Source organism: Bacillus sp. HNG (assembly GCF_003400205.1).
Taxonomy (GTDB): Bacteria; Bacillota; Bacilli; order Bacillales; family Bacillaceae_L; genus Ferdinandcohnia.
On record NZ_QUQV01000016.1, the window covers coordinates 1 to 57,671 of the forward strand.

60 protein-coding genes and 3 pseudogenes are annotated in these 57,671 nt (G+C 34.1%); 28 read left to right on the top strand and 35 right to left on the bottom strand.

What is annotated here, in order from left to right; translation table 11 throughout:
* Positions 1 to 463: 463 nt before the first annotated feature.
* Positions 464 to 1,192, top strand: coding sequence for a hypothetical protein (locus tag DZB84_RS20485; protein ID WP_116354170.1), 729 nt, complete (start codon positions 464 to 466; stop codon positions 1,190 to 1,192).
* 297 nt (positions 1,193 to 1,489) lie between these two features.
* Here the strand turns inward: DZB84_RS20485 and DZB84_RS25025 are convergent, their stop codons facing one another.
* On the bottom strand, positions 1,490 to 1,666 hold the full coding sequence (locus DZB84_RS25025; protein WP_189655320.1) for a hypothetical protein: 177 nt from the start codon (positions 1,664 to 1,666) through the stop codon (positions 1,490 to 1,492).
* A gap of 211 nt (positions 1,667 to 1,877) precedes the next feature.
* Between DZB84_RS25025 and DZB84_RS20490 the strand changes: the two genes are divergently transcribed.
* The 5 genes from DZB84_RS20490 (at position 1,878) to DZB84_RS20510 (ending at position 10,154) form a co-directional block, all read left to right on the top strand.
* Positions 1,878 to 2,189 carry a DUF2325 domain-containing protein gene (locus DZB84_RS20490; RefSeq protein ID WP_116354171.1) on the top strand — a complete coding sequence of 104 codons (312 nt, stop codon included), beginning with the start codon at positions 1,878 to 1,880 and terminating at the stop codon, positions 2,187 to 2,189.
* 72 nt (positions 2,190 to 2,261) lie between these two features.
* A complete protein-coding gene (locus DZB84_RS20495; protein WP_116354172.1) occupies positions 2,262 to 4,145 on the top strand; it encodes an N-6 DNA methylase in 1,884 nt (627 codons plus the stop codon).
* Between the two features lie 61 nt (positions 4,146 to 4,206).
* On the top strand, positions 4,207 to 5,799 hold the full coding sequence (locus DZB84_RS20500; RefSeq protein WP_116354173.1) for a type I restriction-modification system subunit M: 1,593 nt from the start codon (positions 4,207 to 4,209) through the stop codon (positions 5,797 to 5,799).
* A complete protein-coding gene (locus DZB84_RS20505) occupies positions 5,789 to 6,976 on the top strand; it encodes a restriction endonuclease subunit S (protein ID WP_223254517.1) in 1,188 nt (395 codons plus the stop codon). Before DZB84_RS20500 ends, DZB84_RS20505 begins: the two co-directional genes overlap by 11 nt.
* Before the next feature lie 22 nt (positions 6,977 to 6,998).
* Entirely contained in the window at positions 6,999 to 10,154 is a 3,156-nt protein-coding gene (locus DZB84_RS20510; protein ID WP_116354175.1) for a type I restriction endonuclease subunit R, read from the top strand.
* Positions 10,155 to 10,229: 75 nt separating this feature from the next.
* Here the strand turns inward: DZB84_RS20510 and DZB84_RS20515 are convergent, their stop codons facing one another.
* The 4 genes from DZB84_RS20515 to DZB84_RS20530 all read right to left on the bottom strand — a co-directional run bounded on the left by DZB84_RS20515 (position 10,230) and on the right by DZB84_RS20530 (position 15,496).
* The gene (locus DZB84_RS20515) at positions 10,230 to 10,997 is read right to left on the bottom strand and encodes a hypothetical protein (protein ID WP_116354176.1); all 768 of its coding nucleotides are present in this window, start codon (positions 10,995 to 10,997) and stop codon (positions 10,230 to 10,232) included.
* A 245-nt stretch (positions 10,998 to 11,242) separates the two neighbouring features.
* On the bottom strand, positions 11,243 to 12,541 hold the full coding sequence (locus tag DZB84_RS20520; RefSeq protein WP_116354177.1) for a replication-relaxation family protein: 1,299 nt from the start codon (positions 12,539 to 12,541) through the stop codon (positions 11,243 to 11,245).
* Between the two features lie 1,070 nt (positions 12,542 to 13,611).
* A complete protein-coding gene (locus tag DZB84_RS20525) occupies positions 13,612 to 14,250 on the bottom strand; it encodes a hypothetical protein (protein ID WP_116354178.1) in 639 nt (212 codons plus the stop codon).
* Positions 14,251 to 14,293: 43 nt separating this feature from the next.
* Complete coding sequence (locus DZB84_RS20530; protein ID WP_116354179.1) at positions 14,294 to 15,496, bottom strand: hypothetical protein; 1,203 nt, start codon at positions 15,494 to 15,496, stop codon at positions 14,294 to 14,296.
* A gap of 443 nt (positions 15,497 to 15,939) precedes the next feature.
* Between DZB84_RS20530 and DZB84_RS20535 the strand changes: the two genes are divergently transcribed.
* Positions 15,940 to 16,344, top strand: coding sequence for a hypothetical protein (locus tag DZB84_RS20535; protein WP_116354180.1), 405 nt, complete (start codon positions 15,940 to 15,942; stop codon positions 16,342 to 16,344).
* 617 nt (positions 16,345 to 16,961) lie between these two features.
* On the opposite strand, the gene DZB84_RS20540 is transcribed toward DZB84_RS20535, so the two are convergent.
* Entirely contained in the window at positions 16,962 to 17,285 is a 324-nt protein-coding gene (locus tag DZB84_RS20540; RefSeq protein WP_142759854.1) for a hypothetical protein, read from the bottom strand.
* A gap of 226 nt (positions 17,286 to 17,511) precedes the next feature.
* On the opposite strand from DZB84_RS20540, the gene DZB84_RS20545 reads away from it, so the two are divergent.
* Complete coding sequence (locus DZB84_RS20545) at positions 17,512 to 18,099, top strand: RNA polymerase sigma factor (RefSeq protein WP_189655321.1); 588 nt, start codon at positions 17,512 to 17,514, stop codon at positions 18,097 to 18,099.
* A 73-nt stretch (positions 18,100 to 18,172) separates the two neighbouring features.
* Entirely contained in the window at positions 18,173 to 18,754 is a 582-nt protein-coding gene (locus DZB84_RS20550; RefSeq protein WP_116354183.1) for a helix-turn-helix domain-containing protein, read from the top strand.
* Here the strand turns inward: DZB84_RS20550 and DZB84_RS20555 are convergent.
* Positions 18,724 to 19,197 (bottom strand): ImmA/IrrE family metallo-endopeptidase, encoded by a 474-nt coding sequence (locus DZB84_RS20555; protein ID WP_116354184.1) that lies wholly within the window; start codon positions 19,195 to 19,197, stop codon positions 18,724 to 18,726. The genes DZB84_RS20550 and DZB84_RS20555 overlap by 31 nt on opposite strands.
* A 264-nt stretch (positions 19,198 to 19,461) precedes the next feature.
* Here DZB84_RS20555 and DZB84_RS20560 point away from each other — a divergent pair, with 264 nt between their 5' ends.
* The 3 genes from DZB84_RS20560 to DZB84_RS25030 all read left to right on the top strand — a co-directional run bounded on the left by DZB84_RS20560 (position 19,462) and on the right by DZB84_RS25030 (position 21,653).
* Positions 19,462 to 20,133 (top strand): hypothetical protein, encoded by a 672-nt coding sequence (locus DZB84_RS20560; protein WP_116354185.1) that lies wholly within the window; start codon positions 19,462 to 19,464, stop codon positions 20,131 to 20,133.
* Positions 20,134 to 20,211: 78 nt separating this feature from the next.
* Positions 20,212 to 20,994, top strand: a complete 783-nt coding sequence (locus tag DZB84_RS20565; protein WP_116354186.1) for a hypothetical protein — start codon at positions 20,212 to 20,214, stop codon at positions 20,992 to 20,994.
* A gap of 515 nt (positions 20,995 to 21,509) precedes the next feature.
* Entirely contained in the window at positions 21,510 to 21,653 is a 144-nt protein-coding gene (locus DZB84_RS25030; RefSeq protein WP_189655322.1) for a hypothetical protein, read from the top strand.
* 190 nt (positions 21,654 to 21,843) lie between these two features.
* Here DZB84_RS25030 and DZB84_RS20570 read toward each other — a convergent pair whose 3' ends face one another.
* Together DZB84_RS20570 and DZB84_RS20575 are read right to left on the bottom strand one after the other, a co-directional pair.
* The gene (locus tag DZB84_RS20570) at positions 21,844 to 22,881 is read right to left on the bottom strand and encodes a serine hydrolase domain-containing protein (RefSeq protein ID WP_116354187.1); all 1,038 of its coding nucleotides are present in this window, start codon (positions 22,879 to 22,881) and stop codon (positions 21,844 to 21,846) included.
* Positions 22,882 to 23,004: 123 nt separating this feature from the next.
* Complete coding sequence (locus tag DZB84_RS20575) at positions 23,005 to 24,048, bottom strand: IS1595 family transposase (RefSeq protein ID WP_116354188.1); 1,044 nt, start codon at positions 24,046 to 24,048, stop codon at positions 23,005 to 23,007.
* A 149-nt stretch (positions 24,049 to 24,197) separates the two neighbouring features.
* Here DZB84_RS20575 and DZB84_RS25035 point away from each other — a divergent pair, with 149 nt between their 5' ends.
* Complete coding sequence (locus DZB84_RS25035; protein WP_189655323.1) at positions 24,198 to 24,335, top strand: hypothetical protein; 138 nt, start codon at positions 24,198 to 24,200, stop codon at positions 24,333 to 24,335.
* 12 nt (positions 24,336 to 24,347) lie between these two features.
* Positions 24,348 to 24,674, top strand: coding sequence for a hypothetical protein (locus DZB84_RS20580; protein WP_116354189.1), 327 nt, complete (start codon positions 24,348 to 24,350; stop codon positions 24,672 to 24,674).
* Positions 24,675 to 24,717: 43 nt separating this feature from the next.
* Here DZB84_RS20580 and DZB84_RS20585 read toward each other — a convergent pair whose 3' ends face one another.
* The 3 genes from DZB84_RS20585 to DZB84_RS25475 all read right to left on the bottom strand — a co-directional run bounded on the left by DZB84_RS20585 (position 24,718) and on the right by DZB84_RS25475 (position 27,080).
* Entirely contained in the window at positions 24,718 to 25,212 is a 495-nt protein-coding gene (locus tag DZB84_RS20585) for a type III toxin-antitoxin system ToxN/AbiQ family toxin (protein WP_116354190.1), read from the bottom strand.
* Positions 25,213 to 25,704: 492 nt separating this feature from the next.
* Positions 25,705 to 26,673, bottom strand: a complete 969-nt coding sequence (locus DZB84_RS20590; protein ID WP_223254518.1) for a tyrosine-type recombinase/integrase — start codon at positions 26,671 to 26,673, stop codon at positions 25,705 to 25,707.
* A gap of 275 nt (positions 26,674 to 26,948) precedes the next feature.
* Positions 26,949 to 27,080: a hypothetical protein gene (locus DZB84_RS25475; protein WP_262983985.1), complete on the bottom strand. Its 132-nt coding sequence runs from the start codon at positions 27,078 to 27,080 to the stop codon at positions 26,949 to 26,951.
* A gap of 124 nt (positions 27,081 to 27,204) precedes the next feature.
* Between DZB84_RS25475 and DZB84_RS20595 the strand changes: the two genes are divergently transcribed.
* Positions 27,205 to 27,930, top strand: a complete 726-nt coding sequence (locus tag DZB84_RS20595; RefSeq protein ID WP_116354191.1) for a hypothetical protein — start codon at positions 27,205 to 27,207, stop codon at positions 27,928 to 27,930.
* A 127-nt stretch (positions 27,931 to 28,057) separates the two neighbouring features.
* Here the strand turns inward: DZB84_RS20595 and DZB84_RS20600 are convergent, their stop codons facing one another.
* Complete coding sequence (locus DZB84_RS20600; RefSeq protein ID WP_116354192.1) at positions 28,058 to 28,246, bottom strand: hypothetical protein; 189 nt, start codon at positions 28,244 to 28,246, stop codon at positions 28,058 to 28,060.
* A 573-nt stretch (positions 28,247 to 28,819) separates the two neighbouring features.
* Here DZB84_RS20600 and DZB84_RS20605 point away from each other — a divergent pair.
* Both DZB84_RS20605 and DZB84_RS20610 read left to right on the top strand, forming a co-directional pair.
* On the top strand, positions 28,820 to 29,761 hold the full coding sequence (locus tag DZB84_RS20605; RefSeq protein WP_116354193.1) for a hypothetical protein: 942 nt from the start codon (positions 28,820 to 28,822) through the stop codon (positions 29,759 to 29,761).
* Between the two features lie 31 nt (positions 29,762 to 29,792).
* A complete protein-coding gene (locus tag DZB84_RS20610; RefSeq protein ID WP_116354194.1) occupies positions 29,793 to 30,182 on the top strand; it encodes a PBECR3 domain-containing polyvalent protein in 390 nt (129 codons plus the stop codon).
* Positions 30,183 to 30,377: 195 nt separating this feature from the next.
* Here the strand turns inward: DZB84_RS20610 and DZB84_RS20615 are convergent, their stop codons facing one another.
* Positions 30,378 to 30,629 carry a helix-turn-helix domain-containing protein gene (locus DZB84_RS20615; RefSeq protein WP_317616472.1) on the bottom strand — a complete coding sequence of 84 codons (252 nt, stop codon included), beginning with the start codon at positions 30,627 to 30,629 and terminating at the stop codon, positions 30,378 to 30,380.
* A gap of 499 nt (positions 30,630 to 31,128) precedes the next feature.
* Here DZB84_RS20615 and DZB84_RS25480 point away from each other — a divergent pair, with 499 nt between their 5' ends.
* Positions 31,129 to 31,257 carry a hypothetical protein gene (locus DZB84_RS25480; RefSeq protein ID WP_262983986.1) on the top strand — a complete coding sequence of 43 codons (129 nt, stop codon included), beginning with the start codon at positions 31,129 to 31,131 and terminating at the stop codon, positions 31,255 to 31,257.
* A gap of 129 nt (positions 31,258 to 31,386) precedes the next feature.
* On the opposite strand, the gene DZB84_RS20620 is transcribed toward DZB84_RS25480, so the two are convergent.
* The 9 genes from DZB84_RS20620 to DZB84_RS25050 all read right to left on the bottom strand — a co-directional run bounded on the left by DZB84_RS20620 (position 31,387) and on the right by DZB84_RS25050 (position 35,529).
* The gene (locus tag DZB84_RS20620; RefSeq protein ID WP_116354195.1) at positions 31,387 to 31,662 is read right to left on the bottom strand and encodes a hypothetical protein; all 276 of its coding nucleotides are present in this window, start codon (positions 31,660 to 31,662) and stop codon (positions 31,387 to 31,389) included.
* Complete coding sequence (locus DZB84_RS20625) at positions 31,646 to 32,443, bottom strand: ParA family protein (protein ID WP_116354196.1); 798 nt, start codon at positions 32,441 to 32,443, stop codon at positions 31,646 to 31,648. Before DZB84_RS20625 ends, DZB84_RS20620 begins: the two co-directional genes overlap by 17 nt.
* A 165-nt stretch (positions 32,444 to 32,608) precedes the next feature.
* Positions 32,609 to 32,758, bottom strand: a complete 150-nt coding sequence (gene sda, locus DZB84_RS20630; protein ID WP_116354197.1) for a sporulation histidine kinase inhibitor Sda — start codon at positions 32,756 to 32,758, stop codon at positions 32,609 to 32,611.
* A gap of 98 nt (positions 32,759 to 32,856) precedes the next feature.
* Complete coding sequence (locus DZB84_RS25040; protein WP_189655324.1) at positions 32,857 to 32,997, bottom strand: hypothetical protein; 141 nt, start codon at positions 32,995 to 32,997, stop codon at positions 32,857 to 32,859.
* Positions 32,978 to 33,118, bottom strand: coding sequence for a hypothetical protein (locus DZB84_RS25045; protein WP_189655325.1), 141 nt, complete (start codon positions 33,116 to 33,118; stop codon positions 32,978 to 32,980). The genes DZB84_RS25040 and DZB84_RS25045 overlap by 20 nt, the downstream gene beginning before the upstream one ends.
* 52 nt (positions 33,119 to 33,170) lie before the next feature.
* Positions 33,171 to 33,854: a hypothetical protein gene (locus DZB84_RS20635; protein ID WP_116354198.1), complete on the bottom strand. Its 684-nt coding sequence runs from the start codon at positions 33,852 to 33,854 to the stop codon at positions 33,171 to 33,173.
* Complete coding sequence (locus tag DZB84_RS20640; protein WP_223254519.1) at positions 33,835 to 35,040, bottom strand: FtsK/SpoIIIE domain-containing protein; 1,206 nt, start codon at positions 35,038 to 35,040, stop codon at positions 33,835 to 33,837. The genes DZB84_RS20635 and DZB84_RS20640 overlap by 20 nt, the downstream gene beginning before the upstream one ends.
* Positions 35,041 to 35,376, bottom strand: coding sequence for a hypothetical protein (locus DZB84_RS20645; RefSeq protein ID WP_116354199.1), 336 nt, complete (start codon positions 35,374 to 35,376; stop codon positions 35,041 to 35,043). It lies immediately after the preceding gene.
* Positions 35,377 to 35,529, bottom strand: coding sequence for a hypothetical protein (locus DZB84_RS25050; protein WP_189655326.1), 153 nt, complete (start codon positions 35,527 to 35,529; stop codon positions 35,377 to 35,379).
* Between the two features lie 468 nt (positions 35,530 to 35,997).
* Between DZB84_RS25050 and DZB84_RS20650 the strand changes: the two genes are divergently transcribed.
* Positions 35,998 to 36,222, top strand: a complete 225-nt coding sequence (locus DZB84_RS20650; RefSeq protein WP_223254520.1) for a helix-turn-helix domain-containing protein — start codon at positions 35,998 to 36,000, stop codon at positions 36,220 to 36,222.
* A 119-nt stretch (positions 36,223 to 36,341) separates the two neighbouring features.
* On the opposite strand, the gene DZB84_RS20655 is transcribed toward DZB84_RS20650, so the two are convergent.
* Entirely contained in the window at positions 36,342 to 36,806 is a 465-nt protein-coding gene (locus tag DZB84_RS20655) for a hypothetical protein (RefSeq protein ID WP_116354200.1), read from the bottom strand.
* A gap of 271 nt (positions 36,807 to 37,077) precedes the next feature.
* Between DZB84_RS20655 and DZB84_RS20660 the strand changes: the two genes are divergently transcribed.
* Together DZB84_RS20660 and DZB84_RS20670 are read left to right on the top strand one after the other, a co-directional pair.
* Positions 37,078 to 37,497 carry an endonuclease domain-containing protein gene (locus DZB84_RS20660; protein WP_223254521.1) on the top strand — a complete coding sequence of 140 codons (420 nt, stop codon included), beginning with the start codon at positions 37,078 to 37,080 and terminating at the stop codon, positions 37,495 to 37,497.
* Positions 37,498 to 38,354: 857 nt separating this feature from the next.
* Positions 38,355 to 38,927 carry a DUF3967 domain-containing protein gene (locus DZB84_RS20670; RefSeq protein ID WP_116354202.1) on the top strand — a complete coding sequence of 191 codons (573 nt, stop codon included), beginning with the start codon at positions 38,355 to 38,357 and terminating at the stop codon, positions 38,925 to 38,927.
* 68 nt (positions 38,928 to 38,995) lie between these two features.
* Here the strand turns inward: DZB84_RS20670 and DZB84_RS20675 are convergent, their stop codons facing one another.
* From DZB84_RS20675 to DZB84_RS20685, 3 genes are all read right to left on the bottom strand, one after another.
* The gene (locus DZB84_RS20675) at positions 38,996 to 39,643 is read right to left on the bottom strand and encodes a uridine kinase family protein (protein WP_116354203.1); all 648 of its coding nucleotides are present in this window, start codon (positions 39,641 to 39,643) and stop codon (positions 38,996 to 38,998) included.
* Positions 39,644 to 39,921: 278 nt separating this feature from the next.
* The gene (locus DZB84_RS20680) at positions 39,922 to 40,869 is read right to left on the bottom strand and encodes a hypothetical protein (protein WP_116354204.1); all 948 of its coding nucleotides are present in this window, start codon (positions 40,867 to 40,869) and stop codon (positions 39,922 to 39,924) included.
* A gap of 315 nt (positions 40,870 to 41,184) precedes the next feature.
* Positions 41,185 to 41,664, bottom strand: a complete 480-nt coding sequence (locus tag DZB84_RS20685; protein WP_142759855.1) for a hypothetical protein — start codon at positions 41,662 to 41,664, stop codon at positions 41,185 to 41,187.
* A 687-nt stretch (positions 41,665 to 42,351) separates the two neighbouring features.
* On the opposite strand from DZB84_RS20685, the gene DZB84_RS20690 reads away from it, so the two are divergent.
* Entirely contained in the window at positions 42,352 to 43,401 is a 1,050-nt protein-coding gene (locus DZB84_RS20690) for a 2,3-butanediol dehydrogenase (RefSeq protein ID WP_061786664.1), read from the top strand.
* 727 nt (positions 43,402 to 44,128) lie between these two features.
* Here the strand turns inward: DZB84_RS20690 and DZB84_RS20695 are convergent.
* Positions 44,129 to 45,001: a recombinase family protein gene (locus DZB84_RS20695; RefSeq protein ID WP_082138455.1), complete on the bottom strand. Its 873-nt coding sequence runs from the start codon at positions 44,999 to 45,001 to the stop codon at positions 44,129 to 44,131.
* Between the two features lie 269 nt (positions 45,002 to 45,270).
* On the opposite strand from DZB84_RS20695, the gene DZB84_RS20700 reads away from it, so the two are divergent.
* Both DZB84_RS20700 and DZB84_RS20705 read left to right on the top strand, forming a co-directional pair.
* Positions 45,271 to 45,729, top strand: a complete 459-nt coding sequence (locus tag DZB84_RS20700) for a helix-hairpin-helix domain-containing protein (RefSeq protein ID WP_047945065.1) — start codon at positions 45,271 to 45,273, stop codon at positions 45,727 to 45,729.
* Between the two features lie 11 nt (positions 45,730 to 45,740).
* The gene (locus tag DZB84_RS20705; protein ID WP_047945064.1) at positions 45,741 to 46,097 is read left to right on the top strand and encodes a VOC family protein; all 357 of its coding nucleotides are present in this window, start codon (positions 45,741 to 45,743) and stop codon (positions 46,095 to 46,097) included.
* A gap of 136 nt (positions 46,098 to 46,233) precedes the next feature.
* Here the strand turns inward: DZB84_RS20705 and DZB84_RS20710 are convergent.
* Together DZB84_RS20710 and DZB84_RS20720 are read right to left on the bottom strand one after the other, a co-directional pair.
* Positions 46,234 to 47,991: pseudogene (locus tag DZB84_RS20710) on the bottom strand (Tn3 family transposase); the annotation flags it as partial.
* Positions 47,992 to 48,177: 186 nt separating this feature from the next.
* The gene (locus tag DZB84_RS20720) at positions 48,178 to 48,591 is read right to left on the bottom strand and encodes a carboxymuconolactone decarboxylase family protein (RefSeq protein ID WP_116354206.1); all 414 of its coding nucleotides are present in this window, start codon (positions 48,589 to 48,591) and stop codon (positions 48,178 to 48,180) included.
* A gap of 132 nt (positions 48,592 to 48,723) precedes the next feature.
* Between DZB84_RS20720 and DZB84_RS20725 the strand changes: the two genes are divergently transcribed.
* Positions 48,724 to 49,164: an Lrp/AsnC family transcriptional regulator gene (locus DZB84_RS20725; RefSeq protein ID WP_116354207.1), complete on the top strand. Its 441-nt coding sequence runs from the start codon at positions 48,724 to 48,726 to the stop codon at positions 49,162 to 49,164.
* A gap of 171 nt (positions 49,165 to 49,335) precedes the next feature.
* On the opposite strand, the gene DZB84_RS20730 is transcribed toward DZB84_RS20725, so the two are convergent.
* From DZB84_RS20730 to DZB84_RS20750, 5 genes and pseudogenes are all read right to left on the bottom strand, one after another.
* Positions 49,336 to 49,905, bottom strand: coding sequence for a cupin domain-containing protein (locus DZB84_RS20730; RefSeq protein WP_223254522.1), 570 nt, complete (start codon positions 49,903 to 49,905; stop codon positions 49,336 to 49,338).
* Positions 49,906 to 50,103: 198 nt separating this feature from the next.
* Positions 50,104 to 51,369: pseudogene (locus DZB84_RS20735) on the bottom strand (DUF4158 domain-containing protein); the annotation flags it as partial.
* Positions 51,370 to 51,511: 142 nt separating this feature from the next.
* Positions 51,512 to 52,111, bottom strand: a pseudogene (locus DZB84_RS20740) (HD domain-containing protein); the annotation flags it as partial.
* 103 nt (positions 52,112 to 52,214) lie between these two features.
* A complete protein-coding gene (locus tag DZB84_RS20745) occupies positions 52,215 to 53,348 on the bottom strand; it encodes an aminotransferase class V-fold PLP-dependent enzyme (RefSeq protein WP_116354209.1) in 1,134 nt (377 codons plus the stop codon).
* Between the two features lie 151 nt (positions 53,349 to 53,499).
* On the bottom strand, positions 53,500 to 54,267 hold the full coding sequence (locus tag DZB84_RS20750) for a GNAT family N-acetyltransferase (RefSeq protein WP_223254524.1): 768 nt from the start codon (positions 54,265 to 54,267) through the stop codon (positions 53,500 to 53,502).
* 483 nt (positions 54,268 to 54,750) lie between these two features.
* Here DZB84_RS20750 and DZB84_RS20755 point away from each other — a divergent pair, with 483 nt between their 5' ends.
* The 3 genes from DZB84_RS20755 (at position 54,751) to DZB84_RS20765 (ending at position 56,534) form a co-directional block, all read left to right on the top strand.
* Positions 54,751 to 55,398, top strand: a complete 648-nt coding sequence (locus DZB84_RS20755) for a GntR family transcriptional regulator (protein ID WP_116354210.1) — start codon at positions 54,751 to 54,753, stop codon at positions 55,396 to 55,398.
* A 69-nt stretch (positions 55,399 to 55,467) separates the two neighbouring features.
* Positions 55,468 to 55,845, top strand: a complete 378-nt coding sequence (locus tag DZB84_RS20760; protein ID WP_116354211.1) for a CidA/LrgA family holin-like protein — start codon at positions 55,468 to 55,470, stop codon at positions 55,843 to 55,845.
* Positions 55,842 to 56,534 (top strand): LrgB family protein, encoded by a 693-nt coding sequence (locus tag DZB84_RS20765; protein ID WP_116354212.1) that lies wholly within the window; start codon positions 55,842 to 55,844, stop codon positions 56,532 to 56,534. The genes DZB84_RS20760 and DZB84_RS20765 overlap by 4 nt, the downstream gene beginning before the upstream one ends.
* Positions 56,535 to 57,671 lie beyond the last annotated feature (1,137 nt).

Genomic DNA, 57,671 nt, shown 5'->3' on the forward strand with positions numbered 1-57,671 from the left:
GTAATACATGAAAAACCTTCCAATATGGATGAGGAGGGTTATTTGGCATGCGCATTTTTAGTATATCATTAACTGTTTAATAATTTTACAGAAAAATATTGACATCCTATTAGCTGGTTTAGTTTAAGTAGAGGGAAAGTAAATGAATATAATCGATTGACTGGAAAATTCGACTAGGAAGTTATAGATGGATACTTTGGATGATTGTTTTATTATGCGGGGAATTAGTGGATCTGCAGTTGCTGGAAGCTAAATGGCGGAGGGATTCCTCTATCTATCCAGATTGATACATGACGATGAAACGTTTAGCTTCACGATTAGGAGCGTTTATTTGGGGATTCCTGTTGAGTTAAATAAGCAACTGAAAGCTGAGTTAATAGAAATAGCTGACGAAATGGAGAGGTTCTAGATAAATACACTAAAAACGTGCTTTTTAACGCGTAGTAATGTGAGGGTATATTAATTGTTCATTTATCGACTTGTAAAGGAATATAGAAAGCAATTTGAATTTAAGAATGTTTTATCTCGCAATATAAGAGCTAATAGGTGGATATTGTTATATCTTTTTTTTAGTCTAATTTTCCCTATAGCTATTGGTGTTTTGTTCTATTTAAAAGAGTTAATGATCATGCTTATAAGTGCTATTATCTATGTAATAATTCTTTATATTGGTGGAGAGCAACATAAGAAAAGGATGATTGAAGTACTACCGGTTAATTCACTGGGGTATAACGTGCAGCCTTTTAAAGAAATGCTAAGAAACAAGTTTAATATCACTACGGATGAACAACTTATAATACTAGATGAAATAATAAGAAGAGAGTTGTACTTAAGAGAATCGAATAGAAAATATCCATTTGCTGATATTGGAAAGCAATTATTTGTAGCTATACTTACTACAGGGCTACTCTCTTATGTGTTTTTAGAGATTAGGGCAGGTAATTTGGAAACCGCTACTAATTTATTTGCCATATATATTGTTTGTCTGACAGGAATATTAATGTTAGGTGGAATTATAAAACAGTTCAAGGACTTTGGTTCAAGTTCGAACCTGAATGATATTTCTTACCTAATACAGCTACTTCTTCTTGAAAACTCAATCAATAAAAATGAATGTGAAAGTGTCAACGATCAAGAAGATTACATAGGACTACCTCCAAGGAAAATGAGGTTAAATAAGAAAAAACTTTGATAGGTAAATAAGGTTGTAGATTAGTATTTCACCTATCGATTTGTTGGTTGTTAGGCACGACGTGATAGTTGAGGTAAATTTACATGTCGAAATTAAAGAAAACCAACATTAACATTAATATTAATATTAATGTTAATGTTGGTTTTTATCTTAGCCTTAGATAAAGAAAGGAGATACTCAAAACTTTTATAAAATAGGATGTGAATATCTCCTTATTGCTGTTACTGCACTTCTATATGGTTTTCGTAGCGATTCTGTTGTTCTGAACCATCAATAATAATGGGAGTATTAAGGGCTTTAGTCCGGCCAAGGATATATACTGAGCCTTTCTTTTTGCTTATAGTAAAGTTCAGCCAGCTTAATCCATTTTCCAATTATCCCCAAATTTGCTTCTTGCTCTGCTTTTGAAATCAGCAGATCCTCGAATTTCCCTACTGTTCCGTTTTCTTCTGCGATTATTACTTCAAATGACATTTCTTTAGACCTTTCAATAATAGTATATGCAATATAATGATAGCATAAACGCTACCATAAAAAAGATTTTTAAATTTAAGCGTATTTTTTAACAGGGTAATTAAATTACTTTATTAAATAATTTAAAAAAATATATGTTTTAGTATTTACTTTAATTTATTAATATGTTATCTTATTTTTAGATGGAGATGAAGCGAAGGAGTGTGGTAAAATGAAAACAGTTTTGATTGTTGGGGGTAGACGCAATAAAAGTTTTGAAAAGAAAGGTCATGAAAAACAATTTAGGATAATGCATCATCCAGCGCATGTAAAACAAAAGAAAAGTAAAAAATACTTTGAAAGCATGATAAAACAATCAGATTGTATTATTTTATACACCGATGCATGTTCACACCAGAATATGTGGGATATCCGTGAGTTATCTAAAAGCCATCAAAAGCCAATTGTCTATCCGAAAGGAACAGGGACTTCACAGGCATTACAATTAGCTAGAGAAGCTTTGGAAAAGAAGCAAATATGTTAGGATTTTTTTTATAACAACAAAATAAAGGTAATCAAATTACTTTATAAAATAATTGAAAAAGGAGATGTGAATGTGGATAAATCAGTAAGTAGTGTGTGGAGAGCCGCCGATGTATTGAGAGGATCAATGGATGTTAGAGCACAAAAAAGAATTATTGCCTCTTTAATTTTGCTAAAGGCTGCTGATAATCACCTTGAAAACGTGTATCTTCCTCCTCAAGCAAAGTGGAGTGAAATTATCTATCAAGGACACCCAATAAAAGACAAAATTCTAAGTGCGTTTTCAGAACTTGAGAACGGAAATGAAGATCTAAGGGGAGTTCTGTTATTCCCGGAAATATTGAACGTAGATGAAGAAACATTTCAGCGATTAATACCATTAATCAATCAAATAGATATTACACAAGGTATCTTAGCGGAAATACTTTTTGGTTTTGCCTCGGAAGAAGGAAAATTAGGAGGCGAGTTTATAACACCAAGATCACTTTCAGATTTGCTGCCTGCACTTCTTGATATAAATGGCGGTGATATCTATGATGGTACAGCTGGTGTTGCTCAACTTCTAATTGAAGCTGGTAAATATGCCAGTCAATATAACAGCAAATTTCATCTGTGGGGCCAAGAGATTAATAAAGATACTTGGGCTCTAGGAAAAATTAATTTAATGATTAGTAATGTTGAGCATAAGTTTGCACTGGGAGATACTCTTCTAGAGCCTGCTTTTACAAACGAAGGCAGATTAAGAAGATTTGATTATGTGGTCATGAATTTTCCATTTTCTTTAAAAGGATGGGGCCGAGAAAAGGCAGAGTATGATCTTTATAGACGTTTCTTGCATGGTATACCAAGTGAAGCAAATGCTGATATGGCATTTGTACAACACGCATTAGCGTCATTAAATGAAAAGGGTAAGGCAGCTGTTATAGTTACACATGGTACCTTATTCCGCGGAGGAGCTGACCGAAAAATAAGGGAAGCACTTATCCAGCAAGATGTAATTGAAGCTGTGATTGGTCTCCCAGCAAATCTCTTCTATTCTACAAACATTGCAGCTGCCATTCTTATCTTAAATAAAAACAAATCTCCTGAACGAAAGGGGAAAATACAGTTTATTAATGCGGAAAATAATTATGAAAGGATAAGGGGACAAAACGCCTTAAGAAAAGAAGATAAAGAAAAAATCCTTCATGCTTATCATAATACGGAACAAATTAAGCAGTTTAGCACAATTGTTGAAATTGATGATATTGAAGAAGGTAACCTTCATTTTGGACCATACTTTGATGTAGATGAAGTGGATAGTTTATTTGGACCCGTGCAGGTAAATAGAAAAATATATGAGAAATCAAACATAGAGAAAGTTGAACTTAGTGATTTAGTTGAAATGTTTAGAGGGATGAATACACCGCCTAAAAAAGACCTTGAAAAACACGGAGATTATTTATTAATTCAACTTGCAGATATACAAGACGGGAATATTCTTTTGGACCAACTCACTCCTATAGATTTGGATTCAAGAAAGGCAAGAAGTTATGAAGTGGAAGCAGGGGACATTATTTTATCAAGTAGGGGCGCTGTAATAAAAATTGCAGTTGTACCGCCTTCTGATAAAAAACTTATTCTATCTCATAATTTTATTGGTCTTCGGCCAAGGAATGGAGTAAATTCTTACTTCATAAAAGCATTTCTTGAAAGTCCTATTGGAACTTACTATATTTCCTCCAAGCAGAAAGGAACAGCTGTGGCTGTATTAAGTGTAAAGGATATTGAATCAATACCTGTTCCAAAAATCGATAAGGATACTCAAGAAAATTTAGGTGAAATGTTTGTAAGCGCTGATGAAGAACTAATTATGACCATAAATAAAGCCAAAGAAAAACACAACAATAGCTACTATAAGCTTTACGAACAAATAGGGTTAAACAAAGCATTTAAAGAAGTCGATAATACAAACTAGGATATTTGTAGTTTAATATTTGAATCAATTAGAACAACTATAGAAAAGTGAGGGACTTAGCATGGCTGATTTAAACTCAAAATTATTTAGTGCTGCAGACAACTTGCGGAGCAAGATGGACGCATCAGAATACAAAAATTACTTATTAGGATTAATCTTTTATAAGTATTTATCTGATAAGTTATTAGAAAAAGTTGTTGAAATAGCAGATGAATCACTTGAAGAATACAACACACAAGATAAACAAACTGATTTGTATAGGGATTTATTTGCTGATGCAGATATAAAAAATGATTTGATTGAAACCTTAAAGGATACATTGGGCTATGATATTGAACCAGAGTATTTATTCAATGTATTAACCAATCAGGCTAAACAAAATACGTTTCAACTGAATGACTTGAATAAAGCTTTTATTGATTTGTCTACAAAATATGATCAATTTAATGGATTGTTTGATGATGTGGATTTGAAATCAAAAAAACTTGGATCAGATGATCAACAGCGAAACATTACGATTACAGAAGTCCTGAAGAAATTAAATGATATCGATGTGATAGGACATAATGGAGATGTCATTGGTGATGCCTATGAGTTCTTAATTGGTCAATTTGCTTCAGAAGCTGGTAAGAAAGCTGGGGAATTCTATACACCTTCTGAAGTATCTGACATGATGGCTCGTATTGCTACAATTGGACAAGAAGACAAAAAATTGTTTAGCGTATATGACCCCACCATGGGATCAGGTTCCTTAATGTTAAATGTTCGAAAATATATAAACCATCCAGATAGTGTAAAGTACCATGGTCAAGAGCTAAATACAACAACCTATAATCTAGCGAAGATGAACTTAATCTTGCATGGCGTTGATAAGGAAGATATGCGTTTACGCAATGGGGATACATTGAATAAAGATTGGCCGACAGATGAGCCTTATACGTTTGATTCAGTCCTAATGAATCCACCATACTCTGCAAAATGGTCTGCAGATGATACGTTTTTAGATGATTCACGTTTCAATCGTTACGGAAAGTTAGCTCCAAAATCTTATGCAGACTTTGCTTTTCTATTACATGGATTCTATCATTTGAAAGATTCGGGAACAATGGCAATCGTCTTACCGCATGGGGTACTGTTCCGTAAAGCTGCAGAAGGTGTGATTCGCAAGAAATTGTTAGAAGATGGAAGTATTGATGCTATAATTGGCATGCCAGCAAACTTATTCTTTGGAACTTCGATTGAAACAACAGTCATAATCTTAAAGAAAAACCGTACCACTCGTGATGTTTTATTTATTGATGCAAGTAATGAGTTTACGAAAGGTAAGAACCAAAATAAACTTTCCAAAGAAAATATTGATAAAATCGTCGAAACGTATAAGAAGCGAGAAGACGTTGAGAAATATGCACATGTAGCAACCTTTGACGAAATCAAAGAGAATGATTTCAATTTGAATATCCCTCTATACGTAGATACCTTTGAGGAAGAAGAACTTGTTGATATGGCTTCAATTGGTTCAACAATTCAAGATATCCGGAAAGAAAAAGCAGAACTAGAAACTAGTCTGTATAACATGATTTCTTCGCTTCAATTTGGTGAAGAAAATACCGATTGGATCAAGGGTGCATTAGAGGTGTTTAATCGTGAAAAATAAACATATACCGGAAATTCGATTTCAAGGATTTACTGGTGACTGGAAACAGCATAAGTTGGAGGAAGGTACATTAAAGATTGGAGACGGTCTTCATGGTACACCTCAATACTCCCCCAATGGGAATATCGCTTTTATAAATGGGAATAACCTCCTTAATGGGAAAATTGTGATAAATAGTGAAACAAAATATGTAACTTCCGATTACCAGTCTAAAGATGATAAAGAATTAAATCAAAATACAATTCTAATGTCTATAAATGGAACAATAGGTAATTTAGCTTGGTATAACGGCGAAAAAGTCATGTTAGGAAAGAGTGCGGCTTATATTGAAGTATCATCTTTTGATAAACATTTTATGTATCAATTACTTCAAACACGTAAAATTAAAAATTATTTTCTAAAAAATTTAACAGGAACTACAATTAAAAATTTAGGATTAAAAACAATAAGAGAAACACCGACCTTAGTTCCAAAAATAGATGAGCAAAAAAAAATTGGTCAGTTCTTCAAACAACTTGATGACACTATCACTTTTTATCAGCATGAACTAGCCGCTCTCAAACAAACAAAACAGGGATTCTTACAAAAAATGTTTCCAAAAGAAGGGGAGTCTGTACCAGATGTTCGTTTCCCGGGATTTACAGGAGAGTGGGAACTACGTAAGTTAGGGGAGGTTGTCAATATTACTATGGGACAATCACCTAATGGAGAAAATTATACGGAAAATCCTGATGACCATATTTTAGTTCAAGGTAATGCAGATATTAAAAATGGTTGGGTTTCACCACGTATTTGGACTACGCAAATTACCAAAACTGCGGATAAAGGAGATATCATCATTAGTGTTCGTGCACCTGTTGGAGACGTTGGGAAAACACAATATGATGTTGTCCTTGGACGAGGAGTTGCGGGTATTAAAGGGAATGAGTTTATCTTTCAATATTTAAGTAAAATGAAATCAAATGGATTTTGGAAAAGATATAGTACAGGTTCTACCTTTGAATCAATTAATTCAAATGATTTGAAAGAAGCAATTATTAGCATACCTGAAGAAGCAGAACAAACTAAAATCGGCTCTTTCTTCAAACAACTAGACGACACTATCGCCCTTCATCAACGTGAATTGTATACCTTGAAAGAAACAAAAAAAGCATTTCTTCAAAAGATGTTTGTCTAAGCAATAAAAGGGAGGGAGAAACATGACAAAAATATCACATAATGATGAAGCAGAAGTGGAACGTCGTTTGATTGAAGTGTTGGGGGAAGGGTATAATCAGTGGAATTATCGTCCAGATTTAAAGTCGGAAGAAGACCTATGGAATAACCTACGTCAAAAGATTACGCAAAATAACTTATCAGAAATAGGGGAACATCCAATTACTGATAAAGAATTTGACAATATAAAAACAGAATTACTATTAAAAACACAAACCCCCTTTGAGGCAGCTAGATGGCTCAAAGGGGAAAATGGAATTGCTCGTATTACGATTGAACGTGAAAATGTTTCCCTAGGTTCAATGTCGTTGGTATTGTATTCCAATCAAGACATTGGTGGCGGAATCTCCACGTACGAAGTTGTTCATCAGATTGCAAAACAAAAGTCAAACGTTGATGGTCGTGATAGCCGATTTGACGTAACACTCTTAATCAATGGGTTACCAATTGTTCAAATTGAATTGAAACAGGTCAGTGCCAAAGATGGTGTATTCCAAGCCTTTAATCAAATCAAAAAATACGCAGAAGAAGGGATGTTTAGAAATAATATCTTTTCTACTCTTCAGTTATTTGTTATTTCTAATGAACAAACGACTCGCTATTTTGCCAATGCAATGCCAAAAGATATGCATAGGAAATTTATTTTTAGCTGGCGGACAACGGACAATCGAAAAGTAGAAAATCTCTATGAATTTGTGAAACAAGTCTTAAATATTCCAGATGCACATCGATTGATTGCCCATTATACAATTGTTAGTGAGGACCAAGACAACAAAGCTTTAATGGTGTTAAAACCGTATCAAATACATGCGATTGAAGCCTTATTTACTTCTGCTATGAAACATGAATCTGGTTATGTTTGGCACGCTACTGGTTCAGGAAAAACGTTGACAAGTTTTGTTTCTACGAAGTTATTAGCTCGTAAATCGGGCATAGATCGTACCATTATGCTCATAGACAGAAAAGACCTGGATAATCAAACAACCACTGAATTCACCAAATTTGCTTCCGAGTTTAATACAGGTATTTCCTCTGGCAATGCCAAGTCTAATAGCCTGATTGTTGGAACCGGTAGTGCGATGGAGTTAAGTGATACGCTGCTATCTGATACAAATTCGAATACAGTGATTATTACCACTCGTCAAAAATTAGAATCTGCCTTGCGCTATGCTCAAAAACTGGAAGAACAAAAAGGCACCCAGCGATTCAAGAAACTACTTGGGCAGCATATTGTCTTTATCGTGGATGAATGCCACCGTGCGTTGAGTGCAGAAGGGATGGAGGTGATTAAGGGGTTCTTTCCAAATTCAACATGGTTTGGTTTTACAGGTACACCGATATTCGATGTAAACAAGAAACAAGCGAAAGGTCGATTAGCACGTACCACTCATGATCAATATGGGGAAGTCTTGCACACCTATACCATTAAGAATGCGTTAGATGATGGAGCTGTTTTAGGGTTCCAAGTCGAACACGAAGATACAATTGAGCCAACTTCGTTAAAGAATTATATTTTTAATCTCCTCCGTCAAAATGAAAAATACGCCACTTTTAGTGATGATGAAATTAACAACCTTATCGATCAAATGGATGGAATGGAGAAGGAATCATACCTTGAACCATCTTCTTATGAAAGTGATGAACATATTCAAAAAGTCATTCATAAAATTTTTCGACCAGATAATGCTTATACTAAATTTGATTTCCAAAATGGTCGCCCACAAAAGTCTGCTATTTTAACAACAAGTTCCATTGATATGGCGAAACGTTATTATCAGGCAATCAAGGAAATGACCAAAGATCCAGAGTGGTTGACAAAAGAATTTGCTGGACAGCCGATTCGAACGGGTCGTACGATTGAAGATCCAGATTTCCCGCGGATTGCCATCACCTATTCGATACAAGAAAACGAAGGTAATTCCAAACAAATTCAAGATGAAATGAAAGATATTATCAAAAACTATAATGATTATTATCATACTGCTTGGTCAATAGAAGATATTGATAGATATAACGGTGATATCAACAATCGTCTAGCTCGTAAAAGAGCGGAATTCAAAGAATTTGGAAAGCAAATTGACCTTGTGATTGTTGTCGATCGCTTATTGACTGGATTTGATGCACCAACGATTCAAACATTATTTGTAGATCGAAATTTGAGTTATGCTAATTTAATCCAGGCGTTTTCTCGAACAAATCGTACTTATCCAGGAAAGACAAAGGGATTGATTGTGACATTCCGAAAACCTTTTACAATGGAACAAAATGTAAAGGATGCCACGAAGTTATATTCCCATGCACAAGAGGAGACAAATCTTGTTTATCCAACGTATGATGAATCGAAGAAACGTTTCAAAAAGGCACATAAAAAGCTCACAAAGTTAGTTCCAAATCCAATCGATATTAATGAGCACTCACCTCTTGAAACCCGAATTGAATTTGTAAAGGCTTTCCAAGAGTTGAACAACGCCTACGAAGCCTTAGTTACGTATGATAATTACAACGATGATATGGAGAAGTCAAAAGTACTTGAAGAACAGGTGAAGACTTTAGAAGAATATATTGGCGTATACAACACGGTTAAGGGTTCCCTAGTCGAGGTAAGGCCAGACGAAACGGTACCAGATTTCACAGACATTGAATTCTATGGAGAAAATACGATTAAGATTTATGATATTGACTCCACCTATATTGACCGACTATTAGAAACGTATTCGGCCAATAATCAGAATATCCGTGACGAAATTGAACAAGCACTCCAAAAATTGAAGAAATCAGAAATTGTTAAAGACGTATACCGTGCGATTTTAAACGCTATTGATACCAAAGAGGTAGAAATAGAAGACGATATTCTTGTTGTGAAACGACGCTTTTTTACAGGATTCTATAATAAAACGATTGAAGAGTTTGCAAATACTTGGTTTGTAGAAGAAAACGAGCTACATTTATCCGCAATTCAATATGTAATAGGAACAGACCCTATTCCGAATATCGGAGGAATCATTAACAGCAAGCAATTTGATAAGTATAAATCCGTACATCCAGATGCAAAACCACTAAAATACGGACCAGAGATGAAGCGTCAGTGGAGATGGACATTAGATGAATTCATAGTACCTTTGGGTGACGAGTTGAGATAAAATAGTTAAAGGTCAACTTCGAAACTGTAGTTGACCTTTACTGTATCTGAAAAAGCTTAATATTTTCTCACCTATTTACTCGAAATATTTGATATTTGAATCATTCACTTCCGTAATATTAGCCAAATACTTTGGAGTTTCTATGGTATAGTAATGGAAATTTGTATCGGCTATATTTTGTAATGTAATGTTTAGATCTATTGAACATCTTTTAGGACGATTATCAAAGAAATTCTTTTTTGGGAAAACTAACTTTACAGGTAATTTAAAATTGGTTTCTATATATCTCTTCCACATTTCTACATTCTTATCGTAATCTTTAATATATATCCAAATTTCATCTAAAGAATTTATTAAATCGAGGAAATACGGGTCTAAACAACCGTTTGGGAGTTTAATAATAGTAAGATATCTCCAGTAGATTAGGTTTTTTATAATATTGCTAATCTTTTTTTTGCTTATATTTTTATTTTCAAGAGATGACGCAAGCCAACAGATATTATCATATCTCCATAACTGTTCCTCTGAACCCTCCTCCTTATAGAACGATTCCCATCCCTTCCAACCTTTTGAAGATGAGAATTTACTTATTTCATTCCATAAATAAGTCTCGACTTCGGTCGGATCAGGAACCTCTGCAACTACAACAGGCACAGATATTTTGTTCAAATACAAAGCCAAGTCAATAATGTATTTCGATAAACTAACCTCAGGATAAGGAGACCATAAACCAATAGATTTATAATGGGCATTGATTGTATAGTGTCCCAAAATGGACTTCATTCTATCTTCGGCTTCTTCTTTTTTCATTTCATATACTTCTTTTTCAATATTTTGGTGCATTTCGTATTCCTCCTAATATATAATACGGATGATTTTGTAGAGCCTTATTTAAATAAAAAAACCTAAACAAATAAACCTCTAATAGGCCTCTGTTTAGGGGTGTCCCTCTGAATATGATGTTGAGTAGTACTATGCCGGTTACCAAAAGTAAGGTGTTGTATAATATTTTCCCTAATGTTTAGAGTAATTAAAAAACAATAAGTTATTTCCACAATAGTATTTTACTTTACACTCATTGAATTGAATTAAAATAGTGAAAAGTCTAATGGATTTACTTCTTTGAGCTTAATTCTAGCTGTTCGAAGCTTATTATCGATTTGAGCCAATTCATCCTTGAATTCAAGTGGAAAGTCTAAACTTGCAATATTGTCTAGAATTACAGGTTTCTGATGCGTGAAAAATAGAACCTTTTCGATCCCTGTGAAAGTTAGCTGCTCTACTTCTTTTTTCTCTTTGGCATTCTGAAGCCGAGATTTTATGAATTCGAGATAGGTTAGATATACTTTTGATTCATATTCGTTTGAAATAGTAGCGAACATTACTTTATAATCAATGTCACTGTATCCAATTCCATAAACCATTTTATTCGTCTTTGTATCGTGATACACATTAGCATATGGAAAATTTAGATTTTCCTTTAGAATCTTAGTAATGAAGTCTCGTGCCTCTTTATCAACCTTTTCTCTTTTTACCTCGAAGGTTAACGTTTCTTTCACTTTGTCCATGCTGGTTAAAATGAGATTAACTTTATCTAAATAAGGTTTCATCTCGTTAATAAATGCTGTTAGGATCGTACCCCAACGTCTCTTTATTCCGTGGTCCCTACGTTTTTCCTCTACTACGAAGATAATGCCGCAGGGAATAGGGATATCGTTTTCTTCCATTATTCTAAAGGCTTCACAGTAAGTTTTAAATTTCTCCCTGAGATGCAACCCATTTTCTGTTCCTCTGTCAATTTCAATCGCGAACGTTTTGTCAGTATCCATGATAGAAATCTCTGCATCTGGTCGATAACGCTTGATATTACCATTTATATTAAATTTGTGTGAAGCATACAGGTTAAGTCGACGATCAATTACATAGCCTGTATCACGGGGGATTTCAATAAAAAAATCAATTAGCGCTAAATGATGTGCAACTTGCTTTAGCGGTGGTACAAAAACCTCATATGGGATATCCCCAAAGGTTTTTTCTGAACCTGGTATATCTTTTAAGTCTTCTGAGTAAATAGAGTAATATTCAATCCAACCATTCCCTTTTTGACCTTCCTCAACATTAAACAAATGTAATGTCAATTCGTAGCCTTTCTGGGATAGATAATAGATTGAGCCCCTAGAGATATTCTCTTGAAGTTTTACAGACAGAACTAACCCCTGATTTTTTAGCTTCCGCAAGACATTATAAACTGATTTCTCTTCAGAAAGGGTAGGATTCAAGTAGACCATATTAGCAATCTGGTCTCCCCTCATGCCCCTGTAAAAATATAATTTTTCTAAAATTGTTTCCATATGGAATGTAAGATGTAAGTCAAAGTAATTCGACACTATATTTTCCTCCCTTTTTTAGTCGATTTTAGGACAATACTTTCTGACTTTTCCTAGCTCTATATACAACTACCTTTAAAGCACGCGATTTCAGCGAAAACGAATTAGTAATTAGTTTGGTAACGACGTTACTGAGTAATCAAATAAGTAATTCTTGTTTATTAAATGATTACTAGCAACAGGTGAAAGAAAAGTTTTCAATTTCGCTACCAGTTCGATGACTTCGCCTATTACATTACTCGTAGCTACTTTTCTTCCCACACACTGAACACTGAAATGTATAGCCATTTAACATTGAATTCTTTTTCATGAATTACCACCTTTTTATTTAGTTAAAATTTGTTTGTAAAATACTTTAGTGATTTGATTTATTTCACCCCAAAAATTAGAAAATAAAAAAACCGCTCAACAAATATGCCTACAAATATAGGTATATCGTTTAGCGGTTTTCGCTCTAATTATTAAATTAATCTATTAATTATACTATCTTTGATATTCAATACTGTCAACAAGCAAGTATCAAAAAGATGGCTTTATTTGAAATATCCCACATACCTATCGATATATTATAATAGAATACCAATGCCCGGTTATATATGAATCTGTATCAATTGGGCATTTTCTTAAAACACAGATTTCAAACAAACGTTTGTTTGACATTTCAACCTAATAATATTACGAAGTTATTAATTTAATCAATCGTTTGATTGAACTAATTTGTGAGGAAAAAAGGGCTCGCGTGTTAGACTGTTCTACTATTCATTTCATAGTCTAATATAGTTTGGACAGATTCTACGTGTGCATCTAGCATTTTATATTACTTTGAGGACTCCACTAAATTATCCATGTAAACTGTTACCGTCTGGGAATATTATTTATAGAATCTGAGATAAATAATTTGAAGATAAACCCCGCGTTAACGGTATTGCTTGTTGGATATACCCGGGTTATAAAAATTAGAACTTATAATAATATGTTTAAATAAATACATATATAAGGTTCATTTTTATACATAATTCAATATTTCAACAAAATTTATTCAATATGGAAAGGCTAGTTGTATTTATAATCTATTCCATCCAATGCTTTGGTCGTGGAGAGGATATCATTGAAAAGTTTCCGTTGACTAATATTACATACTGACCATATCCATCTTCATCAACATACCATGCCATTTTTGAAGCTAATGGAAGTGAAGCATTATGATTATGTACTGGATAAGGTGACTTATAAACGTTTTTTGCCCAACCTTGTGTTAGTGCTCCTTCATTAACAACCATAAATCTTTGTTTTGATTTATTGATAATCCAGCAACCCCATTCTTCTTTTGGATCTATGTACCATATTGCATCATTCCGATTGGATAGATAATCCGGGATAGATGGATAGGTCGATTTACTTTCATCAAATTTTACTCCCATTATTTCGAAGAATGTTGATTCATCACAACACTCCGATTCGAATTCATCTTCATGTAGACTAGTATTTCTTAAATCAGTATTTGCTGGTAGGGAATAATTCACAAAAACATCTTTTTGCTCTTTGTAAATCACATCTCCACATCTAAAGATAAGTGTAGGATTATCAGGATTTATGTTATTATGTATGCCACATTGTTCAGACAATGGATCGAATAGTTCACAATTGTTTCTGCAGGTGGGAATGCTGTTTTTATTTTTTGTATTATCAATCGCTAGTCTTAAAGCCATGTTATCTCACTAATCCTTTCTTCAACTATTAAACACTCGCATTCTAAGCATATTTTGAATTTTGTTCCCAGATCCTTGACACGACATCTTCATTTCCAATATTAAATAGCTTAATTTCGTTTACTAAACTATCGAATTCCTCTTTTGTCTGAGCGTTATTTATTTTATTCTTTAGATTTCTTTTTTGTAGAAAGTACAAATCCAATTCATGTTCTACATAATATTGAAAGTGTGCAAATTGCAAATAGGCTCTAAAATCCCTATCAAACCCACACCTAGCAGGATCAATAAATAATTCAAATTCATCAAATGGTATTTCCTTAAAGGTATGCTTGGTATGGTCAAAATAATTGATTTTATCCACCTTTGGATACTCTCTATCTCTGTCAAAAGGAGAGTTATTTAAATCGAGATAAAACTCTCTTTCCTTAGATTGGTAGTTAATTTCGCCCTTAAGCAACCATTTCTCACCAATAAACTTATCATTTTGATAAGGAAGTTGAGGTCTTGGTACCAATAAATAAATATCTCTTTCATAAGTTACTCCTAGCAAAAAGAAATAATCACCCATTGTAGGCAATCGGTTTAATCGATTTTTTGCATCCTCAAAGGATATAATATTGTCTTCCTTTACTCCTAAAGGGGCATTCATTATTTCTTTTGCTTTATCGTACTGGAATTTTTCATATAATTTTTCACATTCTTTCTCGCGTTGTCGAAGAATCTTGATCTTCTCTTCTTCAACGCCAGCAGTAATTAAGTAATCTATCACCTTTTTATTCTTCTTAAGGCGTTTTCGCTCCGCATAAGCTTCTGGGTTTTGTTTCTGCTCTTTTTTATCACCCATGAATGCTAGTAGTCTCACAATCCCATAGAGAGCCACAAACGGGAAGAAAATAAGGAAGAATGCTATAATAAGTAACCCTTGCCCAATTTTGCTTTGAGATACCATCATAACAATTGAAAATACCGCTAATAAGACAAAACCCACTATGATAAGGCAAATATAGAATAAGATAAATGCTACAAAAATACGAAATGCAGTCATGCTAGGAGAACCCTCATAGATTAATCCCGTTTTATTTAATAATGATACTATCCCTGATGCTTCAAAAATAGGTAGAATGTAGTCCCAAGCTGTTGCTATAACAATGGCTAGTGCAATTCCAACTAATCCCCATAAACCTGTTTGTTTTCCTCTGTAATATTGCATCGTAGCATCCGCAAAATGTAATAGTGTATTCATTTCATTGGCTCCTTAATAAATTTTCCCGTTATTACGCTTTTTTAGTTCAAAAAAATATGTAACAAACCGGATGCTAAAGCAATAACAGCCATGCAAACACATACTTTATCTAGTGTTTCTTTCTGTCTTTCGGTAAGAAATTGAAATAACATACTAACTTCCTCCTTTCGTAATGTTTCAGAATGTTCTGTATAATTATTGTAACAACTTAATTTCCGTTTGTCAATTTTTTCCAATTGATATATAATAGTTTTATATTAACATTCGCTATATTTTAGACATTATTATCTAACCCAAAAATGTTTAATAAAATGAGGGGGGATCAGGTATTTTATCAAGATGATTGAATGAAATTTTGAAGAACGTATATAAAATAAAGTCTTATTGATAGAAAGAATAAACAGTGGATAATACCGTTATAATTTTGGAAAGGGATGAAAGAGATGGATTTGGTTAACAAACTACATATAGTAGAGTTAAAACAAAAAATATTAAATATGGTTATCTCAATTCAAAGTGAGGATAATAATAGATATGGAAAGAAGCAGATTCTTAAAGATTTAAGTTATCTTATACAAGAACTTGATAACCTTGAAAAAGAACAGGGAACCCGACCTGTTTATAAAGAAGAGTTAGATAGAACCTTAACACATTCTGGACTTAAGGATGCAAAAGATGAAGAAATGCTTATACTACATAATTTTACGGAAGTGGAGAGAGAGGAATTTAATGATCTGAAAAAAGCCCTGACGGAGGCCTTAACAGAACAAGAGGTTAAATTCTATGAGAATAAAATTCATATTTTCTTAGATGAAGTAGAGAATCGCCAAAAAAGAGTACGACCCTGAATTATTCAAAGGTTGGATTTACCTTACAAGAAAAGAAAGCAGAAAACATAAATTAAAAGAGAAAAAGGGAATTCTAAGTGGATACCCTTTTTAATTGGAGAAGCCCATAGTAGGTTTACTAATAAAAAAACATGCAGAGTGATAGACCTCTGTATTAACATTAACGTTAATATTAACAAAATTATTAACATTAATGAAAATCTATATCTGTTAATGTGAAATTGTATCAATAGTAGACGTATATCCACCATCAAAAGTAAAACCAGCAACTCAAGAGCATCAGAATAACGTAGTAACATTTACACCTATTACCGAATTAGTTAAAGAGGGAGGAGGAATCGTACAAACTCTTGAAGTAGACAATATTATAAAAACAGGAGATACTGTTCATATAAATCAAGAAACCAATAATATTGAGGCAACTAAAATTTTTACGCCTTAGTCTTACTTGGGATAAAAAGTATAAAATTGATTGAAGATATTATTTATTTAATTATAGAAGTACAGTAAAAAGGGCCTATAGGTATACCAAACAATCCATCCTTTTTCTTTAACATTAATAACAAACATTATTCCGGTGGCTCCTGTACTAGGTAGTAACTTAGGGAATTGTAATTTTACAATCCATGAATAATCAGCGATTTCTTTACCGATAAATTTTTAGCCATTTTATAATATGCCTCATCATAATCTACTCCAATCAACGAAGGTAAGGTGGATATTTGTATATAATTCCACGTGTTATATAAATCATCAGGGTAAGCAATTGGTATTAATTCATTAAGTCTTTCTAAGAATTGCTCTTTACTGTTTAATGATGTTTTTACTATCATTTCAGTTTCAGGGCATTTTGGTTTTAAATAAGGTAACTCGGTTCTAGCTCTAACATCTAACGGTATTAAAGATAATAGAATAACTATTAAGAGTAATCTTTTCTTCAACATAAACACCTCTTATTATCCCTATGTTGTGACTTCTTGTTTATTTTTAGCAAAAAATCAGTTTTATAATATTTGAAAATGACTTTTTTCGTTTAAAGGAACCTTTTATTGAAATTTTTTTATAGTTACCGTAAAGATTTACTATGATTAAAAACATATATATCATAAGGAGACATTATTGTCTTGATCACTACCTGGGTCATGTTAGGTGAAAGGAATGTTACTAATGGATTTTGTTACCTTACATCAATGTTTTAGGGAAGAATCGGTTGATGACCCTATCCTAATAGAGTTCTTGCACAACTGGTTACCTAAAAAAGTAAAGTATTTAGCAAATGAAGTTGCTGTAGAAATGAATTCAAAGCTTAGAAACGATGATTTTGAAGAAATAACAGGAAAACTGGTTTTAGTAGTCATCGAAAAGATACAACTAATAGAACCAGGAATTCCTTTTCGGTCGTGGATTTGCCAAGCGGTAAAGTTGTTAACAAGGAATTTTATACGTAAAAAGAAAGCAATTTTAGTTGATACTTTAGATAATAATAATCAAATTTCTCTTCAATTAGAAAAGGTTAGAAGAGATTCTTCTTTATCGGAAACTCAATTAGAAAAATTATATGCTGCTGTTCAAGGATTACCGAGGAATCAATATCAAGCATTTGTTTTAAAGTATATTGAAGGATACAGTTCTAAAGAAGTGGCTGAAAAGCTTGGCTGCACAGTTAGTCAAGTGGACCAACGAAATTATAAAGCAAGACAAAAATTACAAACCTTACTTAGTAAATACTTTCCTGAATACAGAGAAATCAAATAGGATAAACCATAAAATTAAATAGCTCCTATCAAAGTTACTTTGATAGGAGCAAAATATAAATGGAGTGTCTATAATGAAAAATTCTAAAATGAATTTTGATGAAATACTAAATTCTAAAAACTTTATTAAAAAACCTCAATTATTTACAATAGATAATTTAAAAGATTATATAAATATGACGTCCCAAGAAAGAAAAGAGATTGTATCGTCTTTTTGTTCTGAAGAAGAAATAAATGAACTAATGAATAAGGACTATAATCTAGATAGTACGATGTTAATTCAATTTGCGTTAGAAGATTTTAATATGACTATTGATCAACTTAGTGACAAAACCAGGGTTAAAAAAGAAACTTTAAAGGAAATTGTTACAGGAAAACTACTTCCCTGGAAACTAAAAGTAGAAGAGATTTTACAAATTATCCATACATTAAATATTTCAATTGATGAATTCGTTAAAGGATTAAAAAATAAGACAATTATTGTTGATCCTAAGGACATAAATATATCTGGAATTCAATTGCCTAGAGCAAAAAATATGACTAAAAGAGAACAAAAAAGAGCAATGATTGATATGGAAAAACAAATTATTATTCAAGATGAAGAGAGGGAAAGAGAGAAGTTTATTCAGACTCTTAACAGTTTTGTTAATCGATAAATTTCTAATCTTACCCATAATGCTTGTTTGCTGACTTGAAACATTTTCTGAATATCGTTTAGAGGTACTCCCTTTTTGACTTGCTCAGTTAATAAATGTTGGGGGAGGAGAAGTGAACCTGCAAATTCATCAGCTTCCGGTTCAATAAATGGCTTGCCAGTCTCCGGATCTTCAAACTCCCAAGGTTTAATGTGATGTTTTAATACAAAGTGACCTAATTCATGAGCGATAGAAAAACGGCGTCTAAAAGGATTCTTTTGTAGGTTATTTACTGTGATTCTATAGTTGTTTGCATCAAGTTTAGCGTCAATATCAAGCTCGGTTGAAATTTCTCTAATTTCAAGACCAAGTTTATTTACCAAATCCTCAACGGGAATGGGTGGTTGGTAATTGTATTTTTGAATAAGTTCCTGTGTTACACGTTGAATATATTTTGTACGCATACTATTCACTCCTTCAATTAAATATTATCACATTATTTCAGCTACCTCGTTTTAGGTGGCTGAAATTTTTTTATAAAAAGAAAAGATATCACTACTGATAACACATATAAGAGATAGAAATACCTGTAACCCTAGATGACCGAGGGTTTTATTAAAGTCTTAGAAAGGAAGAGGTGGATTATGTTGCTCTATTCAGGCTTTCCTTAAGTAATGTACAAGATTTTTTATTTAAAATACTAAAAAAACACATAAGGAGCGATTTAAATGCCAAATATTAAACTGCAGGATGTCATGATTTTTGTGAATGGTACTTCTCGTTATAACAATAATGCCTTTGATACTGTGTTAGTTAAAACGCTTTTATATTCGGACGAGCCTATTCAAGAGGAATACTATGTACCGAGTGGTGTCACAGCAAACCCTGAGATTTTTAAAATACTAGATTTACAAGGATTAGAAATTACTCCATTCAAAGCAAGTACCCTTCTTGAAGGCACAGAGGATATACGAGAACAAGCATTAAATGGAAACCCAGCTGAAACCTTAAGTGATGCAGCGAAATTACTTTTGCTTTCGTTAATGAAAAAATCACAATTAGTTCCTGTGGCAGGTTCTAAAAACACGTACGAATTAACTTATGAATATAAGATTTTCCCGCAACAGTCAGATCCAAATAGTTATGAATTTGAAATTCGGGTTCCGTTTGATGGATTAGGAATTCATCCACAAGGGGGAAGGATAGAAGTAACTGCTGTTTTACCACGGATGGCCGAATTGGATGGTAATGCAACGAAGGGTGTAGATGAACAAGGAGTCGAGGTAAATGAAATTCCTTATCCAACTCCTAATGTGAATCGTAAAATTGTTACTTTTGCTTATCAAAAAGATCCTTTGTTTACTATCCGATATATTCATAAACAGGGCCTGCAAAATTAAGAAAAGAATCAATGGAAGAATCCCTTGGGTAATCACCATTGGGGATTTTTCCTTATTTTAAGGAGTTGAGCTTAACTAGTGGTTAATGCTTTAGTAGATTTAGTATTAAAAATACAACAAGACCCTGTTGAGGTTTTAACGTATTTATTCTTGGCAGGGCTATTCTTGTGGCTTTTTAAGGAATTCAAAAAAGTAATTGAGAATGAAATAAATGAAAAGAAACAGACAAATCAGAGGGAAATAGAAGCCTATGGGCGTTTAGAAAGTTATTTAATTCTATATCTTACTAACCCCAGTCAGGAGGTTTTTGAAAAGATAACTGAAAACATTGCACAAGCTTATCCTTATATGGATTCAATTGGGCATGAAAAATTACTTTCTGTTATTCAACAGGCTTCAGAAGAAAATATTAAGGATGTTCTGAAGTGGATAAATAGTAAAACAAAACGTCTAGTTAAACAAAACAACCGTGTAAAGGAAATTAGAATATCTGATCGAATTGAAACCTTAGGAACTATGATCTTTGTACCGCTGACATATTCGTTCTTTACAGGGCTTTTGATTGTATTCTTGGTAATTATCGCTCTTGCAGGAGAAGGAAATATTGAAATATATTTTGATGGAACACAATTTTTATTGTTATTTTTTCTTTGGTTATTACTTTTAGAGGATTTCATTACTCGAAATTTCAAATTTGAATGGAAGAAAATTATTGTGACAGCTGCATTTTCTATAATATTACTTTGGTTAGTTTTGAAAAACGGTTGGATTTATGTTGTCTTGTCTATCTTATTCATAATAATTTCTCTTTACGCTCTACTGAAGCAAAGAAATAAAGCGAAAAGCAAAACTGATTTGTAACCCTCTTCTTAACCAAGGTTTTACGTGTTTTAAATAAGAAAGTCCACTCTCTCATTGAATGAGAGTAGATCTTCAAACATTTGAATAAGTGACTTGTCCGAATATGCTTGCCGAAGGTCTATTTAGAGCGCTATCCAAGAGATTTGTAATCGTTTTACTCCAACCATTTCGAAAGGAGGTTTTGCCCTTTGATCGGTAAACCATTTTATAAGATATTCCTACTAAAATTCAAGTGCCCCTCGCTTGAAGTACTTATTTGGAAAGCAACATTAAAACCAATTCAAATATTAATGTTTTCTTAAGTTACCTTTTAGTTACTTATTTTTTCTCTTGGAATCAGCCTTTATTGATGTTGACAAAATAATTTTTTTGTTACATTAAATACTACATGTAGTATTATTATGTAATGTAAATAACTATATATTGATTAAGTGTTTAATAGATTGTATAATCAAAGTAGAGAAAAGGGGGGGATATTTTACCAGTAAAAATGTCATAGAAAGGTGGTGCCCATTGTGCCTAGAGGATTTAGTAAAGCAAGATTAAATAGTCAAATACGTATGGCTGAAAACAAAATAAAACGTGAATTAAAAAAAGCCGAACAAGACCTTAATAGAGAACTTTCAAAGATAGAAAGGCAAATAAAAAAGAGTTTCTAATGTGATTGCAGCACATAGAAACCCTAAACAAAAATATTTAATGACTATATAGTAACGTTTTTAATAAATAGGCTCTGTTAAGGTTTAATGTTGATAATAATTATAAAAAGGAACTTCCACAAATTGGGGAGTTCCATTTTAATAAGACATTTAATGGCTTAACACGGTCTTTTTTAAAAACTAACGTTTTTTAAGATAGAAGAGATTTATATATCTCTCCAATAATCCCTTCCAATTGATGAACGCCTAATTCTGCATTCGTCATAATAACGGCACCTTTTTCCAAGTGTGGATGTGCCACCATCATACATTGAAAACCTACTCCCCAACCGAGTGATGTTATTTCTAGTTCTTTTTCGGAGCCTTTAAGAAACACACCTAATCCAGTCCAGCTTTTACCTCTTTGCGGGGTTATCATTTCTTTTGCTAATCTTTCCGAAATACCCAGCTTACTTTCTCCTTTTACTGCATTCATTAACTCAAGAACTAATTCAGCTAAATCCAAGGAAGTTGTCCATAGTCCAGAAGCTGCTGGATAAGGATATATAGGATGTTTTCCATCTACTAATTCCCCGTTTTTGTTATGACCGCAAGAAAAGTTATCTCTATCCACTTCCGACATTGTTGTATTTAATTGGCTATTTTTCATTCCTAGTGGTTCAAATATGAACTCATTTACCACTTGATAAAACTGCTTTTTCATTACATCTTCTATTAGTTGCTGAATAATACAATAGCCTGCATCTGAATAATGGAATTCACTCTCTGGCACGAATTGAACCCCAATAGGAACCTTACAATAATGGGATTTTCCCTCTAACAATTCAACCATCGAAGGAAAACCTATATCTGGCTTTAGTTCTAAAAAACTACCTTCAGGATCCTTGATTCCAGATTGATGACTAAGCAAGTTTCTTAAAGTAACTTTTTTATTTTTTGTATATTCATTTTCAGGCACTTTCCAAGTAACAAGTCTTTCATTTACATTTTCATCTAAATCAAGATGCCCTTCTTCTAGTAACTTTATTGCTATTATTCCAGTTAAGAATTTACTAATGGAACACACACTAAAAATAGAATCATCATTTACCTTTCTATCACCATTAACTTCAAGGAAACCATAGTTTGCTGTTCCGCTGATTTGACCATCTTCGAACAATGCAATACTTAAACCGTTTACATTATAATGTTCCATTCGTTCTTCAATTTTGATATTTTTTAATTTCATTATTCTCCTCCTAGATAACTTTATAATGAAATTATAACACGAATGTACGTTCTGATGTATTTATTTGGAAACAAGAATTCTTATTCAAAAAAACTGCACCGTTAGTTGAACAAGAAATAATGTTTATATCGTGAATCTAGATAACCTTAGTGTATCATTTGTTTCCATATTTTGTATTAAATTCCCTTTAATCATCAGGTCATTTATAGTAACAGTATTTCTTTGATGTTGAATGGATTCTAACACTTGAAACCAAGCTAGGTAATTGTTCAGATATTTAGTTGCAACTCCATTAAAACGTTGTATCCATCCTTTAAGCCTACGGTGATAATTGTTAACATTCTGGATATGATATAGCCCCTTTGTACGAACCTTACCATCAGACTTGAATTGATAAATATTCATCCCTTTTTCAGCAGCATACGTTTTAAAGGCACGCCAAGAATCGGTACACAAAACATTTTCATTTGAAAGTTTGTGTCCGATAGCTTTGTCTAACTGCTCTTTTGTTAATCGACCCATTCCCAATGTCTGCGAAAAAGTCATCTTTTCACGGTCTCTCGCGACTAAAACACATACTTGTTCGTTGCTTATGCCCCGTTTCTTAGCGGAACCACCACGTTTGCGGGGTTTTCTGTCTCTAATCTTTCTTTGTCCTTTTTCAGAGTATAGGAAATAGGTCTCGTCCATTTCGACGATACCTTCAAAATTAGATATTTCCGTTTGCTTTAATGATGATAAGAGTTTGTGCCTCCAGTAGAACAATGTAACGTGAGTAACATTACCAAGTAATTCAGCAGATTTACGAAGAGAATATCCTTCTATCATACATTCAATGAATTTAATCCATTGATTTAGATGGCGTGTTCGATATAGAGCTGTATTTGTTAGGTCAGTAAATGTCTTTTTACACGCTTTACAGCGATAACGTTGCTTTTCAACTTCATCTCCATCAACACTCGTTGAATAGGTGCCATACCGAACTATGTGCTCTGATTCGCAATCAGGGCAATGATAACCACTCTTGTTTTTCCGTTCAGATATTTCTTGCAGTACAGTTCCTGTCGAGGAAGATGCAGTAAGAGCATCAATTAAATACTCTCGTAGTCGGTGTTTTTCTGCCGGATTTAGTTTTTGAATGGCTTTAATAATATCAGTTGCTTTCACGGTGATCACCACTTTTATATAGTTAAATCCATTATAGAACGTAGGTTCCTGTAAATCAAATATCAACAACAGCCTTTAACATAGCCAATAAATAAAGAAAAGAGGACTCATGTTCTCTTTTCCTAAAAAATATGAAAAGGGGTTATCGTATGGCAAAATCTAGCTCTCGAAAAACATCAAGTTCTAAACTTGCGACAAAAGCTTCAAAAGTGCTACAAAGCAAAAATTCAAGTAAGACAGCGAAAAGTCTTGCTGGCTCAGTATTAGCTCAGGCAAAAGCTAAATAAGGAGAGTAAATTATGATAAAGGTAGATTTTTCAGGATTTGAAGAACTCGAGCGCGAATTGAAAAAGATTGAGCAAAATCTTAAAAACATAGAAGGGGAAAATTCTATTCCGTTTACAGAGCTATTCCCATTTGAATTTATGAAAAAACACACTCAATTTTCTTCAATAGAAGATATGTTTAATGAATCACCATTTACAATAAATTCAGAAGAAGATTTTGCTGCTATAGATGAAGATGAATTGGACAACTTTATAAATAAGGCTACTGATTTTGACTCTTGGGGGAAAATGCAGGAAACAGCTGCAATTAATTGGGCTCAAAAGCAATTAGGTTTTTAATATAAGCATTGGGATAAGCTAAGGGTATGCTCCGCACCTTAGCTTATTTTCCGTACTTTACATATTCTTGCTCTAATAAAGCGAAATTACAACAAAGTCTCGAGAAAAAACTATGACCGTTTGCTACATCGTTATATAGTGACCGGGCTTTATTTTGTATATCATTTTGATGTTTGATGATATAACTGTATTCCTTGATTAATAACCTTTTGTAGTCATAATCTTCTTGGTTAAAATCGATTCGTGTAATTACTGTTGGTAGTATTGGAAACATATTATTTAATTTTAAAACAGCTAATTTTTCACTTTGATCTTTTCCATAAATTTTAACCAAAGATTTATTACGTACAGAATCGTGTGTTTCCGGTTTGTAGGAAGACAGTGGAGCAAAATAATTATGAATGCCTCCCATAGTAAGTACAATTCCTACATACGCTCGATCCCTGTTTTCATATCTATTGTGTTGAACTTTTGGTTCAACATTTCTTAAGAAATTAATGTAGTCATCACTTACCCTGTAAAATTGAAGCTTGTCCATCTGTAATATTTTCCCCTTTCCCCTACAAAAAAAGGATAGTGAAAATCACTACCCTTTTTGTTCATCATAAGGCAGATGAAACGCCAATTTATCGGTCACGCTTAATGGCGGTGAAACGCCAATTTTATCGGTCACGCTTAATGGCGGTGAAACGCCAACCGTGGGTAATTTCTTACCCCACATCTATATTCTTATTATATTCAACATTTTTTATTACGTCAACAGCACTTAAAACTTTGTTAATTATTGTTAACAAAAAAATTGCTTTTTTCCCTTATATTTTAGTCAGTTTAACAAACAATATACCTAATGAATATTATATTTATAATTTTGGTGCCTAGTTTTTCATTATAATACGACGTTCTGGATTCCTTTTAACGCATTGGGTGGTAATAAAATCAGCTTTTTGTTCAGAACAAAATTCATGGGTCTCTTACAATAATAATTTTTTTATAATGAGGCAACTTCTGTTTGAACTCATAGGTGGTTTCACTACAAACCAATTCCACTAGCTGCATTATCATCAAACAAGTTCGCCTTCTTAATATATCGCTGCAACGAATCGGACCGTTTATGCCTAGTCTGCTTCATAATCTGATGCTCAGCCTTTCCAGCCTTCGCAGCTGTACTACAAAATCCACTTCTTAAGCTATGAGCCCCATATCGATCTGGATCCAGTCCTACCTTTTCACAGCAACCTTTCACAATCAATCTCACTGATTGTGGAGTCAACCTTCCGAGGATATTGCTATGCCGATCCATTCGACGAAAAACCGGTCCTTCCGAAATGCCAGATGCAGCCAACCAATCTTCTAAACTACGAACGGGACATGTTAGTGGATTGCTTCCGTAAGGAAGCGCAACATCCTGTCCTTCTCCTTTTTGGTCCGTTTTACTTCTATTTAAGTGAAGAATCAATCCGTCGCGAGTGATTGAGATATTTTCGATGTCTAACTGGACTAATTCACTTCTTCGTAAAGCTCCGGCCCAACCTATCACTAACAAGGCGCGATTCCGTACACCGATTATTTTATTCTGAGGAATGGCCTGGACGACTTGCCGAAGATCCTCAAGCCAAAGCGCATCTTTTCCTTCTTCTTTGATCCCAATCTTTCGCTGAATCCCATCCCATACCCCTTTCACAAGAGCTGTTTTGGTAGGACTTGGATAACCTGCTGTTTTATGGCGCTGCGAGATGGCGGTCATTTTCCGTTTAATGGAGGAAGCTTTCAATGTTTTTCCTAAAAACGTGATGTAGTAGACGAGCGTTTCCGGGTTCGCTGGTAGCTCCTGTAATCCGTTTTTTTCACACCACTCGGAAAATTGAGTCCAATCGTTTCGATAGGCTCGTTTCGTATTTTCAGCTTTCGAGTTGGCCAAGTGATTTTTTGCTTCTTTCTGAAGCTCCAACATTTCAGTGGAAAGGGATGTTTCTTCCTGGACTTTCAATTCCAAACTCATGGATTTTTCTTCCTTTCTATGTATTGATAACGTGGTTTATGAATAGTTAGTATGATAGTTACATTGTACCTATTAAATGAAAACGCCGGTAGTCTCTTTTGAGAAATTTTCTTTTATATCCAATAAATAGTTTTGATTTGTTGATGAAACGACAGAAATCTATTTTATGCAAAAGGATAGGGAAATTTATTTTGAGGCTCTCGTTTATTGTGTAAAAATAAATATGAAGAACAAGAAAAAGACTTGGTCAGATAAAACCAAGCCTTTTTTCACGTTTATTCCTTATTTTCATCGTCCTGTTGATTTGAATTTGATGCAAGTTCTAGGATTAGACCTCCTAAAGCCAATACAGCAGGAGCCAATACAATTTGAAGTGTTTTTCCCCAAAAACGTGGATCTTTTAACATTTTCTAAATCCCCCTCTTGAGTTATAATAAAATTACAACTCGTTTTAATAATTATATAATAACATATTGTTATAAAAAAACAACAACAAGTTTTAATTTTTTTAAAACAAAAAGGAGAAGTGAAATGAATAATCCATATTCTTTGTTGCTAAAGGAGTATATTTCTCAATCTGGATTGAGTTTAACCGAAATAGAATATGAAATGAGGAAAAGAGGGTTAAGCAAGAATAAAGCATATTTAAGTAGCCTTCAAAATGGGAAAATGCCACCACCACCTTTAAATGTAACCCATGCTTTATGCGATATTACAGGTGGAGATCCTTTACGGTTATCCCTGACAGGGGTTCTAATGGAAATTTCTGAACAGGATTTCTTTTTAATAAATAAAGATAAGAATAAAGTTTCTAGTGCAGATGCGATTAAAGAAATTATTGTAACAACAATTGCGACATTAATGGATATTAACAAATATAAATTAAGTCGCCTATTTAGTGATTCATTTATTAAGAATGGTATAGAGTTAACTGAAGAAGACGCGTTAGAAGCGTTAACATATAATGATGCAAAAGAGGTCCTATACCAGATTATGGAGGGTATTTCTCTTAGTAAGATAATAAAAGAAGGTACAAAGTCATTGGAGGAGGAAGCAGAGGAAATAGTACAACACACAGCCAGGAACATAGAAATTAAATTTGAGGAAAAAGGTCAAACGGTATCTGGAATTTTAAAAGAAAAAACAACCATACTAGATGCAATTTATTTAGAAGATGAAGTAAGTGATGAGGAATTTGATTATATGTTACATTGTCTAGTGGTTTATCGTAAGCTTAACTTAAAACCCATTAAATAGTTAATAGGAGAGCAGCCTCTTAATAGCCTGCTCTCCTATTATATTGTTAAGAAATTAAAACTCACCTACGGAGCATTTGAATAAATAGAGAATGAGTTTTTGGATTAGCTTATTTTAGCTATTCCAATCAAACATGCATCCTGTACAAATGTCGTTTGCTACCACCCCACCCCATAACTGAACGATACGTCTGACCGTAGGATAGATTTACTGCAAATCCAATCCCAGAATCTCTAACCTCAAATTCAAATTCATTTTCAGAGATTGGTTTCTCCCATTCAACAAGTAATTCTCTTAAGTTGCCTTGCGGGTTCATATCAACCGCAAAAACCTAATAACTGTTTAGAATTAGTAAATGCATAAGAATCCCAGTTGTAGTTAATTTACAACGTCCAGCTTTGTTTATACCCATCGTGCTTGTTATTGCATAGTCCCGACTTCATTCTTCCAACGTTGTTTTCTTCTTTTCTTCCAAAGTTTTTGTTTACTTAATACTATTTTTTCGAAAACTGACTAGCACAATCCTATGACTTCATTGTAATAGGATTTTAGGAATTCATAATTCAACATAATTTATCTTATGTTGAATTTCCTATTGCGTTTTTTTCAATCCAATCCCCTGGTATATATGGAGAAAAAAAGAATGCAAAAAAAATTAAAAAATGTTGCGAACACGAAAAAAAATTCGTTATTGCTTTTCGTCTTACTCGTCTATGTTATCCGTATAATTTTAGTATGGTATTCGTATAGTTTGTACGAATGCTAGAGCAAGTACAACACGAATGTCATTTCATGACAATGCACAAATAGACGAATGCTAACGCATTTGATATTGCATTATTATTCGTGTACATTTGTATTAATTATAAAACGAGAAGGGGCATTCATTATGGCGCACAGATTCAGGCTAACTTCCTTATTATCCGACTCAGATAGAAATGACCAAGCATTGAAAGGCTACTATAAGAGTTGGAAAGAACTTAATCAAAAATCCAAGTCTTCTTTTACTGCAATAGATAATACATTTTTTACAAATAAGATTCTGCGGGATTTAGAACCAGGCCCGTTAAAGCTATATTTATTCTTCTCTCATGTTGCTAGTAACGATTATGGTCACAGTTGGCACAGCATTCAATCTATTGCCGATTACTTTGGTGCACAAACAAGAACTATTGATAATTGGATAAAGGGGTTAATTGATAAGGATTTGATCTATAGAGCTCCGAAAGGGAGTAAGTCACACCACACTTATCTCATCCCTTTCAGCGATACATTAATCACTCATCCATCTCCGAAGAACCGAGATGAAGATAGTCCAGAGTTACTTGAGGATCTCATTTCAAAGATAAGAGATCTTGAATTTTTATATGGTGAAATCATTGGAGTGTATCATTTGTTTCAATGGACAAGCCAAAAAGGAAAACAGGTGAGTCGAGATGCCAGTACGCAAATGTTACTTATTATCACCAAACGGAAAAATGATGTTTTGATTGGTCACATTCATACGCTTAGAAAATCAAATCATCTTAGTGTAAGTGAGTTAGATATTGAGGAGCAGAGTATTTTTACTAGTCCATTTCTATTTAACGGACAGAATGTCATGGGTATTGCATTAACTCCTTTTCCATCATTAAAAACCAGAGCATCTATAAAGGATACAATTAATTTAGTTAAAGAGTTATCTACTATCGAAGAATGGGTGCTACAAGACCGTCAGCATCTCAATTATGGAATTAAGGATGAAATCCTCCCAGTTATCGATGAAGAAAACGACGAAAATGTTGATGATGAAGAAAAAGAAAATGTTGAAGATGTAGATGAAGATGAATAAAATCAAGAGATAACCAAGGGGGATTTTTATTATGAGTAAAAAACCAAGAAAAATAGGTGTATTAGATGAAGTAGTTGTTACAGTATTAAATTTATCACTTGAACCCAATACCCCTATCTATATTTCAGATACCAATATCGAACATATGAAGGATGAGCACCCTGAAGACTTTGAAAAATATGGAGACAAAATAAGTGACATTCTGTCAGAACCTGATTATATTGCTGAACATCCTAATAACGGATCGATTCAATATATAAAGGTATTCATTGACGAAGAAACTCAAGAACGGGTATTAGTTGCTGTTCGTTCGAGTAAGAGAGGTATCTTGTTCGCCCGCTCTTTATTTGTTATGTCCGATGCCAAAATCAAAAGCTATGAAAAAAGAGGAGCCTTCAAAGAATATAAAAAAGAGGAATAAAAAAGACCATAACACGAATGCTATGGTCTCTTCAGTAAGAATTTAGGTGGGGTGACACTCCCACATCTCCATCGAGGGCGACGGCTGCCTGTTCCGTCCTCAGAAATTCTTACATGGTTTATATTATGTTTTCTATAATGTAAGTATACAGAAAAACTTGTCCGGATTCAAGTGCCAAAAAAATAGGGCCGAGTTCTAATAGCTTTTTGGTTGGTTAAGCCACTTGAAAAACTCGTCTCTATTTACTCTTTTTAACCTTCCAATCCTAATCAATGGAAAATCCTTCCTCTCCATTAACTCATACGCAACTCGTGTTGACACACCAACAATTTCAGCAACATGATCAGCTGTCAAAACAAATGGATATTTTTCATTATCCAGGTTTGAATTCATTCTATTCATTGATTCTTCGTTTGGCACTGCGACTTGAACCGAATAAAACATCATCACCCCTTCACCTATAAGTTTTGTCTTCTCCTTGCAATTAGGACAATATATGTTAACCAATTCCCTATCTACGCCAAACATTACAGTACATCTAGGACATTTATAAGCCTTTATTCCATCAAATTTTTCTTATGTTGTTGGTTTGCTTTTTTCTTTCGGTTAGCAAGAGAAAAATGGTTGATATTATATCACAAACAAATTTAATTTCAAATAGACAACTGATTATACAAAAAAAATTTAGTTGCTATTTGCTATTAGAAATTTATAATGTACAATCTCTCATAAAGTTGAATTTATTTAACTTAATAGCATGTCCCAATGGATAATTTTTATACATGAAGGAAATACTAAAAATATAATTGTTCGAATTATAATCATTAAATTTGAACGTTTAATTTTTTCGTATTTTGTTTAGTATATGGACATCGGAAGGAGTGATACGCATGTAAAAAAAAGTCAAGGTAAAGTAATTAAACTAAATACGGGGAGGGACACTTCAATGGAGAGTAGTATCGGAGTCTTATTCGTTGGGATTTTGACAGGATTAATTGCAAACTACATTTGGAGCAAGTTACAGACAAAAAGAAAAAAGAGAATGATTAAAATAAATATAACCATCCTCTTCTAGAAAAAGAAAAATATATTGTTGAAGTCCTTGTATGCCAGTACAGGGGCTTCCCTTATCCACTATTATAGATTAAAACAACCAAAATTATAAATGAAAAAAGATTAAGTTATAGAAGTACGACCTGTCATATTACTTTTTTAATTCTTCGAGATACTGTTCTAGTGCTTCTTCAATCAATATATATATATTTCTCTCTTGTAATAATGACTGCATCTTTAATTCTTTATGTAAATCTGTACGCAAATCAAACGAAACACGCTTTCTTTCAATCTTCTTTTCTTCCTTTCTTGGAACGTTTATTTCTTCTTTGTTTTCTTCATTCCCAACTTCTTCATTTAATGCCATTGTTGGGCTAATTTGTTTTTGACTTCTCATTTTATTTTTAATGTCATTCACCTTTGACACGGCTCAACAACTCCTTATAAAAATCCTCGTATTGTTCTAATGCTTGTCTTATTTCAGCATTCTGATTAAATCCATACAATGCTAAACGTCCGGTAGGAGCTCTCCTTGTAATAATCGTATTAAATACTTCTTCCGGATAATCTTCTGCAATTAATTCATTAAATGCTTTCGCATCACTTCTACGTACATCGTTCATTGTTCTTAAGATACCTAAAACTTCTACATCTTTTTCTCCAAACTCACGAGCTCCTTCTACTGTATCCATGAAATTAGGCACTGCAGAATAACACCAATTTGAACACTCAAACATCACTACTACGTAATCGCTGGAGCATAATGCATTAGTCGTTTGTTCGCTTAATGAAGGTGGTGTATCTATTACAATGAAATCATAGTCGTCACTGACTTGTTCAAGAGTTTCGTCCAATATTAAACTTGGACTTCCTTTAAAGGGAATGTTTTCTCCTTGATACGTCTTACCTGTATAGATCCATCTTTGGAATGTAGCAAGAAAGTTATTCGCCGCGAGCAAGTCTAACTTTTCATTTATCGGATATATGTATTCTCTTACGTTGTTATGTTGCATTGCTTCTAATACAGATTTGCCTAGAAAGTCGTTAGAAGGTTTTTCAGCCAGCAATTCAGTTAAGTTACCTTGTGAGTCCATATCAACCGCTAGCACCTTATAACCGTCTCTGCTTAGTAAATGCGCAAGAATTCCAGTTGTAGTTGATTTACCGCAACCACCTTTTTGAATTCCCATTGTAATAGTAATTGCCATATCTATGCCTCCAATCTTCCAACGTTGTTTTCTTCGTATCTTCTTATGTTTCTTGCTTCGGATATCACTAACACCATTTTAACTGTTTTCGATATAGTTGAAAACCACCACCACGACAAATTTTTAAAACCTCGATAATGGTTACAAATAAAAAAAGAGACTATTTTAATTAATAGTCTCAAATAACGTAGCTTCAATATTTCTTTGTTTTATTTCATCCAATAGTAATTCTAAGAAGGAGTTTTCTAGTTGTTTTCGGGTAGCCAGCAAATACACTCCAATTAATTCTTCATTAGACAATGTATTGAATCCCATTCCAATCTCCCCTATATTTAGTAATCCGAAATACCTTAACTAAAGTAGCAAAATACGGAGATGTTTTCAACTGCTTTACAAAGAATTAACGAAATAAACTAGTTTGTTTCTTCTAACTGTGTTTCCCACCCCTCATTCTTCTTCCTTTCCTCGAGTATTTTCTTTTCAATTCTCGGTAATGCAGTTTGTTCAAAAAACTTAATCATTTGCTTCATTAGTTCATCTGTTGGTTGATTCATTCTTTTTCCCCTTTTGTCCCTTGATCGCATGACGAATAAATATTTTTCTAAGTAAAACATACGCTTCTTTTTCTAACTCACCAGATAACCACCTTGGCCCCGGTACTATTTTTACATTCATCTTTTTACCTCTTCTCATTATCTATTAAAGAAAGGGATACGATTTCCGTACCCTAATTCACTGTTATTTTAATAGTTCCGTTGTTTGTTGTCGCCTTGATTGGTTCGGGTACTCGTTCCCCTTTTGGCTTTAACGTATGAAGGAAATGGGTAAAGGATTGCGCCTGCAGCACATTAAACGGGTATTGTCCATCCACTGCATAACGTTGTTCGGAGATTATTAACACATGAGGGAATATATTCTTCCCAGATGGTGTTACCCAACTATCATCACGAATGTTACTTGTATATAGATTCAAGTATCGGTTTAATTTCTCTGACATTTGCTTTTCGCTGTATATTGTCTTTTGTACTTCAATAAAGAAAGGTGCCTTTCGGTAAATGGCGAATATATCTGGTTCAACTGTTCCCTTTTCACCGTATTTAGGTTCAACCAGGAAAGTATCAACTGCACCTTGCTTTATCATTTCCTTATACACGTTAAGGATTGCTAAGAAATGGCCTATTTTCGCGCTATTCTTTTTCATGTTCACATCGGGGCCAAAGTATACATAAGGCACGAACGCGGTAGAACGCTGTATATGTCCATCCCTCAACAACCTTAACAGCACGTTATTAGCTGCATACGAGGGATTCTTTAACCCTTGAAAGTGTAGTTCTGCAATCGAATCACGATCCATGCAACGAAATTTATTCAAGTCCTCGATAATGGCCTTGTCACGCTTCGTCAATCGCATCAAAGAACACATCCTTTTCAGTAAGTTCTGTGGTGTCGTTTAAACCGACATCATCTTTTGTTTCTTTCTCATTCTCGTTTATTTCGGTTTCTACGCTGTTTTCTTGTTTCTTTGACTTATACCCCTCTAAAAGCTTTTTCGCTTTGTTTTCGTCTAAATACGGGGCTTGAATCTCGGTTAATGTGTCCCGCTTCAATAGGAATCTACCCGGAGTATCTTTACTTATCTTGTCGCTACCTGGCGTACCGATAATCTTTGCGTTCGATAGGTCGGTAGTGCGAAACCCCATTCGAACGGTTAATAACGAACGTACTTTTGTGTCCAGTATGTCATGGGAAGGCCTTTGCAAAGAAAGAATGTTGTAAATGCCAAGCGCCCTCCCTAATGAATCGATTTGTACTAGCATCTTTTTAATGTCCTTGTTATCCATTACCATTACAATTTCATCAATAGCAAGAACGATATAAGGAACGCGCTTGTTTTTCGGCAGATCGTCAACGTGCATTACTCCCGCTTTATTTAACAGCTTGCTGCGCTTTACCATTTCCGTATAAACCTTACCTAACATCCTCTCTAATTCCTCAGGGAAAACAGATACTTCCTTTACGTGATCTACTCCCCTAAACAAATGAAACTCACTCATTTTCAGGTCGCCTAGATACAAATGTAGTTCCTGTGGGCTTTTAGTTTGAATTAACGTACAAAGGATGGACCGTAGCTGCGTAGACTTCCCGCTTCCCGGTTCTCCTGAAATCAATGCGTTTGGTTCGGTCTTTGCGTCATATGCAACCCATTCCCCGTTTAGATTCATTCCACAAATGATAGGTACTTTCATATCCTTGATACTTTCCTTGATATCCTCATACGAGTAAGTTAGTTCTTTCTTCATGCGAGTTTTATAGATAATGAGTACAAACTTCTTGTTTTCCCCTTCTATCTTGAAATGATTTCCGAAATGTTGGCTTAACACGTACTCTTTTTTCTTCAATTCCTTTGGATCCATCCCATTCAATAACGTGAATGTATACTCAATTGTCTTTTCCTTAAAGATAACAGCGTGAACCTTTGGGTATGCCTTTAATTCCCTGTCGTTTCCCTTCTTGTAAGTTTTATATAATCCCATGTTTGAGAACACGTTTAATAACTCACTCTTTGCCCTCTGCTTGTCGATAAACTCCTTTAGCACCTATAACCCTCCCATCAATTTATAAAACACATAGAGGATAAAACTGTATGTTCCAACAGGGAGTGCAATCTTTGTAAAGCTTTCGATTACATACGCTATATTTTCAAGTCCAACTTTAGCGAAATTGACTTCTAACACATGTGAAAGCATACCTATTGCACCTACACCGATGACAAGGGCATAAGCCCCTGCCACCTCTGGAGACATATTAAAGAATCCTTCTATCGACATACCAGGAACCAAACTGTATAAAATAGGAGTATGAGACATTCTCTTTTCGCTGTGTCCGGCCAAGAACTCACGGAAGGGAATTGTCTCTATTTTTCGTTTGAACACTTACCGCACCCCCAATACTTCCCGCTGCTTAACTTCATCTTGAATCAAGTCAGCTAATTCCTTGTTATCCGTATACCAAGCAAAAGCAAGTAGCATCCACAATTGTTCACGAGGCGTTTTAGTTATTTTCCTTTTAACTAAAATTTTTTTCATTATTTTTTCCTCCTCGATGTATAAAACGTTTTGTCTTTGGGAATACTAATAAGTTACACATCTGATAAAATACGTTGGTTGACCCCCTCCCTTCCTCTCCTTCTCTTCCCCCCGCGCCCCCCTTCACTACCTCTCCAACCCTCCCAACTTCTTAACAGGATTTCGTTTTGTTGGTTCTACTGGATTATTACTTGTATAAGTCCACTTATCTTACTGAATAGGTAGTGTGTAGAAATAGAAAACGAAACTAGTAAAAATCATGATAAACTTCATACGTTTTCGGACGAAGCTAGAATTTATAATGAATCCTACTGTTTTGTTTTCGTGCTATAAGCCTATGCTGCACTGGTTGTCCATGTTTCACCAAAAAATAAAAAAGTTTTTTCACATATTGGGGAAAGTTTCGTTTAAATAATAGATTCCCTGTCCATACTGGAACTAAGATAACTAGATCAGGGAGTGTTAAAAGTGTTTGGATTCGGTAAAAAACGAAGTAAATTCGGAAAGTGGTTAGATAGACAGCGCATGACGCAAGAAGAATTAAGGGAAGCTGCAAAGATTGGGAGAAATACCGCAAGTAGAGTTTGTAGTGACCCGGAATATACGCCAAGTGCATCAACTATTAAAAAGCTAATGAAGGTTGTTAGACGGGTAGATCCTAATGCTAAAGTGGATGATTTTTTCGATATGTAAATAAAAAAGCCTCCTTCCCGCGGCGAAAGGTGGCTTCTATGCATTCCTCGTTTTCATTATAAGTACAAAATAAACCGTTTACAGTGAAGTTTGTCACATTTTCGCAAGTAATAGCATTTTTACCCTAATGTCCCTTTATACATCTGGTAAATAGTATTCGCAAATCCCATAAGAGTTTGCATTGTGTTAAAATCCTCAATTCCCGCATTGACTTTATTCATAATCTGCCTATATTTACTTTCGGCAGCCTCTAAATTAGGTGAAGTGCTAATCGCGAGAATTTCTTTTAATAAATCTAACACTTCATCTTGTTGATCTTTAAGATTCATAAGTAGAGACACAACGTTATCTAAGCCTTTTGTGTTTGCTTCAATGTTTTTTAATGTCCGCAAAACATCCTGCTCATAAGCTTCTTTTTTATCTCTCTTTATCCTTTCAGCTTCATATAATTGATGAATCGTTTCGTTCATCTGACCTAATGCAGCTGTATTAATCATAGGGGTGGTATCAAATTTTATTTCCGGAATTTTTATGTCAGACCATTGTTTCCCTACTAATTGTTTCTTCAAATCATCCATTTTCATTGACACCACTCCTATTATCGATACTTATTAACGAAAACAGCTGCAGCAATCACCACTATCGGCATTAGACCGAAAAATGAGAATGTAGCATCTAGAATTCCAGAAACAGAAAGCGCCATGTACAAACCTCCATTTTTTTGTAAGTTATACGATAACTATACTAAATAAGTTTCATAGAATCGATACGAAATACTACATTTTGTATGGAGTAGACTACGTATTTATGAATAGCCTTTGATTTGTCAAAGATACAAGTTAGAGGTGATTTTTTATGGAATTATGGGGATTAATGCTATTTGTTTTAATTTTCGTTCTTATCCTGCTTTACTACCTGGTAGACCACTTAAGAAACCCTGTATTTGCTACTGTTCCACCTATAGATAATCAACGTGCAAAATGTGAAAGCCCTATTGAAGTAAGATTATACGGGGCATTAACGGCAATGGGTTATTACGTAGAGACTCAAGTACCATGTGGTAGGTATCGGATTGATATTACATTGCCCCAATATAAATTAGCGATTGAATGTGACGGGAAAGCTAATCACTCAACGCCTGCACAAAAAGCGCATGATCGTAGAAAGAACGATCATTTACGTAAGAACGGCTGGAAGGTACTTCGGTTTAGTGGTCGGCAAATATACCGAAACATGCCAACTGTCATTAAAAGAATCGAAAAAGCCATTTCATAACGCGAGACTTTAAAAGGAATGTCCGAATTGGATGTTCCCTTTTTATATCTTCTAAGAAGAAAAATTCTGATACTCGTTGTGGTTCAAGTACACAATATTCCCAAGGTTCAAAGGATATTGCGTCCACACTCCCGGTAAGATCGTCAAACTCCTCTCCAACAACAACCACCCCATTATCAAACGTCAAACCAACACTCCATATGTTCCTGTTTTTATGCACTGGATATACTCACCCGCTTCAGCTGCACGAAATACGCAAACATATTCTAAAGACATAAAAAACACCCCTTTATATTTTGTCACCCATATATATCGGCACTTTGAAAGGCGTGTTCAGTTAAAAATTACTTACAACTAGTTGTAAATGGATAATAAAATTATAATGAACTGAATAACAACTTGGATAATAATTATCGCGTTATTATACATGAAATTATCATTTTAAACCCTTTGGTATCAATAGTTGAATGGCATTTTTGAGAGATGTCTAATTTTTGTTGCTAATTTGTCCCTTATAACAAAAGTGGAATAGTAGAAATATCTAATTTGGATTTTTAATTTTTTTTACCCCTTTATGTCTATTTTTCAAATTTGTTTTTACAAGTTAGTCGGGATTTAAAACACACTTTAAACCCTTACCATGACAAGAAAGAGGTCTTCCTTAACGCGGAAGAGTCAAGAAGGAAGACCCCTCTTCCGAAGGAGGAAGACCCCCCGCTTCCTTCTTGTAGATCATAACGCGTTCTCAACCAGACATTAAAGTAGCTTACAGTAAGAGAATGATTACACCTTGCAGGATTCGGACAAGCGATAGATAATTAAGAAAAGAACGACTATGAGAACGGGAGGGAATTACAATGGACATATCAGAGAAAGCCTATTCTCCAAAGGAAGTAAGCCATACCCTAGATATTGGAGACAGTACCCTTCGCAAGTGGTGCCTTGCACTCGAAAAGCAAGACTACAAGTTTATAAGGAACGACCAAAACAGGCGCTTGTATGTAGAAAGTGATTTGGTGGTATTACGCCACTTTCAGAAACTTGTACAAGACAACAATATGCAACTGGATAACGCCGCAATGCTTATCGTAGATAGGTTTGGTAAAGGTGCGTTCGAGGCAGGAACGGATATCATTCTTGCAGAAAATAAAGAAGAACAGCGTGATTTAATGCGTTCTGATAATGAGGTTATACAACAGTTTCTAGAACACATGAGAACGCAACAAGAACACATCAAACAGCAAGAGGAATTTAACAAAGAATTGTTAAAACGACTAGATCAACAACAACAATACATAGAAGAACGCCTTAATAAACGCGACGAAACACTTATCCAGTCTTTACGAGAAGCACAAGAGACAAGAAAACTACTTGCAGCTGCACAAGAGGACCAAAAGAAGGGTTTTTTCTCCCGCTTATTTGGAAAATAATAAAAGACCATCAAAAGATGGTCCTTCTTAAACTAACGTACCCTTTGTTAAGTGCAATATTTCAAAATTTAATCTAAATCATCTTTTTCTAGAAAATACTCTTCATTGGAACTTTTTAAAACAATATCAAAATTTCGATGGTAAGGATGCATAAATAATTCATATTGAATTCTACGTTCTTCATGTGATTGCCTTAAAAAATTTATATTTGTTCCTCTTTCAGTAACATCACGAAAAGACCTTCTCATAAATTCGGTTTCTCCATCCGTATATAAGTAAACTTTTAAATCAAATAAATTTGGATTAGTAAATGCAACACTCATACCTTCTATAATATTTACTTTGTTTTTGGATGAAATTAAATTGCTCTTCATATAATGCGTGCCTATTGTATAAAAATCTAAACCCTCTTTAATCATATGTATGTCTCGCTCTAAAGCTAATATATTATGAGCGCCTGGGTGACAAGCTGTCATTTTATAATGATGTTTTTCATTCTTATATTCGTAATTTATAACAGCGTACTTCCTAATATTAGAGGAGCCAATAATATATGGGTCAGTATTAATATAGTTCACATCACTTTGTCCTAATAGTTTTATAAGGTTATTGGCAAACATTGTCTTTCCAGAAGCACCATGACCCGAAATTCCAATTATAATTTTTCTATCTTTACTGCTTACCGAGTTTGCTATCTTATGTAATATCTTGTCCATAGTTCCCCACCTATCCTCAAAATTTAGCCATGATTTTATACATAAAATTCCGGGAAATAAATTTTCACGTTCATTTGAAACGTTGATAAATCAACAATGTATAAAATATTGCATATACCCAAAGGGTAGCTATTTCTAAAACCTCATTTTAATGGGGTTTTCTCGCTGTTGTTATTCAACTTAATATTAACTATATTGAGTAATATTGTATGTCGTATACATCATAATTCATTTTTCAGAGATTCAGTGTTTCACTAAAAACTGATACAACTAAGTGTTTAATTGCCTTTAATGAATGTCGATATCTCCGCGTTTAATCGCCTCTTACAAATTTGTATAGCTTCGTTACTCAATGTCATAAATTCATCAATGTGAAAATCTAAGAGTGAATACATGTCATTTTCGTTAATTTCATTTTTTACAATTTCATTATAAAATTTATTTAGAACTTCATTTTGATACCCACGAAACGTATCTAAAGTATCGTCAAGACCAGCAAACATTGCATCTGATTTCATTTTTGCAGATATTTTCCTAATCTCATTCCTTTTGTTAGTTTCTTTTTCAAGTAAATCATCTTTCGTTCCTAAGTACTTCGATCTTGTTTCAAGAAGCATTTTAAAATCATATTTTTTGAATAACCTAGCAAACTTCCTTTTGTTTATTTTTAATGAGTATTCTATTTTTATAGTTCTATTCTTAAGGGAATTTGCAACACTTCTCTTCTTCTTTTCTTCCCGAAGTATTTTCTCAATTTCCTTAATTCGTGAATTATATTGATTATAGGTTCTGATAATATTGAATCTTTCAAAATTTATAATGTTCAAACTAATAAGGTCCTGAACAATCATTTCAATTTTATCTATACGCATATTAGAAATAATTAACTCGCGTTGGCGAAGATCATTTAATTTTGCACTTTCATGTATACTCTCCATTTGTAATTTTCTTTGTTCAATCATGTTAGTTTCATGTAACTTAGTCTGCGTCACTAAGGTTTCATTATGTAATTCTCTCTGGGCTTCTAATTGTTTACTCGTCACTAAATATACAGTCAAAGCACCTACAATTGCACCTATATATCCCCCCCAAAAGCCCAACCATCCATTCGCATCGCCAAGAGCTGTTGAGAAAATTGGTTTATGCATAAAATGAGCTAAAGCAATAGGAATTAGTGCTACTAAACATAACAACAAACCATATAAAACATTTTTATTTATCTTCACAAATCTTATCTCCTTTCAAGTTAAACTTTAGACAAAAGAAAAGAATGTCCTGCATTTTTGAATTAAAATAGTGGAGAAGTGGAGGAAAGTTGAAGAAATTTACCTTTTTTCTCTTACGAACTCTATATATTAACTTTGTATTTTTATCTCAACTATTTTCCACTATTCCACTATAAAAGATAAAGAATGTTATTAAATCAAGGTTTAAAGGGGATTGCAGAGAGTGGAAAACTGAAAATTAATAGGTGAATACAGTTGAAAAGAGTGGAGAAAACACAAAAAAACATGAGTTTCCCCATGCCTTTTGATTATAATTTAGTTAATGGTTTCTACAATTTGCAGAATTTGAAGTACCGTAAGAGCGAATATTAAAACGTTTAAGATCGCCATAGGAATTTTTAAAAGAATGTTTGTATTCTTTTTTAGTTGCATTTTAATTATTTTAAACGTCCCAGATAGAGCTGCATATATGGTGAATAAGAAGAGCAATAAGATAACTATGTTAACGAAGACATTTGAAAAGAAGTACATAAGAACAAAAGAAATAGTACCAAGAAATATTGCCACCCCAATTTCCATAACAGCTTCACCTATCTCTTCTTGAGTCTTTCTGATTTCAGTGAGAACTCCAACCAGGCCAAACAAACCGAAAAAAGCTCCAACTATATTAGATATTAGTTCGTAGCCTAAAAAATCAGGCTTCATATAAAGAAAAGCCGATAAACATAAGAACGCTATTCCTAGTGCGATACCTTCAATAACCTTTTCTTCGTCTGATTTTTCTCTTTTGGCCATACCTTCAACTCCCATATTGATTTATAAAATGTTATACGGCTCGTCCCCCTATTTAGTTTCAAATTCCGACAAAAAAACGCCTGTATTTACAAGGGGAAGACCTATAAAAATTTGTTTCTTTTTATCTCAATATACCTCTGAGAGCTCCATATTGGCTTTTTAAGGGGCTTGTTTTGATTTTCTCTTATTTCAATAACAATATAACCTTAAAATCATTTAAAGGGCGATCTTAAGCGTCTATTAACTGTATTGATCAGAGTAATACAGTGATCTTAGAATATAAGGTGCTAGTTAACATAATCATCCTTATAGGTATCTATGTTTACAGCAATTAGACATAAAAAAACTCACCAATAATAGGTGAGGATGGCAATAAAGTTTGCCGAATAATGACTTACTTAATATAACATTTTTAGTTAACATAAGCAGTGTTATCGGCACTGAAAGAGGTTCTTAAAATGGGAGTCCGTGGGCATTATCTGCATTTTTTTGTTATCCACTGGGACACTCGAAATTTATCGAAATGGCAGTATATGATGAGAAATAAATTAGCCAAAACTGTCTGCTTTATTAGTGAGTAATATCTAGGTCTATTTGCTTGTTAATATGCAATTCCACTCAAAATATATTATAATAGTATTGAAATAGTTTTTAACATAACCGTTTACTTTAGGAGATGAATTTCAGATGAAAGCGTTAAGATGGCATAATGCTAAAGATTTAAGACTAGAAAATATCGAAGAACCTACTGTAAAAAAAGGTGAAGTAAAACTTAAAGTTGAGTGGTGTGGAATTTGTGGAAGCGATTTACACGAATATACAGCCGGCCCAATTTTTATTCCTAAGGAAACACCACATCCATTAACTGGAGATAAAGCTCCGATTGTTATGGGGCATGAATTTTCTGGACAAGTTGTTGAAATTGGTGAAGGTGTAACCAAAGTACAAGTTGGTGATCGTGTTACAGTAGAACCAATTTATAATTGCGGAAAATGTGATGCTTGTAAACAAGGGAAATATAATCTTTGCGCAGATATGGGATTCTATGGTCTTGCTGGCGGTGGCGGTGGGTTTTCTGAATTCACTTCTGTTCCAGAACACATGCTGCATAAACTTCCAGAGAATGTATCATATGAACAAGGTGCACTTGTTGAACCGTCAGCTGTTGCTCTTCATGCTGTGAAACAAAGTAAACTACAAGTTGGTGATAAAGCAGCCGTATTTGGAACTGGTCCAATTGGTTTATTAGTGATTGAAGCCTTAAAAGCAGCAGGTGCAGCAGAAATCTATGCAGTTGAATTATCTGAACAACGTAGACAAAAGGCAGAAGAGCTTGGAGCCATCGCAATTGATCCAAATAATGGTGATGCCGTACAACAAATTCAAGAGCTTACAAGTGGCGGGGTAGATGTTGCTTATGAAGTCACTGGGGTACCACCTGTTTTAAAACAAGCTATCAATTCAACCAAATTTAATGGAGAAACAATGATTGTTAGTATTTTTGAAACAGAGGCTCCGATTCACCCACAAAATATCGTGTTGAAAGAACGTACTTTAGCAGGAATTATCGGATACCGTGATGTGTTTCCAGCTGTTATTAGTTTAATGGCACAAGGTTACTTCCCTGCAGATAAATTAATAACGAAACGTATCACACTTGATGAAGTAATAGAAGAAGGATTCGAAGGTCTACTAAAAGAAAGAAATCATATAAAAATCTTAGTAAAAGCTGAGTAGTTTAATTAACCGGAATCTTATTATAGGATTCCGGTTAATTGTAATTGGAATTTGATTATCAATAATGGACTTATTATGTTTACTTTCTTCGAAATAGTTGTATGTTTTATTAACTTATACAAATTATTCTATTGAACTTCAAGTTTTAAATTTTAAACGTTATGTTCAGTCCTGTTGAACATAGTTTTCATAAATACCCTATCATATCAACGTTCCATAGGTTTCCCCTTCTATATCTCTTTAAGTAGCAATTCGCCAATAGAATTGCAAGACTAAATTTACATATTTTTCGCGTTGCCTTGAAGGCTAAAATGTTGCCATTAAGGCAACCAAAATCTTGTCTTTAAGAAGGCTATAATTCTACAATAATCAAATGTATAGAATATACAAATCTAGTTAACATAATGCCAATTTTCGGAAGTAAACCAAAAAGCCAAACCTAGTCATATCAAGGGTTTGGCTCTTGTTCGTTTTTTATCGTTTATGCATGATTTTATACAACCTAGTTATAGCAAGGCTTTATAGACATATCACACCACTATAACACTACTATTTTTTGTATAAAATCTTGTATAAATAAGTTGCTTAATAAAACTGTCCTACTTACTTAAAGGCCTAGTGACAGGGTAGCTGCTCTAGTCCGCAAGATTATTTCCAAAAAAAGTAATTTAATTGTTTAATAAGGAATAGAAAAGAAATGGCAATAGAAAAAATAAACCCATTGAACTTACCATGTGAGTCCTAATTCATCGCAGTAAACGTCTGCTTCAATAAAACAATTCCTCATATCAGCCTCACTATCCAATTCACCGAGAATATCATATACTGTCTTTTTTAATGCATCAACGGTTGTATAAGGGACGTAGATGATATATTCGTTAGCTATGATCACCATATTGTAATGATGTTTTAGGAACTGTTCTATACTGTCTCTTACTTTCCCTTTGCCACGTACAAATTTATTGTTGTTTTCGATTCGCAGCCCCATTCTTATTATTGCAGTATTTTCTTGATTAATAGGAGCTTGGTTCTCTTTGCTTTGCCCTTTTGTTCCTATGTAACGATACAATGTTGCTTGACTTATTCCGGTCATTTCTACAATCTCGCTAATACTGTATTCCTTAGAGTGATATAGATTCAGAGCCTTATTTATCTGTTTTTCTTTCACTTTTGGACGGCCGCCATTTCTTCCTCTGGCCCTTGCACTCTCTAACCCCTCTTTTGTTCGTTGAGCAATTAGATCTCTTTCGAATTGGCTGAATGCTTGAAAGACAGTAAGCATCAGTTTACCTTGTGGTGTATTTGTATCAAAATTCTCTTTTATGCTAATCAATTTCACATTTTTATTTTCGAAATACTCAACTAACTCTATCAAATCTTTTGTGCTTCGACCTAATCTTGAAAAACTTTCTACAACGATTGAATCTCCGGGTCTAACTTTGTCCTTTAATCGAATAAGTTCGGGTCTATCCTTTTTTGTTCCTGACATTTTTTCTGTTAGTATTTCGGTACAGTTGTATTCACTCAACAAATCTAGTTGCCGTATCAAATCTTGTTGCTTGGTACTAACTCTCGCATATCCATAAGTATATTGCATCATACTTCCCCCTTTGATAGTTATAATTTTATCATTAAGGGATATTATTGTTAATTTGTTTTTGATAATAGTTTTGATAACGGATGATCAAGGATTTTGTGAGCAAAAAAAGTAGAAAACTAATCTTATCAAAAACATTCGTTTTTGATAAGGAATTTTCCTTTATTCGCCTATAGCCAATTGAGCCATATTTTAAGGTAATGAAGGAATTTAAATGTATCATCTTGAAATTGTAAGTATTTAATAAAAGGGAATTTTTAAGGAGGGAGTTTTTGAGTTCAAATCCAAAATTGCCACTAACACAAAATGAAAAAGCAAAACTTAGAAAAGCTAAAGTGAAAATAAGTGAAGTACATACTCTTAGTACCGAACAATTAGCTCAGATGCTAAATATTCCAGATGAGAGAGCAAGGACTGTTAAAGGTCTAGCTGAGTTTCAAACTGTTCCTTCCATTGGTTATAAATTGGCTGAAAAACTGGTTTGCCGTTTAAACATCTATTCATTAAAAGAAATTAAAGATAAAAATGGTGCCGATTTATTTGATGATTTAGAACAACATTTAGGTGTATGGACGGACGGTTGTGTCGAAGATCAAATTCGTTGTGTTGTTAACTATGCGAATGATCCCAATAGTAGTAAGCAATGGTTTGATTTCACAAATGAAAGAAAGAAGTATCGAGAAAAAGTAGGTTATCCTGAGGGAAGACCTAAAACAGCTTGGTATGAATAAGGGAGGAAAAAATGAAAACAAAACTAGCACATGTCAGAGTCAATGTTAAAAATTTAGATGCAGCTATTGATTGGTATACGACTAAATTAGGGTTTAAAGTAGCTGCTACATGGCCGCCTGAAAAGCCTAACTATGCCCATTTTGATGCAGAATATGGAGCGACATTCGCTTTAATGGAAGATAATAATTATCCGTCACACGGGCGGTTTAATTTTAATATTACAGATGTTGATGCATTATGGGCTGAATTAAAAGACCACGTTAATGTGATTGAAGAACTGTTTTCAACTCCTTATGGGACAAAAAAATTCACCATTAGTGATTTAGATGGAAACGAATTAGGTTTTGTTCAAGAATCTGAAAGCTAATTCTTCTTCAGCTATAGGGATCTTTTCCAGAGTAAGGTGTGCGCTCTTTTCACGTCTAAGCGTACATAGCAAAAACCAGCTAATATCATGTTCCAAGACATTAGCTGGTTTTTGTTACTAATTGAAATAATGAAAATTACGAGACTTTCAACTTAATAGGTATTCGTTGATCCATATTGAGTTCAAAAGTTCCGTATGGATTGACATGATGATAAAATAAAGGTGTTAATCCCCTAAAATCTTCTGGAGTCATTTTCCTCAACCAATATTGGTTGTTGTCATAAAGCACTTCTTGTACCATTAAGGTATTCATATAGACTAAGCAATTTTGCAGCAATTGAAGTGATAAGACAGAAACCTCTTGATCTTCTATCGAATTGGAACGAATTTCACTGTTTTTTCCATAGAAAATATAGGTATTCACCGAGTTCCATTGTTCCACTGTATTTAATCCTTCATGGATCTCTCTGCGAATCTCTTCATAGTGTAAATAATCACATAAAAAGATTGTTTTAATCGCTTTTCCTAATTCACATAAAGCCTGATAAGTTGGATGTTTCGTATCCCGTGTAAATCGCTTTAATATAGATTCGGCAGAAGCAGTACCCAACCGTAGAGCAGTTGCAAACTTAATGATTTGTTCATACTGTTGCCGAATAAGATCCCAGTTAATCGGTCTACTTAAAGTCGGTTGCAGGTGAGGATATTCCTCATTCATGCCGGCTTCTGGACGATATAGCTTTTGAGACCCGATATTTTTAAAGCGTGGCATCAGTTTAAAACCAAGTAGATGACAAAAAGCAAAAGCAACGACACTTTGTCCGTGTGTATCGACATAATTTCTGTCAACTTCCATATCCGTACAGTGCCGAAGAACTCCTTCCATCATAGCTGCCACTTCCGAAGAAAGGCAGGACTTTAGCTGAGAATAAATACAAGCTGACTTTCGATCTGTATGCCAATAGATCATGACTCCATGTTTCTTATAACGAGGATGCCATTCAGAGAGTAGGTTCTGATCCCAAGAACCAAAATGTTTTGAATCGGAAGCACATGCAGTGGTAGCTTCTCCCCATACCTCTTTCATTCGATTGTAGATGATATGGTTGGTAACCTCTGCGTTGGCTTTTCGCAAATGGTCTTTATGAATAAATTTTTGACGGATATATCGAAGTTCCCGATAACCATCTAGGTGGTTTCCAGCAGAAACAGTTTTCAAACCTGTATTCGTTCCTAATCCAAATAAACTTAGTAGAAGCCGTCGTTGGATGGTTTCTCGATCTAAAATCTCTCGATCGGCTGTGGTTTTAAAGTGCTTGGTAAACTCCGTGTGAAAATCTGTTTCTTTTAGTAAATCCAATAGGTTAATGTCGGACCAACGGCTCTTAATCTCCCGTTTAAGCGTCGTCACATGTGGGGGTTCGGGTTGCTTTTCAAGTGGAGTGACTCTAATCCATCCCTTGTTATTTCTGGTAGTGATCGCTACTTTTTCGTTACTTTGATCCCTTAACCCTTGATTCAATAAATGGAGTTTATCTTTCATCAACAGTATAATATCTTTGATAAAAGGCTCTACATCAAGAGGCACTTTCAGTGCTTGAAAATATTCTTCCTTGTGCTCTTCAAAATCTTGAGGGAGATCTTCATCCGGGTTTCGATATCGATCAGCGCCCTCAATCCAAATTTCTTTACAACGAAGTCGAGTGCGAAGCGATTGTATGACAGCAATTTCATAATTGATTCGATTTACCCTTTCAATTCCTTTGCTGTCTGTCTCGACAATGACGTCTTTCCATTTTGGCTGAATTACGCCTTCAATGGGAACTTCATCACCAGCAGCAAAATAACGCTGCCCACTTTCCCCATACTCTCGAATTAGTTGTAGCTTTGAAATAAAGTTTGAGCAAAAAGATCTCGCAAATCCTTATTTTACGATAAATAAGAAGAATCCATTTGAAAAAAAGATTAATCAAAAAGGATTCTTCTTTAGCAGATTTAAGTTTGGTTTTTATAAAAAAGTTTGATCATTTTCTACCTGTGTTGCTCAACAATCGCGCCCGATAATGGAATGAATAGAATATTAATTTAAAGGTTCTAATTTCATCATTGCACCAAAATATTGTGAAGCAGTTGTAAAAGAGATAAATGCACATAATTCACTTATTTCCTCTTCAGTGAAATATTCTTTTAAAATATCAAAAGATGAATCAGCTATGTCACCCTTTTGTTTTAAAAAGACTTCTGCAAATCCTACTGCAATAGAAGTTTTTTCATTAAACTTATCTGGATCAGGTTTTCCTTTCGCCTTACAATACTCACATCCGTTACTTTGGGCTAATGTTCTCCTTACTTGTTCCTTTAATTCAGATGTTAGTAGTCCATCTTTTTCTAACACATTTCCTAACTGATTCCATCCTTCCATTACTTCTTTATTATGCCCCAATAGTCTCTGAAAATGTGTTTCCCCGAAATTAGATCCAACAATCCTTGCCATATAGGTACCTCCCTGTTATATTTAATTACAAATTAATTATAAAAAATAAAATCACTAAAACAAATTAAATTTATAACGATTATCAAATTAATCTTTTATAAAATTAACGATTATTGGGGATAGACTTTAAAAATGAAAATAGATGATATTGATAAAAAAATTTTAGATGAACTACTTAATAACAGCCGTCTATCAATGAGCGAGCTTGGGAGAAGGGTGAATCTGTCCTCCCCATCAGTAACAGAACGGGTAAGGCAAATGGAATCATTTGGAGTTATAAAAAAATATACTTTAGAAGTGAATTATGAAAAATTAGGTTTACCAATCCAATGCATAATTGAAGCAACAGTTAAAAATGGTGACTATAAATCTTTTAAAAATTATATTGAGAAACTTCCAAACGTCGAATTCTGTTATCGAATAGCAGGAAGTGCGTGTTATATGCTTAAAATGCAATTTGAAACGTTCGATAAAACAGAAAAGTTTATTGATGAAGTAAATCCAATCGCACATACTGTAACACATTTTATTTTTTCACAAGTTTCAACATATTTAAAAATTAATATGGATTGATAAGTTTTCAGTCAAAAGCAATACTCTTTATTTACCAGACAGTTAATTGAAATAGCATGCTTAAATAATAATGGAAATTCTTGAACGAGTTCCTGCTTATTCCACAAAATGGCCCGATTCTGGTATAACCTTATTCAATAATTGCGCCCGATTCCAGAAGACTATAGATTTCTAACCTTCGGCATCTGCCTTTGTTCTATGAACAGTACCAAAAGGATGATTAGGTGGTGCATAAATTGAATAAAGCTTTAACGGTATATTACCTGTATTGGTTACATTATGCCAAGTATTGGCAGGTACTATAATGGCAAAATCATCACCCGCATTTCTTACAAAATTCAGGTTATCTTTACTCTTACCCATCTGAACAAGTCCTTGACCTTCCTCAATTCGTAGAAATTGATCAACCTTAGGGTGAATTTCCAACCCTATATCATCTCCAACGTCAATACTCATTAAGGTCACCTGCAAATGACTTCCGGTCCATATAGTATCTCGATAGGTATTATTTTGTTTAGCAGCCTGATTGATATTTATTACAAAAGGTTCTTTTCCATGGTCATTTAATATGGAACTAGTATATCCCTGAGTGTTTGGATATGACCAATATTGATTTGCATAGCGCCTAGCATATGACATATTTCCATAGCCAAGACCAAACATATTATCATGATTACACATTTGCCCATTACTATAATAAGTGTTCGAATAATAAGGATACATATAAAAAGGGTTATTCATTAAAACATACCTCCAAAGATATATGATTATAAACCCATCATATGTCCCGCGGATTTAGAAGTTCATTGCTAATTCTTATTCCGTTATCTGGCCCGATTGCGGAATGAAAAATTCCTGCATTGATACAGGAATTTTAATCAAACTTTATTATAAATTATCGAACTTTTTTACAAATTAGCAGACTTTATTTTAAATCAACATTAGTTGGATAGCCTCGATAATCGGCTGATGAACTTGATTATTTGAGCGAAAAGTAAGGTTGTTTAAAATTTTAGAAAGGGACTTTCGATAATGACCTTGGTAAGAAGCGTGCATTTTCGTATAGATTTTTTCTTTGTATTCCCGGTTATTTTTTGTCATGTCCTTAATAATATCCCGAATCATATCAGAGCTAACAATAGGGAATAGAGTATCTTGAATGACCCCTTCTGGGTTATCTACGGTCGCTTTTAATAAATTGACAATATGTTTATTTTTCCCTTGGACTCTTTCTAATTCTTCTACTGCTTCTTTTCGGGTTGTATTTTTGGCCTTATTTCCGAATTTTAGCGCAATTTCATCCAATAAATCAGCTAAATAATCAATGACTTCCTCATGACGATGCGAAAATAAAATGGCAAGAAGGGTATAGCGTATAGGTGCAGGGTGAGCACGCAATTCCGTTACGGTTTCGGTAGCTGCACGTAGTCGATATTTTTTTACTAGTTTAGGAGACATCTGTTTACATAAACCATCAGGGATTTGAAGATGTTGAATGGCTAATAGTTTTTTGATTTCCATTTCCATCGTACTTACACTTGGTTTGCCTGGAGAGGATAGCAACTGGCGAAAGGTTAAAATGTCGTTGTTTTCTTCATCAGGAATTTTAGCTTCGAAATAACCATCGGACCCTTCATCAGAGTGTGATTCAAGAAAGGCATCTAATCGTGAACAGGTCTTAGGAGAAAGTTGTTGATAGGTCATTTTATATAAATTCTTTTCAAAATGATCGATAGCAGATTCAATCATTCGCTTCAAACTTCCTAATGAAGGAGGTTCAACTTTCCACGTACGAAAGAAACTGTATGCTTGATTTTTCAAGTAGTCGGTATCATGTGTAAACTGAACCTGTTCTCCTAACCACTCTGCGAAGAGATGTTTGTCGTTTGCAGTAAGTTCTCGAAATCCAAAAAGGTTACGTATTGCCTTTCGATGTTCCGTATAACTTCTTTCTTTTCCACCCCAACCATAGTTGTCAAAAAAGTCCTCTACCGAAGCATCTACTTGATCAGCTACATGTTGGACAACTTCTTTGGGCACATCTTGCTTCTTGTTAGGAAACTGTGCTTCCTGTTGGAAATATTTAAGAAGGACAGCAAACCCTAAACGGTTTGCGCTTGTTTTCTTACTTAGCACTAAGTGATTTTCATTTGGCAATAAACTAAAATGTTCATCGAGTTCATTTTGATTCCAATTTCTCTTCAATGGTTTCCCTCTTCTCACTATGTCATTTTATAAACAGTATAAATTTCGACATAGTGAGCTATCAACAATACTTATCGAAATTATCAAAAAACAACTTTACTTTTATTGGAAATAATCTTGCGGACTAGAGCAGCTACCCTGTCACTAAGCCTTTATAATATGTATCTACAAACCACTCAGCCTCATTTATATTGTCTAAATATATTTGCCCATCGACTACTATGAGATGGTCTAAAAAGTTATGTGCATTTCTAAGTGAAATATGTCCATACTCATACATATCCCGTAGTGTATAATCAATTCGATCTGCACATAATTCAGGTGCTGGCTGTTCGAGTAACTTCCATTGAGACATATTGCTAAGCAGCTCATCATAATGGTAATCGTATTTAGCTAATATATGTGGGATTTCAGATTCTATAATCATCTCATTGTAAATCTTTTCATGATAATCTTCGTTATTATTTTTAAAAACAAGATCAACCACGTGCGAAAAAGAAGTATGGGAAACGTCATGGAGCAATCCAGCTATTTGTTCTTCAACAGAGCCCCCTAATTTTCTTATTAAAAGCATAACTCCAATAGAATGTTCGTACCTTGTTACATTCCATTTCTTATTAACTAAATAGCTAGCTCCACCTTGGTGAATGTATTTTAATCTTTGGACTACTGTGCTATTAATAAGTTCTTCAAGAACACTTTCGATGATAAATTCTCCATAAATTTTATCTGTTATTTTCAAACGAATCCCCTCTTTTAACTTCACGCGCGTTCATAAAGAATTGCGCCCGTTAGCAGAATAACAAAACAATCCTCAATTCAGGTTTGTTTGAGTAAATATTTGCTTAATCCCCATTTGTTAAGATTACAAGCTCATCTATTGCACATTTTATTTCATCTTTAATGTTATAGAAATGAGGGGCAATTCTTATTACATCTTTTCTTGCAGAAACAATAATTTTTTTGTCTCTTAACATCGCTTCCACTTTTGATGCATTTTCAACATGAAAAGACATCAGACTCGTCCTATTATCAGTAGATAATGGTCCAATGAGATGTAATCCTTTTTCTTGTCCATAATGTATGGTGAATTGGGTTAGCTCTTTTAAATGAGTTTCAATATTACTTATCCCAACCTCAAGTAGCAATTTTAGTGCCTCATAAGCCGCATAAATACTTATAAAAGAAGGTGTACCTGTTTCAAATCGACGAGCCCCCATTGCAAAAACAGGATTATAAATGTCAAATGAAGATGCTTGTTCTTGTCCAAGCCATCCAGTAACTCTTGGTTTTAATTGCTCTGCTAGTTCTTTTTTTATATACAAAAACGCCACGCCAGGAATTCCTAACATGTATTTACGAGTTCCCGTTGCTAATATATCAATCTCCATCTCTTTCACATCAATCGGAATATGTCCTGCTGATTGGTAAGCATCGACGAATAAAAGCGAGCCTTTTCTATGCACAATACCAGCAATCTCTCTAACGTTTTGCTTATATCCGTTGTAATAATTCACATGGGGAATACACGTAATAAGCGTATCAGTTGTTATTTCTTTTTCATATTGTTCCAGGGGTATTTCCCCATTAGAAGAACGAATTACGGAAATATTATCCTTAAAAGGTTCTTGTGCAAACCATATATGACCGACAGTTGGAAAATCTATATCCGTAAACATGATTTTATTTTTCTCTTGCTGATAAGGAAGGGAAGTTGCAATAGCAGAAATAGCATCAGAAACAGAACATAATACAGCAACCTCATCTGTTTCGGCTCCAATAAGTTCAGCAAATTTCACCCTAGTCTCATCCACTTTACTTATCGCTTCATTCCAATTACTCCCTGACAGAAGTAGGCTATTATGATATTCCTCAATAGCTTTTGAAACAGACTTTGCCAATGCACCTTGGGAACAACTAGCTAGGTGTGTATGAGTAGCTAATATAGGAAATAATGAGCGATAAAAATCATGGTTCAATTCTATTCCTCCCTTTTCTTCACATCAAATAATTCTGTATGTAAATTTTAAAATCCTTCTTCCACTATATGGCCCTTTAAAAGTTAAAGAGCACTATCCCTTTAATTCAAGGATTGTACCCTTTTCTTGAGTAGGAACATAAGAATAAAAGTTAACTATCAAAATATTTATAGAAGGATTGTGTCTGTGCTTTTATTCTACAACTATTTCTAAGAAATACTTTCTGCATTTTAATATTTTTTTCGTGTGTACTTCCTATGTAATATTTAGCTCCCATTTTTTTTAAGATATATAATGATTGATAGTGGATAAGAACACTATGTCCTTTCCCTCTTTCTTCTGGTAAGATTCCAAAATAGAACAATCTACCTTCACTTAATGTACCTGGTTCAATGTGGGGGATAGAAATTCCAATAGGTTTATTACCTAAATAAATTACCTTGCAAGAATTTCTCCAATTGTCTCCTAATTCATTTTTTAGTGAATTTAAATGTTCTTCCATTGTGAGTGAAGAAGGTTCATTATCTGAACCAGCCATACATTGTTCCCAATATTTTTTAAAGTCATATTCAGTAAATATAGAATCTTCCAGAGAAATCCACTTATATTTTTGTGAATTTCCATTTATATCATGCAAATCTCTAAATACTTCCACTTTTGATGCATATGGTTTGAACCCTTGAGAAATCAACATTTCAGAAAAGCTTAAATAATGTTGAGATGTTCTATTTATAAGAGCGCTCAATCTTTTAATACCTAGTTCTTCACCTATATTTATTAAACTCTTTATATCATTTTTAAATTTATCATTGTCATATTCTATTTCATCTTTCTCTTCAATTGCAATATAATCTGGAAGACCATTTAAAAGTTTAAATGAATCCCTAAATGCATTTTCCATTTCCTTAACATAACTCAAATTAAATCCCTCCTTCCTTTACAAGCATGGGCCAAAAGCACCCACTTATCACACTCTTGCGCCCGATTGCTGAATATGGAAAATGTGTAAAAGCTACAAATAATTCAAGTGAAATAAAAACGTCTGAAGAATTATATTCAACGAAAACGAGATTAAATTACCTTTTATCTAACTGTAGGGGCGCCTGTAGGACCCTCATTATGTTTTAAAAGTCTATTTCGAATTTCCTTGGTTAGTGGAACTGTCTTTCTTTGTTTAAAATCAAAACTAGCCAATACGGCTTTTCCTCGTGCAATCCAATTTTGATGCTCATCCTGTATGGCATGTTTATCAAAGGTTGTATAAAAACGAAACAGATGATATACTTTTCACAGTGGTATTTGGTATTCCAGATACCACGATTCTTTTCCCTTTTCTTAGATTATTAACAATACTGATAATCCCTTAAGATCTAACTACTATTATGATAAAGGATGACAATTGATGAGCTTCTTAAAGGTGGAACAACCCCAATTATTTAAAGATCATGCGTATAAAGAAATTAAGAAGGGCATTATTCAACACGAAGTCGAACCTGGATCCATGGTAAATGAACGTTCACTTAGTGAAAGCCTTGGAATTAGCCGTACCCCCTTAAAATTAGCTTTGCAACAGCTAGAATTAGAAGGGTGGATTAAATCTGTACCTAGAAAAGGAATTTTTATCAAAACCATTAATAGACGAGATGTTGATGACATTTTCCAACTGCGAAAGGCTAATGAAATATTGGTCATCGAACTACTAATTCCTCTTCTTGATAACGAAGCAATTTATAAGATTGAGAAGATGGATAAACAACTATCTGTCAACAAGGAAGACCCTTTAAAGTTTGTGTACTATGATTCTTCCTTTCACTTGTTTTTAGCGGAGTTAAGTCAAAATATTCGGCTGTATCAATTAATTCAAAATCTCACCGACCATTTTAATTGGTATAGATTCGCTGCATTAAAGGCCGGAAAAAGCTTGGATGAGATTTATTACGAACATACATTAATTATTGAGGGCCTAAAAGCAAGGAATGTACGCCAAACAACGGATGCTGTTTTGAACCATATTGATAACGCATATAACACAATAATCGCAAATCTTTAGGAGTGACAGGAAAGGACGAAATTTTTTAAGAAAGAAGGGAAGTTGTTTCCAGAAGAGGAACAACACAACATGAAAACTCTCATCATTTTTTTACAAATTTGTATTTTATATATCTTTACCTACATTGGAACAGTTATTCATAACTTTTTCCACCTAGTTATTCCGGGTAGTATCATAGGACTCTTATTACTTTTTATTTGTTTATGTTTCAAGATAGTTCCATTAAAATGGATTGAAAATGGAGCAGGTTTTTTACTAAGTTTATTAATGTTATTTTTCATTCCAACAACAGTTGGTGTCATGAACTATCCTTCGTTACTTTCTATTCATGGTGCATTGCTCGTTTTAGCCGTTCTATTAAGTACCATCATTTCCATTACGATCGCAGGAACGGCAGGTCAATTTTTTGAGAAAAAGGCACAAAAAAGAAAGGATGATAAAGAATGAAGCAAGTTCCACTCGCATTCTGTATGATTTTATTAACCGTCATAACTTATCTTGCGATGACTAGAATTTATAAACGGTATTCTTACCCATTTTTAACTCCTGTTTTAACAGCGACTACTATTATTATCATGATCCTGTTAGTGTTTCATATTCCATATAAAAGCTATATGATTGGGGGGCAGTGGATTAGTTCCCTTTTAGGTCCTTCAGTTGTAGCACTTGCTTACCCTTTGTATAAACAACGTCATTTTTTAATTAATCGCTTATTCCCTATATTAGGAGGGGTTTTTGTTGGTGCCAGTTCCGGAATGGTCAGTGTTGGCCTCCTAGCAAAAATCTTCGGGGTCAATCATTCATTAATTCTTTCCATTATCCCAAAATCTCTTACCACTCCTGTCGCAATTGAAGTAGCTAGAGGATTGGGCGGAAATGCCTCAATGGCAATTGTCGGTGTTATGATTGCAGGAATCTTTGGTGTAATAGTTGCTCCTACTATTTTTAAATTGATGAGAGTGCATAGCCCCATTGGCAGAGGTATCGCTCTTGGCAGTGCATCACATGCCATAGGGACTTCTAAAGCAGCTGAATATAGTGAACTAACCTTTTCGATGAGTTCTGTTACAATGGCAATATGTGCAATCATTGGCTCCTTTCTAGGACCAATCATTGTATGGCTATTTCACATTTGAGAAGCCTCCTCACGAATAAGAAATAGTTTACGTATACATGTAGGAATCCAATCACACAACTAATGAGAAGTCTAATTTCCTTAATTTATTCTTTGGAAATTGGACTTTTTATCTAAAAAAAATATACTCACCTAATCGCTACCACTGAAAGCCCTTTTTTGGAATAGAACTTAATTCCTTTTGGTAACCACTCTATAATTCCTTTTGTAAAAATCTCATTTACTTATGGTACGATTCACCTTGTTTAATATTACAAATGTATAAAAACACAATTACTCCATCCTTTTATTCATACAGATAGGTAAGGGTTTGAAGTTATCGCTCCCTTTTCCCCCCGTCCACACCGTACATGAGACTTTCACCTCATACGGCGTTCCAACTAATCCAATTCGATTTAGTCATCAACACTTCTGAAATCGCAACGTCTTCCGTGTCTCAATTCTTCCGTTTCAATAAGTCGGTGCCTCCCATGGGAGGTAAACCTCTTTTAGTCTTACGAGAACCTTATTAACCGATAAAGATTTGCCTTGCATGATTAATTGAATCTTCATTAGTCTAGTGGCTATCCCTTCGGGTTGATTAGACCTTTTATCGGTACTGTGCCACCACTTTCACTGATATAAAGTTAAGTTATACAATAACTATTCTCATTATTGCTTTCCTTATCAACGCTTCATAGAAAGTAAGTCCTCCACGTTATCAGCTTACAACGTTGAATTATATCTATTATAGAATGAACTTAGGTGCTTCCTGTAAGCCTGTTAGCCGTTCATATGCCTGTAACACATCATGGACTTTCATAATTGTCATTCTTACTCATCCACTGCTAACCTCACATTAGGTGATATACACATTTCTATGTATTGCCAGTCTAGACCCGTACATTCAGAAGTTCGTCAGCTTAACCTTTTTACTTTAGGTTCTTTTGCATTCTCACCATATTCATTCAACTCAAGCATCATGATTTACACCACCCCCTCGGGTAGGCTTTCGTCAGCCGAACTGTTACGGTAAATTCTCACGCCTTTTCGCCGAGCTTATAACACTATTATTCTTACTAATTCAAGTGCTATTCGACTAAGAGAGAACCCTTAAGGGCGTTACCCCACCATTTGATTCTTCGATACAATCCTTCAG

Coding starts and splice junctions, on each gene's coding strand:
- DZB84_RS25025 (WP_189655320.1), bottom strand. CDS start 1,666: ATGTCATTTGAAGTAATAATCGCAGAAGAAAACGGAACAGTAGGGAAA.
- DZB84_RS20490 (WP_116354171.1), top strand. CDS start 1,878: ATGAAAACAGTTTTGATTGTTGGGGGTAGACGCAATAAAAGTTTTGAA.
- DZB84_RS20500 (WP_116354173.1), top strand. CDS start 4,207: ATGGCTGATTTAAACTCAAAATTATTTAGTGCTGCAGACAACTTGCGG.
- DZB84_RS20510 (WP_116354175.1), top strand. CDS start 6,999: ATGACAAAAATATCACATAATGATGAAGCAGAAGTGGAACGTCGTTTG.
- DZB84_RS20515 (WP_116354176.1), bottom strand. CDS start 10,997: ATGCACCAAAATATTGAAAAAGAAGTATATGAAATGAAAAAAGAAGAA.
- DZB84_RS20525 (WP_116354178.1), bottom strand. CDS start 14,250: ATGGCTTTAAGACTAGCGATTGATAATACAAAAAATAAAAACAGCATT.
- DZB84_RS20530 (WP_116354179.1), bottom strand. CDS start 15,496: ATGAATACACTATTACATTTTGCGGATGCTACGATGCAATATTACAGA.
- DZB84_RS20535 (WP_116354180.1), top strand. CDS start 15,940: ATGGATTTGGTTAACAAACTACATATAGTAGAGTTAAAACAAAAAATA.
- DZB84_RS20545 (WP_189655321.1), top strand. CDS start 17,512: ATGGATTTTGTTACCTTACATCAATGTTTTAGGGAAGAATCGGTTGAT.
- DZB84_RS20550 (WP_116354183.1), top strand. CDS start 18,173: ATGAAAAATTCTAAAATGAATTTTGATGAAATACTAAATTCTAAAAAC.
- DZB84_RS20555 (WP_116354184.1), bottom strand. CDS start 19,197: ATGCGTACAAAATATATTCAACGTGTAACACAGGAACTTATTCAAAAA.
- DZB84_RS20560 (WP_116354185.1), top strand. CDS start 19,462: ATGCCAAATATTAAACTGCAGGATGTCATGATTTTTGTGAATGGTACT.
- DZB84_RS20570 (WP_116354187.1), bottom strand. CDS start 22,881: ATGAAATTAAAAAATATCAAAATTGAAGAACGAATGGAACATTATAAT.
- DZB84_RS25035 (WP_189655323.1), top strand. CDS start 24,198: ATGGCAAAATCTAGCTCTCGAAAAACATCAAGTTCTAAACTTGCGACA.
- DZB84_RS20580 (WP_116354189.1), top strand. CDS start 24,348: ATGATAAAGGTAGATTTTTCAGGATTTGAAGAACTCGAGCGCGAATTG.
- DZB84_RS20585 (WP_116354190.1), bottom strand. CDS start 25,212: ATGGACAAGCTTCAATTTTACAGGGTAAGTGATGACTACATTAATTTC.
- DZB84_RS20590 (WP_223254518.1), bottom strand. CDS start 26,673: ATGAGTTTGGAATTGAAAGTCCAGGAAGAAACATCCCTTTCCACTGAA.
- DZB84_RS25475 (WP_262983985.1), bottom strand. CDS start 27,080: ATGTTAAAAGATCCACGTTTTTGGGGAAAAACACTTCAAATTGTATTG.
- DZB84_RS20595 (WP_116354191.1), top strand. CDS start 27,205: ATGAATAATCCATATTCTTTGTTGCTAAAGGAGTATATTTCTCAATCT.
- DZB84_RS20600 (WP_116354192.1), bottom strand. CDS start 28,246: ATGAACCCGCAAGGCAACTTAAGAGAATTACTTGTTGAATGGGAGAAA.
- DZB84_RS20605 (WP_116354193.1), top strand. CDS start 28,820: ATGGCGCACAGATTCAGGCTAACTTCCTTATTATCCGACTCAGATAGA.
- DZB84_RS20610 (WP_116354194.1), top strand. CDS start 29,793: ATGAGTAAAAAACCAAGAAAAATAGGTGTATTAGATGAAGTAGTTGTT.
- DZB84_RS20615 (WP_317616472.1), bottom strand. CDS start 30,629: ATGATGTTTTATTCGGTTCAAGTCGCAGTGCCAAACGAAGAATCAATG.
- DZB84_RS25480 (WP_262983986.1), top strand. CDS start 31,129: ATGGAGAGTAGTATCGGAGTCTTATTCGTTGGGATTTTGACAGGATTA.
- DZB84_RS20625 (WP_116354196.1), bottom strand. CDS start 32,443: ATGGCAATTACTATTACAATGGGAATTCAAAAAGGTGGTTGCGGTAAA.
- sda (WP_116354197.1), bottom strand. CDS start 32,758: ATGGGATTCAATACATTGTCTAATGAAGAATTAATTGGAGTGTATTTG.
- DZB84_RS25040 (WP_189655324.1), bottom strand. CDS start 32,997: ATGAATCAACCAACAGATGAACTAATGAAGCAAATGATTAAGTTTTTT.
- DZB84_RS25045 (WP_189655325.1), bottom strand. CDS start 33,118: ATGAATGTAAAAATAGTACCGGGGCCAAGGTGGTTATCTGGTGAGTTA.
- DZB84_RS20635 (WP_116354198.1), bottom strand. CDS start 33,854: ATGCGATTGACGAAGCGTGACAAGGCCATTATCGAGGACTTGAATAAA.
- DZB84_RS25050 (WP_189655326.1), bottom strand. CDS start 35,529: ATGAAAAAAATTTTAGTTAAAAGGAAAATAACTAAAACGCCTCGTGAA.
- DZB84_RS20655 (WP_116354200.1), bottom strand. CDS start 36,806: ATGAAAATGGATGATTTGAAGAAACAATTAGTAGGGAAACAATGGTCT.
- DZB84_RS20660 (WP_223254521.1), top strand. CDS start 37,078: ATGGAATTATGGGGATTAATGCTATTTGTTTTAATTTTCGTTCTTATC.
- DZB84_RS20670 (WP_116354202.1), top strand. CDS start 38,355: ATGGACATATCAGAGAAAGCCTATTCTCCAAAGGAAGTAAGCCATACC.
- DZB84_RS20675 (WP_116354203.1), bottom strand. CDS start 39,643: ATGGACAAGATATTACATAAGATAGCAAACTCGGTAAGCAGTAAAGAT.
- DZB84_RS20685 (WP_142759855.1), bottom strand. CDS start 41,664: ATGGCCAAAAGAGAAAAATCAGACGAAGAAAAGGTTATTGAAGGTATC.
- DZB84_RS20690 (WP_061786664.1), top strand. CDS start 42,352: ATGAAAGCGTTAAGATGGCATAATGCTAAAGATTTAAGACTAGAAAAT.
- DZB84_RS20695 (WP_082138455.1), bottom strand. CDS start 45,001: ATGATGCAATATACTTATGGATATGCGAGAGTTAGTACCAAGCAACAA.
- DZB84_RS20705 (WP_047945064.1), top strand. CDS start 45,741: ATGAAAACAAAACTAGCACATGTCAGAGTCAATGTTAAAAATTTAGAT.
- DZB84_RS20720 (WP_116354206.1), bottom strand. CDS start 48,591: ATGGCAAGGATTGTTGGATCTAATTTCGGGGAAACACATTTTCAGAGA.
- DZB84_RS20725 (WP_116354207.1), top strand. CDS start 48,724: ATGAAAATAGATGATATTGATAAAAAAATTTTAGATGAACTACTTAAT.
- DZB84_RS20730 (WP_223254522.1), bottom strand. CDS start 49,905: ATGAATAACCCTTTTTATATGTATCCTTATTATTCGAACACTTATTAT.
- DZB84_RS20755 (WP_116354210.1), top strand. CDS start 54,751: ATGAGCTTCTTAAAGGTGGAACAACCCCAATTATTTAAAGATCATGCG.
- DZB84_RS20760 (WP_116354211.1), top strand. CDS start 55,468: ATGAAAACTCTCATCATTTTTTTACAAATTTGTATTTTATATATCTTT.
- DZB84_RS20765 (WP_116354212.1), top strand. CDS start 55,842: ATGAAGCAAGTTCCACTCGCATTCTGTATGATTTTATTAACCGTCATA.